General features: G+C 43.2%; 70 protein-coding genes, 1 rRNA gene and 2 other annotated features (1 of these 73 running past the window's edge). Of the genes, 5 read left to right on the forward strand and 66 right to left on the reverse strand.

Annotated elements, in window-relative coordinates; translation table 11 throughout:
- Positions 1–207, reverse strand: a 16S ribosomal RNA gene (locus C1A12_RS20115); the annotation flags it as partial.
- Between the two features lie 395 nt (positions 208–602).
- Positions 603–824: a hypothetical protein gene (locus C1A12_RS20120; protein WP_101846963.1), complete on the reverse strand. Its 222-nt coding sequence runs from the start codon at positions 822–824 to the stop codon at positions 603–605.
- A gap of 124 nt (positions 825–948) precedes the next feature.
- Here C1A12_RS20120 and pdaB point away from each other — a divergent pair, with 124 nt between their 5' ends.
- Positions 949–1,707, forward strand: coding sequence for a polysaccharide deacetylase family sporulation protein PdaB (gene pdaB, locus C1A12_RS20125; protein WP_101846964.1), 759 nt, complete (start codon positions 949–951; stop codon positions 1,705–1,707).
- Positions 1,708–1,743: 36 nt separating this feature from the next.
- Here the strand turns inward: pdaB and C1A12_RS20130 are convergent, their stop codons facing one another.
- Entirely contained in the window at positions 1,744–2,340 is a 597-nt protein-coding gene (locus C1A12_RS20130; RefSeq protein WP_101846966.1) for a KinB-signaling pathway activation protein, read from the reverse strand.
- A gap of 136 nt (positions 2,341–2,476) precedes the next feature.
- Here C1A12_RS20130 and gerD point away from each other — a divergent pair, with 136 nt between their 5' ends.
- Positions 2,477–3,100, forward strand: coding sequence for a spore germination lipoprotein GerD (gene gerD / locus C1A12_RS20135; protein WP_101846968.1), 624 nt, complete (start codon positions 2,477–2,479; stop codon positions 3,098–3,100).
- Positions 3,101–3,154: 54 nt separating this feature from the next.
- Here gerD and C1A12_RS20140 read toward each other — a convergent pair whose 3' ends face one another.
- Together C1A12_RS20140 and cwlD are read right to left on the reverse strand one after the other, a co-directional pair.
- Positions 3,155–4,213 (reverse strand): Mrp/NBP35 family ATP-binding protein, encoded by a 1,059-nt coding sequence (locus tag C1A12_RS20140; protein ID WP_101846970.1) that lies wholly within the window; start codon positions 4,211–4,213, stop codon positions 3,155–3,157.
- An 88-nt stretch (positions 4,214–4,301) separates the two neighbouring features.
- Positions 4,302–5,021 (reverse strand): N-acetylmuramoyl-L-alanine amidase CwlD, encoded by a 720-nt coding sequence (gene cwlD / locus C1A12_RS20145; protein ID WP_306417026.1) that lies wholly within the window; start codon positions 5,019–5,021, stop codon positions 4,302–4,304.
- A 243-nt stretch (positions 5,022–5,264) separates the two neighbouring features.
- Between cwlD and C1A12_RS20150 the strand changes: the two genes are divergently transcribed.
- Genes C1A12_RS20150 through C1A12_RS20160 form a run of 3 tightly spaced genes read left to right on the forward strand, consistent with a single transcriptional unit; the run spans position 5,265 to position 10,409 of the window.
- Positions 5,265–6,962 carry a serine hydrolase domain-containing protein gene (locus C1A12_RS20150; RefSeq protein WP_101846971.1) on the forward strand — a complete coding sequence of 566 codons (1,698 nt, stop codon included), beginning with the start codon at positions 5,265–5,267 and terminating at the stop codon, positions 6,960–6,962.
- Between the two features lie 24 nt (positions 6,963–6,986).
- Positions 6,987–9,086, forward strand: a complete 2,100-nt coding sequence (locus tag C1A12_RS20155) for a glycoside hydrolase family 3 protein (protein WP_101846973.1) — start codon at positions 6,987–6,989, stop codon at positions 9,084–9,086.
- 54 nt (positions 9,087–9,140) lie between these two features.
- On the forward strand, positions 9,141–10,409 hold the full coding sequence (locus C1A12_RS20160) for an exo-beta-N-acetylmuramidase NamZ domain-containing protein (RefSeq protein WP_101846974.1): 1,269 nt from the start codon (positions 9,141–9,143) through the stop codon (positions 10,407–10,409).
- A gap of 133 nt (positions 10,410–10,542) precedes the next feature.
- Here the strand turns inward: C1A12_RS20160 and rpsI are convergent, their stop codons facing one another.
- The 61 genes from rpsI to C1A12_RS20465 all read right to left on the reverse strand — a co-directional run.
- Positions 10,543–10,935: a 30S ribosomal protein S9 gene (rpsI, locus tag C1A12_RS20165; RefSeq protein ID WP_101846976.1), complete on the reverse strand. Its 393-nt coding sequence runs from the start codon at positions 10,933–10,935 to the stop codon at positions 10,543–10,545.
- 24 nt (positions 10,936–10,959) lie between these two features.
- On the reverse strand, positions 10,960–11,397 hold the full coding sequence (gene rplM / locus C1A12_RS20170) for a 50S ribosomal protein L13 (protein ID WP_101846978.1): 438 nt from the start codon (positions 11,395–11,397) through the stop codon (positions 10,960–10,962).
- A gap of 265 nt (positions 11,398–11,662) precedes the next feature.
- Positions 11,663–12,403 carry a tRNA pseudouridine(38-40) synthase TruA gene (truA, locus tag C1A12_RS20175; RefSeq protein ID WP_101846979.1) on the reverse strand — a complete coding sequence of 247 codons (741 nt, stop codon included), beginning with the start codon at positions 12,401–12,403 and terminating at the stop codon, positions 11,663–11,665.
- A 16-nt stretch (positions 12,404–12,419) separates the two neighbouring features.
- Positions 12,420–13,217 carry an energy-coupling factor transporter transmembrane protein EcfT gene (locus tag C1A12_RS20180; protein ID WP_101846981.1) on the reverse strand — a complete coding sequence of 266 codons (798 nt, stop codon included), beginning with the start codon at positions 13,215–13,217 and terminating at the stop codon, positions 12,420–12,422.
- Complete coding sequence (locus tag C1A12_RS20185; protein WP_101846983.1) at positions 13,210–14,082, reverse strand: energy-coupling factor ABC transporter ATP-binding protein; 873 nt, start codon at positions 14,080–14,082, stop codon at positions 13,210–13,212. The genes C1A12_RS20180 and C1A12_RS20185 overlap by 8 nt, the downstream gene beginning before the upstream one ends.
- Complete coding sequence (locus tag C1A12_RS20190; protein WP_101846985.1) at positions 14,058–14,897, reverse strand: energy-coupling factor ABC transporter ATP-binding protein; 840 nt, start codon at positions 14,895–14,897, stop codon at positions 14,058–14,060. The genes C1A12_RS20185 and C1A12_RS20190 overlap by 25 nt, the downstream gene beginning before the upstream one ends.
- A gap of 167 nt (positions 14,898–15,064) precedes the next feature.
- A complete protein-coding gene (gene rplQ / locus C1A12_RS20195; protein ID WP_101846987.1) occupies positions 15,065–15,424 on the reverse strand; it encodes a 50S ribosomal protein L17 in 360 nt (119 codons plus the stop codon).
- A gap of 45 nt (positions 15,425–15,469) precedes the next feature.
- Positions 15,470–16,414, reverse strand: coding sequence for a DNA-directed RNA polymerase subunit alpha (locus C1A12_RS20200; protein ID WP_101846989.1), 945 nt, complete (start codon positions 16,412–16,414; stop codon positions 15,470–15,472).
- Between the two features lie 174 nt (positions 16,415–16,588).
- Positions 16,589–16,984, reverse strand: a complete 396-nt coding sequence (rpsK, locus tag C1A12_RS20205) for a 30S ribosomal protein S11 (protein WP_101846991.1) — start codon at positions 16,982–16,984, stop codon at positions 16,589–16,591.
- A gap of 26 nt (positions 16,985–17,010) precedes the next feature.
- Positions 17,011–17,376 (reverse strand): 30S ribosomal protein S13, encoded by a 366-nt coding sequence (rpsM, locus tag C1A12_RS20210; protein ID WP_101846993.1) that lies wholly within the window; start codon positions 17,374–17,376, stop codon positions 17,011–17,013.
- Between the two features lie 25 nt (positions 17,377–17,401).
- Positions 17,402–17,515, reverse strand: coding sequence for a 50S ribosomal protein L36 (gene rpmJ, locus C1A12_RS20215; RefSeq protein ID WP_003156543.1), 114 nt, complete (start codon positions 17,513–17,515; stop codon positions 17,402–17,404).
- 35 nt (positions 17,516–17,550) lie between these two features.
- Entirely contained in the window at positions 17,551–17,769 is a 219-nt protein-coding gene (gene infA, locus C1A12_RS20220; protein ID WP_101846995.1) for a translation initiation factor IF-1, read from the reverse strand.
- The gene (locus tag C1A12_RS20225; protein WP_101846996.1) at positions 17,747–18,082 is read right to left on the reverse strand and encodes a KOW domain-containing RNA-binding protein; all 336 of its coding nucleotides are present in this window, start codon (positions 18,080–18,082) and stop codon (positions 17,747–17,749) included. Before C1A12_RS20225 ends, infA begins: the two co-directional genes overlap by 23 nt.
- 16 nt (positions 18,083–18,098) lie before the next feature.
- Complete coding sequence (map, locus tag C1A12_RS20230) at positions 18,099–18,845, reverse strand: type I methionyl aminopeptidase (protein WP_101846998.1); 747 nt, start codon at positions 18,843–18,845, stop codon at positions 18,099–18,101.
- Positions 18,842–19,495, reverse strand: a complete 654-nt coding sequence (locus C1A12_RS20235; protein WP_101846999.1) for an adenylate kinase — start codon at positions 19,493–19,495, stop codon at positions 18,842–18,844. Before C1A12_RS20235 ends, map begins: the two co-directional genes overlap by 4 nt.
- Before the next feature lie 41 nt (positions 19,496–19,536).
- Positions 19,537–20,829 carry a preprotein translocase subunit SecY gene (gene secY / locus C1A12_RS20240; RefSeq protein ID WP_101847002.1) on the reverse strand — a complete coding sequence of 431 codons (1,293 nt, stop codon included), beginning with the start codon at positions 20,827–20,829 and terminating at the stop codon, positions 19,537–19,539.
- Positions 20,829–21,269: a 50S ribosomal protein L15 gene (rplO, locus tag C1A12_RS20245; protein WP_101847004.1), complete on the reverse strand. Its 441-nt coding sequence runs from the start codon at positions 21,267–21,269 to the stop codon at positions 20,829–20,831. Before rplO ends, secY begins: the two co-directional genes overlap by 1 nt.
- A 30-nt stretch (positions 21,270–21,299) precedes the next feature.
- A complete protein-coding gene (gene rpmD, locus C1A12_RS20250; RefSeq protein ID WP_101847005.1) occupies positions 21,300–21,482 on the reverse strand; it encodes a 50S ribosomal protein L30 in 183 nt (60 codons plus the stop codon).
- A gap of 18 nt (positions 21,483–21,500) precedes the next feature.
- The gene (gene rpsE, locus C1A12_RS20255) at positions 21,501–21,998 is read right to left on the reverse strand and encodes a 30S ribosomal protein S5 (RefSeq protein WP_101847007.1); all 498 of its coding nucleotides are present in this window, start codon (positions 21,996–21,998) and stop codon (positions 21,501–21,503) included.
- A 20-nt stretch (positions 21,999–22,018) separates the two neighbouring features.
- Positions 22,019–22,381, reverse strand: coding sequence for a 50S ribosomal protein L18 (rplR, locus tag C1A12_RS20260; RefSeq protein ID WP_101847008.1), 363 nt, complete (start codon positions 22,379–22,381; stop codon positions 22,019–22,021).
- Between the two features lie 35 nt (positions 22,382–22,416).
- Positions 22,417–22,953, reverse strand: a complete 537-nt coding sequence (gene rplF, locus C1A12_RS20265; RefSeq protein WP_101847010.1) for a 50S ribosomal protein L6 — start codon at positions 22,951–22,953, stop codon at positions 22,417–22,419.
- A 31-nt stretch (positions 22,954–22,984) separates the two neighbouring features.
- On the reverse strand, positions 22,985–23,383 hold the full coding sequence (gene rpsH / locus C1A12_RS20270; protein ID WP_101847011.1) for a 30S ribosomal protein S8: 399 nt from the start codon (positions 23,381–23,383) through the stop codon (positions 22,985–22,987).
- A gap of 30 nt (positions 23,384–23,413) precedes the next feature.
- Entirely contained in the window at positions 23,414–23,599 is a 186-nt protein-coding gene (locus C1A12_RS20275) for a type Z 30S ribosomal protein S14 (RefSeq protein ID WP_035511674.1), read from the reverse strand.
- A gap of 26 nt (positions 23,600–23,625) precedes the next feature.
- The gene (gene rplE / locus C1A12_RS20280) at positions 23,626–24,165 is read right to left on the reverse strand and encodes a 50S ribosomal protein L5 (RefSeq protein ID WP_101847013.1); all 540 of its coding nucleotides are present in this window, start codon (positions 24,163–24,165) and stop codon (positions 23,626–23,628) included.
- A 26-nt stretch (positions 24,166–24,191) separates the two neighbouring features.
- A complete protein-coding gene (gene rplX, locus C1A12_RS20285; RefSeq protein ID WP_101847015.1) occupies positions 24,192–24,503 on the reverse strand; it encodes a 50S ribosomal protein L24 in 312 nt (103 codons plus the stop codon).
- Positions 24,504–24,544: 41 nt separating this feature from the next.
- Complete coding sequence (rplN, locus tag C1A12_RS20290; RefSeq protein ID WP_101847017.1) at positions 24,545–24,913, reverse strand: 50S ribosomal protein L14; 369 nt, start codon at positions 24,911–24,913, stop codon at positions 24,545–24,547.
- A 41-nt stretch (positions 24,914–24,954) separates the two neighbouring features.
- Positions 24,955–25,218 (reverse strand): 30S ribosomal protein S17, encoded by a 264-nt coding sequence (gene rpsQ / locus C1A12_RS20295; protein WP_101847018.1) that lies wholly within the window; start codon positions 25,216–25,218, stop codon positions 24,955–24,957.
- A 24-nt stretch (positions 25,219–25,242) separates the two neighbouring features.
- Positions 25,243–25,443 carry a 50S ribosomal protein L29 gene (gene rpmC, locus C1A12_RS20300; RefSeq protein WP_101847020.1) on the reverse strand — a complete coding sequence of 67 codons (201 nt, stop codon included), beginning with the start codon at positions 25,441–25,443 and terminating at the stop codon, positions 25,243–25,245.
- Complete coding sequence (gene rplP / locus C1A12_RS20305) at positions 25,433–25,867, reverse strand: 50S ribosomal protein L16 (RefSeq protein WP_101847022.1); 435 nt, start codon at positions 25,865–25,867, stop codon at positions 25,433–25,435. The genes rpmC and rplP overlap by 11 nt, the downstream gene beginning before the upstream one ends.
- Before the next feature lie 18 nt (positions 25,868–25,885).
- The gene (gene rpsC / locus C1A12_RS20310; RefSeq protein WP_101847024.1) at positions 25,886–26,527 is read right to left on the reverse strand and encodes a 30S ribosomal protein S3; all 642 of its coding nucleotides are present in this window, start codon (positions 26,525–26,527) and stop codon (positions 25,886–25,888) included.
- Between the two features lie 3 nt (positions 26,528–26,530).
- Positions 26,531–26,872: a 50S ribosomal protein L22 gene (gene rplV / locus C1A12_RS20315; protein WP_101847026.1), complete on the reverse strand. Its 342-nt coding sequence runs from the start codon at positions 26,870–26,872 to the stop codon at positions 26,531–26,533.
- Positions 26,873–26,892: 20 nt separating this feature from the next.
- On the reverse strand, positions 26,893–27,171 hold the full coding sequence (gene rpsS, locus C1A12_RS20320; RefSeq protein ID WP_101847028.1) for a 30S ribosomal protein S19: 279 nt from the start codon (positions 27,169–27,171) through the stop codon (positions 26,893–26,895).
- Between the two features lie 58 nt (positions 27,172–27,229).
- Positions 27,230–28,063, reverse strand: coding sequence for a 50S ribosomal protein L2 (gene rplB, locus C1A12_RS20325; RefSeq protein WP_101847030.1), 834 nt, complete (start codon positions 28,061–28,063; stop codon positions 27,230–27,232).
- Between the two features lie 33 nt (positions 28,064–28,096).
- Positions 28,097–28,384 (reverse strand): 50S ribosomal protein L23, encoded by a 288-nt coding sequence (gene rplW, locus C1A12_RS20330; RefSeq protein WP_101847032.1) that lies wholly within the window; start codon positions 28,382–28,384, stop codon positions 28,097–28,099.
- Complete coding sequence (gene rplD, locus C1A12_RS20335; protein WP_101847034.1) at positions 28,384–29,007, reverse strand: 50S ribosomal protein L4; 624 nt, start codon at positions 29,005–29,007, stop codon at positions 28,384–28,386. Before rplD ends, rplW begins: the two co-directional genes overlap by 1 nt.
- 22 nt (positions 29,008–29,029) lie before the next feature.
- A complete protein-coding gene (rplC, locus tag C1A12_RS20340; RefSeq protein WP_101847036.1) occupies positions 29,030–29,665 on the reverse strand; it encodes a 50S ribosomal protein L3 in 636 nt (211 codons plus the stop codon).
- A 31-nt stretch (positions 29,666–29,696) separates the two neighbouring features.
- Positions 29,697–30,005 carry a 30S ribosomal protein S10 gene (gene rpsJ, locus C1A12_RS20345; RefSeq protein WP_145997074.1) on the reverse strand — a complete coding sequence of 103 codons (309 nt, stop codon included), beginning with the start codon at positions 30,003–30,005 and terminating at the stop codon, positions 29,697–29,699.
- Between the two features lie 568 nt (positions 30,006–30,573).
- Positions 30,574–31,764 (reverse strand): elongation factor Tu, encoded by a 1,191-nt coding sequence (gene tuf / locus C1A12_RS20350; protein ID WP_101847040.1) that lies wholly within the window; start codon positions 31,762–31,764, stop codon positions 30,574–30,576.
- Between the two features lie 126 nt (positions 31,765–31,890).
- A complete protein-coding gene (gene fusA, locus C1A12_RS20355; RefSeq protein ID WP_101847042.1) occupies positions 31,891–33,969 on the reverse strand; it encodes an elongation factor G in 2,079 nt (692 codons plus the stop codon).
- A 42-nt stretch (positions 33,970–34,011) separates the two neighbouring features.
- Positions 34,012–34,482 carry a 30S ribosomal protein S7 gene (gene rpsG / locus C1A12_RS20360; RefSeq protein WP_101847044.1) on the reverse strand — a complete coding sequence of 157 codons (471 nt, stop codon included), beginning with the start codon at positions 34,480–34,482 and terminating at the stop codon, positions 34,012–34,014.
- A 49-nt stretch (positions 34,483–34,531) separates the two neighbouring features.
- Entirely contained in the window at positions 34,532–34,945 is a 414-nt protein-coding gene (gene rpsL / locus C1A12_RS20365; protein WP_101847046.1) for a 30S ribosomal protein S12, read from the reverse strand.
- A gap of 92 nt (positions 34,946–35,037) precedes the next feature.
- Positions 35,038–35,289 (reverse strand): 50S ribosomal protein L7ae-like protein, encoded by a 252-nt coding sequence (locus tag C1A12_RS20370; protein WP_101847048.1) that lies wholly within the window; start codon positions 35,287–35,289, stop codon positions 35,038–35,040.
- 146 nt (positions 35,290–35,435) lie between these two features.
- Positions 35,436–39,044 (reverse strand): DNA-directed RNA polymerase subunit beta', encoded by a 3,609-nt coding sequence (gene rpoC / locus C1A12_RS20375; RefSeq protein ID WP_101847050.1) that lies wholly within the window; start codon positions 39,042–39,044, stop codon positions 35,436–35,438.
- A 55-nt stretch (positions 39,045–39,099) separates the two neighbouring features.
- Positions 39,100–42,630: a DNA-directed RNA polymerase subunit beta gene (gene rpoB, locus C1A12_RS20380; RefSeq protein WP_101847051.1), complete on the reverse strand. Its 3,531-nt coding sequence runs from the start codon at positions 42,628–42,630 to the stop codon at positions 39,100–39,102.
- A 315-nt stretch (positions 42,631–42,945) separates the two neighbouring features.
- On the reverse strand, positions 42,946–43,548 hold the full coding sequence (locus C1A12_RS20385) for a class I SAM-dependent methyltransferase (protein ID WP_101847053.1): 603 nt from the start codon (positions 43,546–43,548) through the stop codon (positions 42,946–42,948).
- A 78-nt stretch (positions 43,549–43,626) separates the two neighbouring features.
- Entirely contained in the window at positions 43,627–43,992 is a 366-nt protein-coding gene (rplL, locus tag C1A12_RS20390) for a 50S ribosomal protein L7/L12 (RefSeq protein ID WP_101847055.1), read from the reverse strand.
- A 57-nt stretch (positions 43,993–44,049) separates the two neighbouring features.
- On the reverse strand, positions 44,050–44,550 hold the full coding sequence (gene rplJ / locus C1A12_RS20395) for a 50S ribosomal protein L10 (RefSeq protein WP_101847057.1): 501 nt from the start codon (positions 44,548–44,550) through the stop codon (positions 44,050–44,052).
- 48 nt (positions 44,551–44,598) lie between these two features.
- Positions 44,599–44,744 (reverse strand) — a sequence feature (ribosomal protein L10 leader region).
- Between the two features lie 49 nt (positions 44,745–44,793).
- The gene (gene rplA / locus C1A12_RS20400; protein WP_101847059.1) at positions 44,794–45,489 is read right to left on the reverse strand and encodes a 50S ribosomal protein L1; all 696 of its coding nucleotides are present in this window, start codon (positions 45,487–45,489) and stop codon (positions 44,794–44,796) included.
- A 115-nt stretch (positions 45,490–45,604) separates the two neighbouring features.
- On the reverse strand, positions 45,605–46,030 hold the full coding sequence (gene rplK / locus C1A12_RS20405) for a 50S ribosomal protein L11 (protein WP_101847060.1): 426 nt from the start codon (positions 46,028–46,030) through the stop codon (positions 45,605–45,607).
- Between the two features lie 149 nt (positions 46,031–46,179).
- A complete protein-coding gene (gene nusG / locus C1A12_RS20410; RefSeq protein ID WP_101847062.1) occupies positions 46,180–46,716 on the reverse strand; it encodes a transcription termination/antitermination protein NusG in 537 nt (178 codons plus the stop codon).
- Between the two features lie 133 nt (positions 46,717–46,849).
- Positions 46,850–47,023 (reverse strand): preprotein translocase subunit SecE, encoded by a 174-nt coding sequence (gene secE / locus C1A12_RS20415; RefSeq protein WP_101847064.1) that lies wholly within the window; start codon positions 47,021–47,023, stop codon positions 46,850–46,852.
- A gap of 41 nt (positions 47,024–47,064) precedes the next feature.
- Complete coding sequence (rpmG, locus tag C1A12_RS20420) at positions 47,065–47,214, reverse strand: 50S ribosomal protein L33 (protein ID WP_101847066.1); 150 nt, start codon at positions 47,212–47,214, stop codon at positions 47,065–47,067.
- Between the two features lie 78 nt (positions 47,215–47,292).
- Positions 47,293–47,931, reverse strand: a complete 639-nt coding sequence (gene sigH / locus C1A12_RS20425; RefSeq protein ID WP_101847095.1) for an RNA polymerase sporulation sigma factor SigH — start codon at positions 47,929–47,931, stop codon at positions 47,293–47,295.
- 94 nt (positions 47,932–48,025) lie between these two features.
- Positions 48,026–48,535: an NYN domain-containing protein gene (locus tag C1A12_RS20430; RefSeq protein WP_101847068.1), complete on the reverse strand. Its 510-nt coding sequence runs from the start codon at positions 48,533–48,535 to the stop codon at positions 48,026–48,028.
- A gap of 3 nt (positions 48,536–48,538) precedes the next feature.
- Positions 48,539–49,282, reverse strand: a complete 744-nt coding sequence (gene rlmB, locus C1A12_RS20435; protein WP_101847069.1) for a 23S rRNA (guanosine(2251)-2'-O)-methyltransferase RlmB — start codon at positions 49,280–49,282, stop codon at positions 48,539–48,541.
- The gene (locus tag C1A12_RS20440) at positions 49,279–49,686 is read right to left on the reverse strand and encodes a Mini-ribonuclease 3 (RefSeq protein ID WP_101847071.1); all 408 of its coding nucleotides are present in this window, start codon (positions 49,684–49,686) and stop codon (positions 49,279–49,281) included. The genes rlmB and C1A12_RS20440 overlap by 4 nt, the downstream gene beginning before the upstream one ends.
- Before the next feature lie 4 nt (positions 49,687–49,690).
- Positions 49,691–51,091, reverse strand: coding sequence for a cysteine--tRNA ligase (gene cysS / locus C1A12_RS20445; protein ID WP_101847072.1), 1,401 nt, complete (start codon positions 51,089–51,091; stop codon positions 49,691–49,693).
- Positions 51,054–51,746 (reverse strand): serine O-acetyltransferase, encoded by a 693-nt coding sequence (cysE, locus tag C1A12_RS20450; protein ID WP_101847074.1) that lies wholly within the window; start codon positions 51,744–51,746, stop codon positions 51,054–51,056. The genes cysS and cysE overlap by 38 nt, the downstream gene beginning before the upstream one ends.
- A 58-nt stretch (positions 51,747–51,804) precedes the next feature.
- Positions 51,805–52,021 (reverse strand) — a binding site (T-box leader).
- Between the two features lie 44 nt (positions 52,022–52,065).
- A complete protein-coding gene (gene gltX, locus C1A12_RS20455; RefSeq protein WP_101847076.1) occupies positions 52,066–53,535 on the reverse strand; it encodes a glutamate--tRNA ligase in 1,470 nt (489 codons plus the stop codon).
- Positions 53,536–53,601: 66 nt separating this feature from the next.
- Complete coding sequence (locus tag C1A12_RS20460) at positions 53,602–54,774, reverse strand: bifunctional 2-C-methyl-D-erythritol 4-phosphate cytidylyltransferase/2-C-methyl-D-erythritol 2,4-cyclodiphosphate synthase (protein ID WP_101847077.1); 1,173 nt, start codon at positions 54,772–54,774, stop codon at positions 53,602–53,604.
- An 85-nt stretch (positions 54,775–54,859) separates the two neighbouring features.
- On the reverse strand, positions 54,860–55,895 hold the 3' portion of the coding sequence (locus C1A12_RS20465; RefSeq protein WP_101847079.1) for a PIN/TRAM domain-containing protein. It continues 62 nt past the right edge of the window; the window shows 1,036 of its 1,098 coding nt (coding positions 63–1,098); the start codon falls outside the window, past its right edge; its stop codon occupies positions 54,860–54,862.

Below are 55,895 nucleotides of genomic sequence, written 5' to 3' on the forward strand. Positions count from 1 at the left end.
CGAGAGAAGGTGTTACCCGGCATTAGCCCCGGTTTCCCGGGGTTATTCCGGTCTTACAGGCAGGTTGCCCACGTGTTACTCACCCGTCCGCCGCTCATTCCACCAGCGTCACCCCCGAAGGGGATCAGCTGGTTTCCTGCGCTCGACTTGCATGTATTAGGCACGCCGCCAGCGTTCGTCCTGAGCCAGGATCAAACTCTCCATAAAAGTTGAGAATGACTTGCTCATTTGCACACCGAATGTGCTTGTTTTACTTCCTTCTATATTATAGAAAGAAAAAAATGACGTACTGGTTGGTTCGTTCAGTTTTCAAAGATCAAATTTTTCGTTTGCTGTCGTTTTAGCGACAAGAACTAATTTATCATGGTTACCATTCTAAGTCAATAACTTTTTTAAAATTAATTTTTTCGCTTTCGGGCTGGCGGATTGAATGCGGCCGCCTTTCCTGACAACGATTAATAATATAGCATACAATTTGAACAGAACGCAATAACTTTTCGTGATTTTTTATTAATTTATTTTCCCCTTCATCTATCGAGATAAACTAATTCCACAAAAATAGACAAAAGCCAGGGCTGTTGTCTATTTAGGAATAGAGTAAATTAGTTCTGTTTTTTCCTTTTAGGCATATACTGCAGACATTCATCTCCACTGGCAAACCTTCTAAATAATCGAAAGAGAACGTCGTATCTCTCCTCCATTGCTCCTTTAATGTTTGAATCGATTCTTTGATCTCCTAAGTCAAGCGTTATTTCTTCCATTTCTCTCTTCAATAAATATTCTAATTCTTGATGTTCCTGCTTATTCAGCATAAGTCCATACATCTGTGACCCTCCCAATCAAGCAACTTCTTTTTATTTTTACCCTTTTTTCAGGATTTATAGCATAGGTTGTCCTTTTTTTCATAGGTATTTATTATAGAGGTTTTATAATAAGGGGTGCGGAGAGATGAGTTTTTTGACAAACAAAATAGATATCATTAAACGCTATGGGATTATTGTCTTTATTGCATTATTCTGTGCAGTTTTAATGTGGGTGGGGCAGAGAACTCAAATTGCTGTTTTTTCCAGTGATGGCGAACCTCGAGCTTTGTCACAGGGAAGTGAGGAACATCCATTTGTTTCTTTAACATTTAATATAAGCTGGGGAAATAACAAGGTCCATGATATCCTAAAGAAGCTGGAAGCTCATGATGCAAAAGCAACTTTCTTCCTCAGCGGAGAATGGGCGGAACGTCACCCTGATATTGTAAAGAGTATCCATGAGGGGGAACATGAAATTGCGATGATGGGTTATGCCTATACTAGTTACTCCAAATTGGAACCTCAGGAAATTACACAGGATATAGAAAAAGCACAAGAGGCGTTTGAAAAACTAGGATTCGAGGATATTCAGTGGATTCGTCCTCCCCATGGGCAATATAACAAAGAAATATTAGAAATCATTGACGCCCAAGAGCTTGAAGCCATCCAGTGGAGTGTTAATCCCAGGGATTGGGAGAACCCCGGAACCAATCAGATTATAGATCAGGTTCTGGATGAAACGAGCAAGGGCGATATTATTTTATTCCATGCTTCGGACTCCGTTAAACAAACAGATAAAGCTTTGGAGGTTGTTTTGCCGGGCTTAAAACAGAAGGATTTAGAATTTGCTACAATTACTGAGTTAGTTAATGGCAGTAAAGCGAAAATTACACAAGTTGAATAAAAAGAGAGCTGCAGATTTTAAGCAGCTCTCTTCACTTTATTTTGCCGGTTTTTCCGAGGTGAGCCGGTGCAGCAATAATAGTTGATACGCATTACATACGACAAGCGGGATTATCATAAGCCAGACATAATCTGCAGAGGCCGCACGTAATGCCGGCACCCATTCCACTGTCGTAACTACAACCATAAAAAATAACGCAGGTATAAAAGCCTGACGATTCGTTTCTTTCGCTTTAATATAAGACACAATTAAAGAAACTATAAGTAAACCAAAAGCTGTGAAAACATAAGGCCATACAGAGCCATTCTCTGCAGCTTGATAGCGAAAATAAATTAAATCAAAAATCGTAAAAGCTACTAAAAACAATTGAATCCACGTCCAGCTTCCACGAAAGACACCTTTACCAAACTGATGAATCGTTAAGTAAGCGAAAAACCCCATTTGACTAACAATACTAAAAATAAACCCTAATCCTGAAAAAAATAACAATAAGCCGAGCAGTTCAAACATCTGGAATGGTTGAAACACTTCAGCATAAGAAGTACTTTTAATAATAAAGCTGGATAACAAGGTTAATACTCCGCCAATTAACAGCGTCGTTAAAAATAACCGTACCCATTTACGACTGTTCACGTTTTTTCCCCCTAATGCTTTTTATTCCCTCTCGTATTTTACCATGAAGGCTTTTGATTTTCCTTAAGCTCGCATATTTTTTTCACATGCGTACATATTAAAGGTAAGGGAAAACAAAAGAAAGGGGACATTTAAAATGTCCATTTTACGAATCATTTGTCCCATAATACTCGTTGTTTTCCTGGCCGCTTGTAATGGCAGTTCAGGTGCCACCGAGCAAACGGATTATGATACCACAAAGAAAATGATGGTCGACATATTAAAAACAGATGACGGACAAAAGGCTTTAATGGAAGTGCTTTCTGATGAGAAGATGAAGCAGGAACTAGCATTGGAGTCAGAAGATGTATCAAGTGCTGTAAAGGAAACCCTTCTTTCTGAAGAAGGAAAGAAGTTCTGGAGCAATTTATTTTCAGATCCATCGTTCGTCCAAGAGTTCAGTAAAGTTGTTCAAGAGGAACAGGAAGATCTAATGAAAGGCCTTATGAAGGATTCTGAATATCAGGCCTCATTAATCGAGTTATATCAAAATCCGGAGATGATGGAAAAAATGCTTGAAGTAATGCAGGGACAGAAGTTTAGAGGTCACTTAGAAAAGACGATCGAAGAAACTTTAAATAACCCTGTATTCCAGGCAAAAATGAGCGAAACCCTTCTAAAAGCCGCTGAAGAAATGCAAAGTGGAGGCGGCGGTGAAGGTGAAGGTGGAAATGGCGGAGGCGAAGAAGGATCTTCTGGACAAGGCGGTCAGGAAGAATAAAAAGCCTTCCTCACCATTAAAACACGCAGCCAAAACTGACTGCGTGTTTTAAATTTATTTAGAGAGTTTATCAACAATTTTAGCTGCCATGTTTCGGTATACCATACCTGTTGGATGATCTTCCTGGTATACGGATGGAGCAAAAACCTCCTCATCCTCATATGGCTGCTGTAGAGGGATGTGCCCTAATACATCTGTCTTCAGTTCATCAGCAAGCTTCACACCACCGCCGCGGCCAAAAACAAATTCTTTATTTCCAGTTTCTTTACTTTCGAAATATGCCATATTTTCAACAACACCTAAGATATCATGTTCCATCTTAATAGCCATCTGCCCCGCACGAGCTGCTACAAAAGCCGCCGTAGGGTGCGGTGTCGTTACTATAATCTCTTTTGAAGATGGCAGCAAGGAATGGACGTCCATCGCCACGTCGCCTGTACCTGGTGGTAAATCAAGCAGAAGATAGTCCAGTTCTCCCCATTCTACCTCTTTAAAAAAGCTCGTCAGCATTTTCCCGAGCATTGGACCACGCCAGACAATCGGAGAGTTATCCTCTACAAAAAAACCCATCGAGACAAGCTTAACCCCAAAGCGTTCAACCGGGATAATTTTTTCTCCACGGACAACCGGGCGTTCTTCCACCCCCATCATGTCCGGAACGCTGAATCCGTAAATGTCAGCATCAATGATACCAACCTTTTTCCCTAAGCGAGTCAATGCTACAGCTAAATTCACCGTAACGGTAGATTTTCCAACACCGCCTTTTCCGCTGGCAATAGAGATAAATTTCGTCCCTGTATTACCGCCCAGCAGAGAGGCTTCCTGCTCCTGTTCCGCAGCCGGCTGATACTTTTCAATTACATCGTCCGGAAGCTTATCAAATCTTAGACCAACAGTAGCTGCTCCGCCACTCTTTAACGCATCAACAATTTTTTTCTGCAGCTCCATTTGCTCAGCTGTATTGGTCTTAGCGATTAGAACCTTCACACTAACGTGGTTCTTCTCTTCTTTTATCTTAATTTCCTCTACTCCGCCGGTTTCTTCTAACGTTTTATGTAAAAACGGATCCTCGACCGAGTGAAGGATCTCTAATACTTTTTCCTGAGTAAGCACATGGGTCACCTTCCTTAGAAAATGTTTCAACAGTGCAAGTATAACATACATGAAACGCTTTCTAAGTAATTTGCACAATTCAAGAAAATTATTCGTCTGTCGTATATTTTAAAATTCCTCTATAGATCGAGGCTGCTACCTTTCTTTGATAATCTTCACTTTCCAGCAGCTCCCTTTCCTGTGGGTTGGAAAGAAACCCTCCTTCTACTAATACACCAGGTGGGTCAGCATGTTTTAAAATGTATATATTTCTTAATCCTGCTGGTTTTCTATTTGTATTCTCCAGATTATCACGAATTTCATCCTGTACGGTTTTAGCCAAACGCTTACTGTCTTCTTTATTTGGATTAAAAAAAGTCTGTGCTCCTCTCCATCCAGAGGACGTACTGGCATTTAAATGGATACTGACATAAAGATCAGCATCCGAATCATTGATAATATCAATCCGGTTACGAATATCTTCAGCTTTGCGGGCTGATAAGCTTCCGTATTTCGTTGATATTGGATCGTCCGATAAGTCACGATCATCCTCACGGGTTAAATAAACAATCGCCCCCGCTTCCTGTAGATAATCCCTTAAATAATGGGACATATTAAGTGTAATCACTTTTTCTTCAGTTCCATTTGATCCACTTGCCCCTGCATCAGGACCGCCATGTCCAGGGTCAATGACAACTACCTTGCCAAACAGTGGAGACGACCAGGATTGCATCGTATCTTTTACTTCCTGTACAGGAATGGCAATCAAACCTACACAGATTAAGATGGCAATAAACCATGTGATTGTTTTTAACCGTCGAGTCAGCATATCCCATACACTCCCTTACCCTTGTAGCTCACTATATGGGACAAGAATTAAATTTATGAATAAAAGCTTGAATGCCTGAAATAAAAACACACCAAAGGACCTAGGTAAACTTGTCGATATTTGTAATATTCTAAAAACTTTGCGACTTATGTGGTATAGACATCTATATTAATATTCATTAACATAGGATTCATAAGGGAAAAAGTCCTTGGTCCTATTGTCGATATCTGAAAGGAGGAGTTTATGAATAAAAAAGCTGCATCGATTATCCTGCCCACCGTCATACTTACGTCCCTGTTATACCCTATTCAAGAAGAGAGGAGTGTCCAAGCGAACGAGCTGAACAAACCTACTATGGAAGAACGAAACCATAAGAAGTCTCAAGAGAAACCACATCCAAACTTTAGATGGAGCGACCCCGGTCCTTCTTCTCCCGTTCTGCACCCTGGTTCCGTAAAAGGAGCTGGATTAATGGCAGAACCCTTGCAGGAGATTGATTCTGTGCTGGAAACGAAAATATCTGAAGGGGCTATGCCTGGAGCTGTTACCCTGGTTGCTCGTAAAGGACACATCGCTCAACATGAAGCCTACGGTAATTCCTACCTCTATAAGGATGATGATGGCACAGAAGCAGAACAGGCTTTAAATATGGAGAAAGACACTATATTTGATGTCGCTTCCATCAGCAAAATTTTCACAGCTACTGCGGCGATGAAGTTATATGAGGAGGGCCACTTTAAATTAGATGATCCCGTAGCCAAACATATTCCCGAATTTGCGCAGAATGGCAAAGAAAATGTAACGATCGAACAATTAATGACACATACTTCAGGATTTGTCGCCTGGGTGCCTTTATACTCTCAAGGCGAATCCAGGGAAGACCGCCTCCAATATGTTTATGAACATCCGCTCGATAACCCACCAGGATCTACATACACCTATAGTGACTTAAATATGATTACACTCGCCTCCATCATTGAACGCATTTCTGGACAACGTTTAGACGAATTTGTAAAAGAAAACATTACAGATCCTCTTGCTATGAGAGATACAATGTACAATCCACCTCAGGAACTTAAAGACCGCATCGCAGCAACAGAATACCAGCCGGTAGTAGACCGCGGAATGGTATGGGGAGAAGTACATGATGAAAATGCATGGTCTTTAGGCGGAGTAGCTGGACATGCCGGTATCTTCTCAACAGCTGAAGACCTGGCAAAGCTTGGCCATATGTACTTAAACGACGGTCGATACGGCGGTAAACAGATCCTTGAAGCTGAAACAATCGAACGTTTAACCGAAAACCGTATCCCTGAGTTCCCCGGAAATGAACACGGACTTGGCTGGGAGCTGTCACAAGGATGGTACATGGATGCTTTAACGGATGCTACTACTCTAGGTCATACTGGTTTTACAGGGACGTCCATGGTATTGAATCCAGAAAACCAAACAATGGCAATCCTTCTAACGAACCGTGTGCATCCAACGAGAGACACTGTTTCCACGAACCCCACCCGCCAGCTTTTTGCAAGGCAAGTAGCGGATGCGATTCCGATAGACATGCCGACGGAAGAAGGGGCATGGTTCTCAGGCTACGGAGATAATTTAGAACGAACCATGACAGCGAAAGTGGACACTACCGAATCCACAACACTCAGCTTCGATACATGGTATAGGATTGAATCCGATTATGATTACGGTTACATTGAAGCGTCTGAAGACGGGGAAACCTGGACAGAAATCACTTCCCCATTCACAGGAAACAGCCAATCATGGGAGCAGCATGAAGCTGAATTGCCGGCAGATACAGAATACGTTCGCTTCCGTTATGAAACTGACGACAATACGAATGGCAGAGGATGGTATGTCACAAACTTGAATATCAACTCGTCGGCTTCTCTCAATTGGACTTCAAATGATTGGGAAAAGAGAGCTTATTAATAAATAAGGGAGCGAAAATGAATAATGAAGCGATTACGACATCGACATTCAATATTATTGATCATTGCAGCGCTTGTTATTAGTCCCCTTGCCCCTCAAAAAGCCTCAGCTGACACTCACGAGGGAAAAGACGATTTAATTTTATTAGAAAATGTTCCGGAGACGGATCCTGAGTTTACAGGGAATGAATTAAAACTTACACCTTTAAATGTTTATGAGGACGGTCACTTTACAGAAGCTGACAACTCGAATGTGAATTGGTCTTCTTCCAATAAAAATGTTGCCACTGTGGACGAAGAAGGAACCGTCACTCTTTCAGGTCAAAATGGCCGCACCTTCATTTCTGTCTCTGACGGCACGAATAAAGATCGTATCGCCATTGACCATAAGCCAGCTAAAGGACAAAAAGGCAAGCCTGACTTTGAAGGACAGATCGTTAAAGAAGATGGGAAACGTTACGATTTGATTGACCAGGCCATAGAAGAAATGACGATCAACGAAAAAATCGGTCAGATGTTAATGCCTGACTTTAGAAATTGGGATGGCGAAAATGTCACAGAAATGCTCCCGGAGATTGAGCAGACCGTGAAGGATTACCATCTCGGTGGTGTGATTTTATTTAGAGAAAACGTCGTCACGACCGAGCAAACTGCTGAATTAGTTGCAGATTACCAGGAAGCTTCCGAGAAATACGGTCTGCTTATGACCATTGACCAGGAAGGCGGAATAGTCACTCGTCTGCAATCAGGAACCGATATGCCTGGAAATATGGCGCTCGGTGCCACGCGTTCTACCGAGATTGGGGAAAGAGTCGGAGCTGCTATCGGGGCTGAACTGGAATCCCTCGGCATTAACATGAATCTTGCTCCAGTGATGGACGTCAACAACAACCCGGATAATCCGGTCATCGGTACTCGTTCGTTTGGTGAAGACCCTGAACTTGTAGCTGATTTAGGGATTGCTTATACGAGAGGACTGCAAAGCACAGGGGTGGCTGCCACAGCGAAGCACTTCCCAGGACACGGAGATACAGACGTGGACTCCCACCTGGGACTGCCTGAAGTTCCTCATGAAATTGATCGATTAATGGATGTAGAACTCTATCCATTTCAGCAGGCTATGGAAGCTGACATTGATGCTGTTATGACAGCACACGTTACCTTCCCTAAAATTGATAACACTACTGTTACTTCCAAACAAGACGGTACAGAAGTCACTCTGCCTGCAACACTATCTCCTAAAGTTCTCACAGACTTAATGCGGGAAGAAATGGGTTACGACGGCTTAATCATTACAGATGCTCTTAATATGAAGGCCATTACTGACCACTTCGGTTCCGTGGAGGCTGTCATACGTGCTGTTAATGCAGGCACCGACATTGTGCTAATGCCGGTCGGGCTTGAAGAAGTAGCTGATGGATTATTAGAAGCTGTAGCCACAGGTGAAATCAGCGAAGAACGAATTGAAAAATCAGTTGAAAGAATTCTATCTTTAAAATTGAAGCGTGGCATTATTAAAGCAGAGTCTGCTCCCGACTTAGAGGAGATTATTGCAAATGCTGAAGAAACTGTTGGTTCCGACGCCCATAAAGATGTTGAAAAAGAAGCCTCAGACCAATCGATTACGCTTCTCAAAAATGAGGACCTTTTACCTTTAGAGGCAGGCAGCAACGAGAAAATTGCTGTCGTAGGCAACACTTATATCAGCAGTTTATATGATTCCGTCCAGAACCACCATAAAAATACGGAATTAATTGAAGCCTCGGGACCACTGAGCGACGAACAGCTGGAGCAAATGAAAGAATTCGATCACATTATCGCAGGTTCATATACTTTCAACGTAGCAGGCCGAGACGAAGACAGCGCTCAAATGCAGCTCGTTAACCAGCTGATCGAAGAATTGGACGTTCCGGTTACCGGGGTAGGAATCCGTAATCCTTATGATGTTATGGCTTATCCGCAAGTGGACGCCTACCTTGCACAGTATGGTTTTAATCAATCAAGCTTTGATTCCACCGCTGCTGTAATCTTTGGAGAAAATAATCCGTCAGGAACTCTCCCTGTTACAATTCCGGGGGAAAATGAAGAACCGTTATACGACTTTGGCCATGGATTGAATTATTAATCGAAGGGAGATCCTTTCCTCCCTTCCCTAATTTTTAAAAGGAGTGTAGATCACGTGAAGAAACCCTTAATCGGTATGCTCATGTTAGTGCTCATCCTCTCTACATTTACGGTCGTTTTTGCAGAAAAAGGACAAAACAACGGAAAGCAAAAAGGTAAACATAAGAACTTCCAGCTTGGTGTTGAAGTTTTACTCGATGATGAAAAAGATTTGATTGACGGAAAAAACGTTGGGTTAATCACCAACCCTACAGGTGTCGATAAAGACTTAAACAGTATCGTTGATATCCTGCATGAGGATCCTGATGTAGACCTGACTGCCCTTTATGGCCCTGAACACGGTGTCCGCGGAAGTGCGCAGGCCGGTGAATATGTAGAATACTACACCGATGAACAAACTGGACTGCCTGTTTACAGTTTATATGGAGAAACACGTAAGCCCACTCCGGAAATGCTGGAAGATATCGACGTATTGCTCTTTGACATCCAGGATGTAGGAACCCGCTTCTATACTTACATCTATACTATGGCTTACGCGATGGAAGCCGCCCAGGAAAACGATATTCCTTTTGTCGTACTGGACCGTCCTAACCCATTAAGCGGCGATAAAGTGGAAGGACCGGTATTAGAAGAAGATTACAAGTCTTTTGTTGGAAACTATGAAATCCCGCTTCGTCATGGTATGACTGTTGGGGAGCTTGCCCAGCTTTTTAATGAAGAATTTGAAATCGGCGCGGACTTAACAGTGGTAGAGATGAATAAATGGAAGCGTGATATGTACTATGATGATACACCGCTTGAATTCGTAGCCCCTTCACCTAATATGCCGACGACAGACACCGCCCTCGTTTATCCAGGAGCAGCTCTTATTGAAGGTACAAATGTATCCGAAGGCCGAGGAACCACTCAGCCGTTTGAGCTGATAGGGGCTCCATTCATTAACAGTACAGAGCTGGCCGCAGAGCTGAACGAATTGGAGTTACCAGGCGTCACTTTTCGTGCTGCTTCATTTACTCCGAGCTTTTCCAAGCATCAGGGAGAATTAAGTAACGGAGTTGAGATTCATGTGACACACGAAGAGTCTTATCAGCCTGTGGAAACAGGACTCCACATTGTGAAGACGATTCACGACATGTACCCGGATAACTTCGAATTCAGAGCTGAAAATTCGAACGGCGTTTCCTTCTTCGATAACCTGATTGGAAACGGCTGGGTACGGGAAGCGATTGAAGATGGAGATTCTGTTGAAGAAATTCAAGCCGAGTGGGAAGAGGAGTTAGACGAATTTAAGAAAATCCGTAAACAGTACCTGCTATATAAATAATTAAGCTGCCCCGGGCGCACAACCAGCCCGGGGCCTTATTATGGGGATGATAGGACTGGTTGGCAAATTCCCGTGACTATAAAAAAACTCTTTTCCTGATGAAAGGAAAAGAGCTTTTTTTCGATAAAAGATATTAACGCTTAGAGAACTGTGGAGCACGACGAGCACCTTTAAGACCGTATTTCTTACGCTCTTTCATACGTGCGTCACGCGTTAGAAGTCCTGCGCGCTTAAGTGGTGTACGGTATTCTGGATCTGCTTGAAGCAGAGCACGAGCGATTCCGTGACGGATTGCACCAGCTTGACCGGTGAAACCTCCACCATCTACGTTTACATATACATCATAGTTTCCTTCAGTTTCTGTAACAGCTAGAGGCTGCTTCAGAATCGTACGAAGTGTTTCATATGGGAAAAAGTCTTCAGCATCACGCTTATTTACTACTACACGACCAGTTCCTGGAACAAGACGTACACGAGCTGTTGACTTTTTACGACGTCCAGTACCGGAGTATTGTACTTGTGCCACTCTCGATTACCTCCCTTTTTTTATTTATCCGCGAAGTTCGTAAACTTCTGGTTGTTGTGCTTCATGCTTATGCTCAGATCCAGCGTATACATGAAGTTTCTTGCCCATTTTGCGTCCAAGACTACCTTTAGGCAGCATACCTTTAACAGCAAGCTCAAGCATTTGCTCAGGGTATTTTGTACGCATTTCGTAAGCTGTACGCTGCTTCAAACCACCTGGGTGATTTGAGTGACGGTAATAAATCTTATCATTGATTTTGTTACCAGTAAGTTCGATTTCTCCTGCATTGATAATGATAACGTGATCGCCAGTATCAACATGTGGAGTATACGTAGGTTTATTTTTACCGCGAAGGATCGCAGCAACTTCGCTTGCCAGACGGCCAAGTGTTTGCCCTGCAGCATCCACTACGTACCATTTGCGGTCCACGTTGTTTTCATTTGCCATGAAAGTTGTGCGCATATCGGTTTCCCTCCTGAATGGTTAATTTCACAAAAACAGTTTCATTGTTTATTTATCTCAAGATACGATTAGTTTCCGGGGCTAACCGTGGTATAGAAATAAAATGCCATAGAATATAATATAACACTCTTGTCCCGGATGTCAAGGGTCTAAACGCAAGGAAACGTTGTTTTTTTCTCTCTTTTCCGTTACCAGGTACCGAAAGGCAATATAAAAATCATAGAACCATATTTTTTTCGGTACCTGGTTCCGATTATAGTACCAATTAATAATCGACTTTCCATAAAAACAAACCATGAGGTGGAGCAGTTTTACCCGCAGCCTCCCGGTTTCCAGCTTCTATTATTGCTTTTAAATCCTCCGGTTTCCGCTCACCTCTTCCGACTTCCAATAACGTGCCTACCAGAATCCTCACCATGTTATAAAGAAAGCCGCTCCCTTTAAAAACAAACGTCAGTTCATCCCCATTCTTCTCAATGGAGGCCTGGTGGATTGTTCTCACTTTACTGCCTTTTACATCGGTCCGTGACGAGCAGAATGAAGTAAAATCATGTTCTCCTTCAATAAGCCGGCATGCCGTTTTCATAGCTTCAAGTTGGAGAGGCATCTTTATGTGATAAGTGAAGTTTCGACGGAAAATATCAGGTTCCTGGCTATTCCATACAAAGTATCGATATTCTTTGCCTGTCGTATCGTATCGGGCATGAAAATCATTATCTACCTGCTCTGCATGAGCAACGTGAATGTCTGGCGGCAGCATGGAAGCAAGCGCCCTCTTCCAGTTCGATGCAGGTATATGGAGGTCAGTGTCAAAATGAATAACCTGGCCTCTGGCATGCACACCCGAATCTGTCCGGCCGGAAGCCGTAACCTTCACCCTCCTGCCTTTGTGCATTTTTGTTAAGGCTTTTTCAAGTTCTTCTTGAACAGTATGTCCATTAGGCTGGACTTGATAACCTGCGTATCGGGTGCCGTCATACTGAACTGTACATTTTAAACGGTGCATCTTGTCTTCCTCCAGATCAAGTCCTAGTTATAAATAATCCGATCAATACGAAGAGAAAAATTCCACTGATTACATAATCAATGCGGCCAATCTGTAACTCTCTTAATTTTGTTCTTCCTTCGCCACCTTTATAACCACGCGCCTCCATGGCCATAGCCAGCTCCTCAGCCCTTTTAAACGCGCTGACGAACAATGGTACTAAAAGTGGGATAATCGCCTTTATACGGTCTTTAAACGAGCCTGTACGGAAATCTACTCCCCGAGAAGCCTGAGCTTTGGAGATTTTCTCTGTTTCCTGCATAAGCGTCGGGATAAAACGCAGTGAAATAGACATCATTAAAGCTAATTCGTGGACAGGAAAACGTACTTTCTTTAAAGGTCCCAATAAGTGCTCAATCGCATCAGTAATTTCAATCGGAGTGGTTGTTAACGTGAGCAAGGAGGTCACCATTATCAGCAGAAAAAACCTAAGGGAAATGGTTGCTCCCTGAAGGACGGCTTCACGATAAAGGTCCCACCCCGCTATCGTTGCGATCACTTCCCCTTCCCTCGTGACAAACAGATGGAGCAGGAACGTAAAAGCAATCAAAAACCAGACAGGCTTTAACCCCTTTAAAATATAGCGGACTTTTATTCTTGTAGCGAAAGCACTTCCTACAGAAAATAAAGTCAACAATCCATAACTCATAACAGAATTAGCAAAAAATACGATCACAACAAACAAAAAGATAATAGCAATTTTCGTCCGGGGATCCAGCCGGTGGACAACAGACCTGCCCGGGATGTATTGGCCGATCATCATCGTACTACTCATGATCGCGCCCTCCTTTAACCAGTCGTGCGAGTTGTTTTGCTAATTCAGTTATTGACTGACCATCATAGGAATATTGAACATTAAATTGATCCCTGACCTTAGCTATAAACTCTATAATCTCTGGAACATCAAGTTGAACATCCTGAAGGGCTTCCTTTTGTTTAAATAATTCAATCGGATCCCCTTCTTTATATATTTCCCCATGGTTAAGAATGATAACATGATCCGCATAGGCAAGGGCATCTTCCATGCTGTGAGTAACCAGCACAGTAGTTAACTGCTTCTCCTGATGAAGACGTGAGAACATGTTCATAATTTCCTTTTGCCCTCTGGGGTCCAAACCAGCCGTAGGCTCATCTAATACAAGCACTTCAGGATTCATCGCCAGCACTCCAGCTATGGCAACACGCCGCATTTGACCTCCACTTAAATCAAACGGCGACCGGGCTAACAGAGACTCATCCAAATGAACCGACTCTATAGCTTCTCTTGTACGTTTTTCAATCTCTGCTTCATCCACTCCAAAGTTTGCTGGTCCAAAAGCGATATCTTTTTTGACTGTTTCTTCAAAGAGTTGATGTTCAGGATATTGAAACACCACTCCTACTTTCTCACGGAGCTCACGAAGCCGTTTGTTTTTTTCGTCAGCTGAAAGCTGGTAAGGACCTATAGCAACTGAACCTTCTGTCGGCTGCAGTAAACCGTTTAAGTGCTGGATCAACGTTGATTTACCAGATCCAGTATGTCCGATGACAGCCACAAAAGACCCGGAGTCGATATGGAAAGAGAGGTCATGTAATGCTTTATATTCAAAAGGGCTGTTTGGCTGATACGTATAGCTTACATTCTTGAACGTAATGTCCATAATTCCTCCAATAACTCCTGGTGATTAAGTGGCTCACGTGTAAGGTTAAGACCAACAGACTGAAGCTCCTCTGCCAGTTTTGTTACTAATGGAGTATCTAAGCCAATCTCTTGCAACTGCTCTTGCTTTGAAAACACTTCTCTCGGTTCGGCTTCAAACCAAACTTCACCCTCGTTCATGACCATTACACGATCGGCTTGGGTGACTTCTGCCAAGTCATGGGTAATTGTTACTAATGCAAGGTTTCTCTGTTCTTGAACATCAAGGACAGTATTTAATATTTCTTTTCTCCCTTTTGGATCAAGCATGGCCGTGGCTTCATCTAAAATAATGTACTTCGGAGACACAGCAAGCACGCTGGCAATAGCCACACGCTGCTTTTGCCCGCCAGAGAGCCGATGAGGTTCATGGTATTCATATTCACTCATACCTACGGCGGATAAACTTTCCGTAATCCGGTCAATCATCAGTTTCCTCGGCATCCCGTGATTCTCCATACCAAAGGCAACATCATCTCTTACCGTTGTACCAACAAATTGGTTGTCTGGGTTTTGAAAAACCATTCCCACGTTTTTACGAACATCCCAAATGGTTTCTTGACTCACCAGCTGACCATCAACATAGATTTCTCCTTCTTGAGGGAAGAGTAATCCATTCATTAGTTTCGCAATCGTTGATTTACCGGAGCCATTGTGGCCGATGATAGCAACCCACTCATTGGCATGAATGGTAAAGCTCACATCTTTTAATGCCCAGGGCATATCGTCTTGATAACGGAAAGAGACATTTTTAAACTCAATCTGACTCTGTTTCATTTAGTATCCTCCGCTCTACTAATTTCCCGGGAAATATATTTCAACATGTATCTATTATTTCCGACACATTTCCTATTTTACTAAATGAAGGCAATAAAAAAAGGGCTGAAGTAAACCTCTTGTAGAGATTCTCTTCCTGCCCTTTACACCCATTAAAAATGGAGATATTAAACGAGTTCAATGATCGCCATTTTTGCTCCGTCACCCTGGCGCTCGCCTAGCTTAAGCACGCGAGTGTAACCACCTTGGCGTTCCTCATAGCGTGGTGCAATGTCAGAGAACAGCTTTTGAAGGGCTGTTTGGTCTCCTTCTTCATTAGCATCAGCTTTATAAAGGAATGATTCAGCTTGACGGCGCGCGTGTAAATCACCACGCTTGCCTAGTGTAATCATCTTCTCTACAACAGAACGAAGCTCTTTCGCTTTAGCTTCTGTGGTCTCAATACGTTCATGAATGATCAAGTCTGTAGCTAAGTTGCGAAGCAGCGCCATACGTTTATCAGTAGTACGTCCTAATTTTCTAGCCATGGAATATCCCTCCCTTTTAGGAATCTCTTAGATGTAACTGATCCATTAGTCTTCTTTTCTTAAACCTAGTCCGAGCTCATCTAGTTTGTGCTTCACTTCTTCAAGAGATTTACGACCGAGGTTACGAACTTTCATCATGTCGTCCTCTGATTTATTCGCAAGCTCTTGAACGGTATTAATTCCTGCACGTTTCAAGCAGTTATAAGAACGAACAGACAAATCAAGCTCTTCGATTGTCATCTCAAGAACTTTTTCTTTTTGGTCCTCTTCTTTTTCAACCATGATTTCAGCTTTTTGAGCTTCGTCAGTCAGGCCGACAAAGATATTGAGGTGTTCCATATAGATTTTTGCTCCAAGTGAGATGGCTTCTTCAGGACGGATGCTTCCATCAGTCCATACATCCAAAGTCAACTTATCAAAGTTTGAAGTTTGACCGATCCGTGTGTTCTCTACTTGATACGTTACACGAGAAACTGGTGTGAAAATAGAATCAACTGGAATTACTCCAATTGGTAAATCATCATGGTTGTTTCCTTCAGCTGGACGATATCCTCGGCCACGCTCAGCCGTAATACGCATACGCAGCGGTGTGTTACTGTCCAGTGTAGCAATATGAAGGTCTGGGTTTAGAACTTCTACATCACTATCGTGCGTAATATCTGCTGCAGTTACCTTACCTTCTGTCTGTACATCAATCTCTAAAGTCTTCTCTTCATCGGAATAAATCTTCAAAGCTAGTTTCTTTAGATTCAGTACCACGGTTGTCACATCTTCAACGACACCTTCAATCGTAGAGAATTCATGAAGAACTCCATCGATTTGGACAGATGTAACGGCGGCACCTGGTAGTGAGGATAACAAAATACGACGTAAGGAGTTACCTAGTGTTGTACCATATCCACGCTCAAGCGGTTCAACGACGAATTTACCGAATGTGGAATCACTGCTGATCTCAACCGGTTCAATTTTTGGCTTTTCAATTTCGATCATTTAAACAAAACCCTCCTTCAAAACGTCGAAACCTCGGTTAGACAATCTGGTCTAACCGAAATTCCTCAGGTAGGCAGTCCCAATTTCAAGACTCATTATGACTGTCTGTGGCGATGCTATTTACAAGCTATAATACCCCATTATAGACAGGGTTACAAATTCTATTCAGAATTTTTATACGCGACGACGTTTTGGCGGACGGCAACCGTTGTGTGGTACTGGAGTCACGTCACGGATTGCAGTGATCTCAAGTCCAACGGCTTGTAGAGAACGAATTGCTGCTTCACGGCCAGCGCCAGGACCTTTAACTGTAACTTCAATAGTCTTCATTCCGTTGTCCATAGCGTCTTTCGCAGCGGCTTCAGAAGCCATTTGTGCAGCAAATGGAGTAGACTTACGAGAACCTTTGAAACCAAGGGATCCAGCACTGCTCCAAGTGATTACGTTACCTTGAACGTCGGTGATCGATACGATCGTATTGTTAAAAGTAGAGCGAATGTGAGCCACTCCGCTCTCAATATTCTTTTTCACGCGACGTTTACGACTACGAGTGTTTCCTTTACGTGCCATATTCTATATACCTCCTTTATAACTAATTACTTACGTTTGTTAGCCACTGTACGACGTGGGCCTTTACGGGTACGAGAGTTGTTCTTCGTCTTCTGACCACGAGCTGGAAGTCCGCGGCGGTGACGAATTCCACGATAAGAACCGATTTCGATTAATCGTTTAATGTTTAGGGAATTCTCACGACGAAGGTCACCTTCCACGTTGTGGTTGTCTAAAGCTTTACGAATCTTAGCTAATTCATCTTCTGTAAGATCACGAACGCGAGTATTTTCAGAAACGCCAGCATCTGCTAATACTTCACTAGCTAATGACTTACCTACACCATAGATATAAGTTAAAGATACAACAACTCGTTTTTCACGAGGGATATCAATACCTGCTATACGTGCCATTTAGTACGTGCACCTCCTTGGTTAATTAACCTTGTTTTTGTTTGTGTTTAGGGTTTTCACAGATAACCATTACTTTACCTTTACGTCGGATAACTTTGCATTTCTCGCAAATTGGTTTTACAGAAGGCCTTACCTTCATCATCCATACCTCCTTTTATAACGGAGCTCTGTTTATTATTTATAACGGTACGTTATACGTCCTCTTGTTAGATCATACGGGGAAAGTTCTACCGTCACTTTATCACCTGGTAGGATTCGAATAAAGTGCATACGAATTTTACCAGAAACGTGAGCTAAAACAGTGTGGCCGTTTTCAAGTTCTACTTTAAACTGTGCATTTGGTAGAGTTTCAACGACTGTACCTTCCACCTCAATTACATCGTCTTTCGCCATCGAGTTGATCTCCCTTCTCTAAATCAGTCACTTCTTCATTGACATATTTTGATACGGCAAATCGAAGCTTGCCATTCGTGACGCGACCAGTTTCCAGAAGGCTGTCTTGGACTTCCGGAGAGACGAAATCCATTAGCTGCACATGCTGCAGGTTCTTTTTCTTTGGTCGATCGTACTTTCGTTTCTCTCCGTCGGCAAGCAGTAAAAAGCGGTCTTCAAGAATATCTATAATGACAGCATACTGTCCTGCCTCACGTCCTTGAACAATACGAACAACTTGACCTATTCGTGGACTCGACTCAGATTCATTCAAACACGATCACCTTCACTTAGGTTGTAGTTAATACTTCGTAACCTTCTTCCGTAATCGCAATGGTGTGTTCAAAATGCGCACACATTCTACCATCTTGTGTCACTACCGTCCAACGATCTGCCAGCGTTTTTACATACCGACTTCCGGCATTAACCATTGGTTCTACTGCTAATACCATTCCAGGCTTTAATCGCGGGCCTTTGTTTGGAGGACCGTAATGAGGAATTTGTGGTGCCTCATGTAAATCCTGCCCAACTCCATGCCCTACATATTCACGAACGATTGAAAAACCTTCAGCTTCTGCATAGCTTTGAATGGCATGGGATATATTTGAAAGGCGCACTCCAGGTTTCGCTTCATCGAGCCCTTTCCACAATGAAGTTTCTGTTACTCTCAGCAAATCCTCAGTGTTCTCATCAACAGTGCCGACTGGATATGTCCAGGCGGAATCACCATGATAGCCTTGGTATTTCGCACCAATATCGATACTAATGATATCTCCCTCATTGAGGACCCGATCTCCCGGTATCCCGTGAACGAGCTCTTCATTGACCGAAGCGCAAATACTACCACGGAATCCATTATAACCTTTAAAAGAAGGGATTGCATCCATACTGCGTATGAATTGATCAGCAATACGATCTAATTCTCCGGTTGTTATCCCGGGCTGGATGTTCTTCTTCATTTCCCGGTGCGTTAAGGCGACGATACGGCCGGCTTCACGCATGATTTCTAATTCCCGTGGCGTTTTGCAAATAATCATTTATTCAGGCCTCCGAGTTTTTCGTCGATATCTTCGAAAACAAGATCGATGTCTCGATCCCCATCGAAAGTAACTAAATAACCTTTATCCTCGTAGAAATCAAGTAGTGGCTGAGATTGCTCCACGTTTACATCCAAACGCTTCTTAACAGTTTCAGGCTGATCGTCTTCACGCTGAATAAGTTCTGCTCCATCATGATCACACTTGCCTTCTTCTTTAGGAGGGTTAAATATGACATGATAGGTTGCTCCACAAGTCGGGCAAACTCTTCGTCCGGTAAGGCGTTCGATGAGTTGGTCTTTAGGGACATCAATATGAAGAACATAATCGACGGACTCATTCATGTCCTCTAAAAGATTTTCAAGGGCATCCGCCTGAGCAATCGTACGAGGAAAACCATCAAGCAAGAAGCCGTCCTGGCAATCAGGTTTACTTAGACGCTCACGAACAATCCCAATCGTTACTTCATCTGGAACCAGTTCACCTTTATCCATAAAAGATTTAGCTTCTTGACCAAGTGCTGTTCCTTCTTTGATAGCTAAACGGAACATATCTCCAGTAGAGATATGAGGGATGTTATATTTCTCGACTATCTTTTCTGCCTGAGTGCCTTTACCGGCACCAGGAAGACCCATCAGAATTAAGTTCAACGTGTTCCCTCCGCTCTCTTTTTCATTAGCTTCTTTCACATCTATTTAATAAAGCCTTTATAATGGCGTTTCACAAGCTGACTTTCCAGCTGCTTCATCATCTCCAGAGCTACCCCTACGACGATGAGCAGTCCGGTTCCTCCCACTTGGACACTTGGCGGCAGATCTGCTACAGCTCCAAGTATAATTGGAAGAATCGAGACAGCTGCAAGGAAGATTGATCCTACGAAAGTTAATCTGTACATAACCCTTGTAAGGTATGTCTCTGTATTAGCACCAGGACGAATTCCTGGAATATACCCGCCTTGCTTCTTCAAATTCTCCGCCATTTGCTCAGGGTTCACTTGAACAAATGTGTAGAAATAAGTGAAGGCGATAATTAACGCAACATAGATAATCATTCCCGGCCAATTCTGGTAATCAAAAATATATTGAATAACAGAAGCTACTTCATTACCTTCAAAGAAACCAGCAACCGTGCTCGGTGCGATAATAAAGGAAATCGCAAAGATTACAGGAATAACCCCAGCTGCATTTACCTTGATCGGAAGGTGAGTCGAGTGACCACCTACAGGAGAACGATTCACAAGCTTCTTAGCGTACTGAATAGGAATCTTACGAAGCGCTTGCTGGATAAAGATTACTCCTACTACAACCGCTACGATGACTAATGCAAGAATTGCAACAATCACTAGATTTATAAATAGCTCCTCACCAGCTCCAGAAATATACTGGTCATACAGTTGATTTGCTCCAGTCGGAATCGCAGCAACGATACCGGCAAAGATTAAGATGGAAATACCATTTCCAACACCGTGGGACGTGATCTGCTCACCAAGCCACATTAAGAACGCTGTTCCCCCTGTTAAGACAAGTGCGATGACAGCGAATTTCATAGGGCCAGGTTCAGCTATAAGCTGGCCTCCAGCCAATGCGTTGAAACCAATTGACATCCCAATTGCTTGAATAAAAGCTAGAACAATCGTTCCATAGCGGGTAAACTGAGCTAATTTTCGACGGCCGACTTCACCTTGCTTTTTCCATTCCGCAAACTTAGGAACAACATCCATCTGCAGCAATTGCATAATAATGGAGGCTGTAATGTAAGGCATAATCCCCATAGCGAAGATGGAGAAGTTCTGCAATGCACCGCCTCCAAATGTATTTAGGAAACCAAACGCATTCTGTTCATCCATGAAGTTAATGGCTTCCCGGTTTGAAAAAGGTACAGGGATGAAAGTTCCCACGCGAAAAACAACGAGCATCAATAATGTGAAGATAATTTTCCGTCGAATATCACCCACGCGCATAAAATTGGAGATTGTCCGGAACATTAAATCACCTCAGTTTGACCGCCCGCTGCTTCAATAGCTTCTTTAGCTGAAGCAGAGAACTTATGAGCTTTCACAGTAAGTTTTTTCTCAACTGAACCTTTAGCAAGTACTTTAATACCGGCTTTCTCTTTGCTGACTACGCCAGTTTCAAGAAGAAGTTCAGGAGTAACCTCTGTGCCCTCTTCAAAACGGTTAAGAGCATCAAGGTTTACGATTGCGAATTCCTTACGGTGAATGTTCGTGAATCCACGCTTCGGTAAACGTTGGAACAACGGCATTTGACCACCCTCGAAACCTGGACGAGTCTTGCTTCCGGAACGTTGACCCTGCCCTTTGTGGCCGCGGCCTGAAGTCTTACCATTACCAGAAGCCATTCCACGTCCTACACGGTTACGCTTCTTATTCGTACCTGATACTGGTTTAAGTTCATGCAGTTTCATGCGAGCACCTCCTTATAGTTGTTTCTGTTCTTATACTTCTTTAATAGATACAAGGTGTGACACCTTGTTAGTCATACCTCGGATAGCTGGGTTATCTTCAACTACGACAGTTTGACGAATTTTGTTAAGGCCAAGCGCTTTAACAGTAGAGCGCTGATCTTGTGGTCTGCCAATCACACTGCGCGTGAGGGTAACTTCTAACTTTTTAGCCATTTCATTTCCCTCCTTATCCTACAGTTCTTCTACGGACTTCCCACGAAGGCGGGCAACTTCTTCTGCTCGCTTAAGCTCTCCAAGTCCAGTAAGTGTCGCACGTACCATGTTAATTGGTGTGTTCGAACCAAGTGACTTAGAAAGGATATCTTGAACTCCTGCAAGCTCAAGCACAGCACGAACAGGTCCACCTGCGATAACTCCGGTACCTTCTGCAGCTGGTTTCATTAGAATGCTGCCTGCACCAAATTGTCCTGTAACTTCGTGAGGAATCGTTGTCTCTTTAATTGGTACTGAAATAAGATTCTTCTTCGCATCATCAATAGCCTTCTTGATAGCATCTGGCACCTCTTGAGCTTTACCAGTCCCAAATCCAACGTGGCCATTTTTATCACCTACGACAACCAATGCAGCAAAACGGAAACGGCGTCCACCTTTAACAACCTTTGCAACACGGTTAATCGTAACTACGCGTTCTTCAAGATCAAGTTTACTAGGGTCAATGTTTGTTAGCATGTATGTCCCTCCTTTAACGATTAAAATACTAGACCGGCTTCACGAGCCGCATCTGCTAATGCTTTTACACGTCCATGATACAAGTAACCGCCACGGTCAAACACAACTACTTCATAGCCGTTTTCTTTCGCACGATTAGCGACTAGTTCACCGACTTTTTTAGCAGCTTCCACGTTACCAGTGTTCTCAAGACCAAAGTCTTTTTCAGCAGTAGAAGCACTTGCTACTGTGTGTTGCGTTTCGTCATTAATTAATTGCGCATAGATGTGTTTATTTGAACGATAAACGTTTAAACGCGGGCGTTCAGCTGTTCCTACAACGCTGGAGCGGACGCGCGCATGGCGTTTCTTACGAACAACATTCTTATCAGCCTTCGTGATCATCTAAAGTCACTCCTTTCTATTCCTACCTAAGAACCTTATTTAGCTGTCTTTCCTTCTTTTCTACGAACATATTCGTTTTCGTAACGGATTCCTTTGCCTTTGTACGGCTCTGGAGGACGGATAGCACGGATCTTAGCGGCAACAGCACCAACTAGTTCTTTGTCGATTCCTTTAACAGTAACCTTGGTGTTTGAAGGAACTTCGATATCAATTCCGTCGCGCTTTTTAACTTCTACAGGGTGAGAATACCCAGCGTTAATAACAACTGTTTCTCCCTGCTTCTGAGCACGGTATCCAACCCCGATGATTTCAAGGCTTTTCTCGAATCCTTTGGAAACACCCTCAACCATGTTACCGATCAGGCTGCGGGTAGTACCGTGAAGAGCACGATGTTCTTTGTGATCACTCGGACGAGCTACTGTAAGAACGTTATCTTCAACCTTCACTGTAATATCCTCATGGAACGTACGAGTTAATTCGCCTTTAGGGCCTTTAACTGTGATTGTATTATTATCCTGAATGATTTCTACACCTTCAGGAATTTCTAATGATTTCAATCCTACACGAGACATTCATCTGCACCTCCTGTCTATTCTGTTTAGATTACCAAACGTAAGCTAGAACTTCGCCGCCAATGGCTTGTTCACGAGCTTCTTTATCTGTTAGTACACCTTTTGAAGTAGAAACAACAGCAACACCAAGTCCGTTAAGAACCTTCGGAAGCTCTTCTGCTTTAGCGTAAACACGTAGACCTGGCTTACTAATACGCTTCACTCCGCTAATTACACGCTCATCATTTTGACCGTATTTTAGGAAGATACGTAGTACACCCTGCTTGTTATCTTCAACGAATTCATAATCACGTACAAAACCTTCACGTTTAAGGATATCTGCAATCTCTTTTTTCACTTTGGAAGCTGGTAGTTCAAGCTTCTCGTGACGCACCATATTCGCGTTACGAATACGTGTAAGCATATCTGCAATTGGATCTGTCATAGTCATAACTTATATACCTCCTTCCCTGTATCGGGTTTACCAGCTGGCTTTTTTGACGCCAGGGATTTGTCCTTTATATGCAAGTTCACGGAAACAAATACGGCAAAGTTTGAATTTGCGCAGTACGGAATGAGGACGTCCGCAACGTTCACAGCGTGTATATTCGCGCACCTGGTACTTTTGTTTGCGTTGTTGCTTCGCGACCATTGATTTTTTAGCCACTATTTTCCCTCCTTATGGTTAGCTCATTATTTCTGAAACGGCATACCGAATTGAGCTAATAGTTCACGTGATTCTTCGTCTGTGTCAGCAGTTGTGACGATAACGATATCCATGCCACGCACTTTATCTACTTTGTCATAATTAATTTCTGGGAAAATCAACTGTTCTTTTACACCTAGTGTGTAGTTTCCACGACCGTCAAAAGCTTTCTTTGAGATCCCACGGAAGTCACGAACACGTGGTAAAGATACAGCAATAAGTTTTTCGAAGAATTCGTACATACGCTCTCCACGTAATGTTACCTTCGCACCGATTGGCATACCTTCACGCAGACGGAATCCCGCGATAGATTTCTTAGCTTTTGTAACCACTGGCTTTTGACCAGAGATTTGAGATAGTTCCTCTACAGCTGTGTCAAGTGCTTTCGCGTTTTGAACAGCGTCACCAACACCCATGTTAATTACGATTTTCTCGATTTTAGGCGCCTGCATCACAGAGTCATAGTTAAACTTGCTCATCATAGATGGCACAACTTCTTCTTGATATTTTCTCTTAAGTTCGTTCATCAAGTGGCCCTCCTTTCGTCACTGGATTATTTATCTAATGCTTCACCAGATTTTTTCGCGATACGAACTTTCTTACCGTCTTCAACTTTATAACCAACACGAGTTGGTTCGCCGGATTTTGGATCAATCGGCATAACGTTTGAGACGTGAATCGGCGCTTCTTGTGTAAGAATCCCACCTTGTGGGTTATCTTGAGAAGGCTTCGCGTGTTTCTTCACTTCGTTAATTCCTTCAACAAGAACACGATCTTTTTTCGGATAAGCTTCAAGGATTGTTCCTTGCTTTCCTTTGTCCTTGCCGGAAATAACCATTACTTTGTCACCTTTTTTCACGTGCATGCTTCGCGCACCTCCTTAACAAGGCTTTTCATTTCAACGATTTATAATACTTCTGGAGCTAGTGATACGATCTTCATGAATCGAGCATCACGAAGTTCACGAGCAACTGGTCCAAAGATACGAGTACCTCGAGGACCTTTATCATCACGTACAATCACGGCTGCATTCTCATCAAAACGGATGTAAGAACCATCCTTACGACGCATACCGCTCTTAGAACGTACAATTACGGCTTTTACAATTTCACCTTTTTTAACAACGCCCCCTGGTGTTGCCTGTTTCACTGTAGCAGTGATAATATCACCGATGTTAGCAGTCTTACGGCCGGATCCACCCAATACTTTGATGGTTTGGATTTCACGTGCACCAGAGTTGTCGGCTACTTTCAAACGAGTCTCCTGTTGAATCATACACTGTAACCTCCCTTCGGAATCTATCCGAGCGAACTATATTAAATAATAACAGACTCTTCTACAACTTCTACTAAACGAAAACGCTTCGTTGCGGATAATGGACGAGTTTCCATAATGCGCACGATGTCTCCATTTTTAGCCTGGTTGTTTTCGTCATGAGTCTTGAATTTCTTTGAATACTTTACGCGCTTGCCATAAAGCTTGTGGAATTTATAAGTTTCAACTAGAACAGTGATTGTTTTATCCATTTTGTCAGACACTACACGGCCAGTATAAACTTTACGATCGTTACGTTCACTCATGTGAGGGTGACCTCCTCTCATCTATTAGTTATTTACGCCTAGCTCACGTTCGCGAGCAACAGATTTCATACGAGCGATAGACTTGCGAACTTCGCGAATGCGCGCAGTGTTCTCAAGTTGACCTGTTGCCAGCTGGAAACGTAGGTTAAAAAGTTCTTCTTTCAAAGACTTTACTTTTTGTTCAATTTCGGCAGTGGTTAATTCACGGATTTCATTAGCCTTCATTGATTTCACCACCAATTTCTTCACGTTTTACAAATTTAGTTCTGATCGGCAGTTTGTGAGAAGCAAGACGCAGTGCTTCGCGCGCAACCTCTTCAGATACACCTGCGATCTCGAACAAAATTTTTCCTGGTTTAACAACAGCGACAAAACCTTCAGGAGCACCTTTACCGGAACCCATACGTACTTCCAGGGGTTTAGCAGTATAAGGTTTGTCTGGGAAGATTTTGATCCATACTTTACCGCCACGCTTCATGTAACGAGTCATAGCGATACGCGCTGCTTCGATTTGACGAGCAGTGATCCAGGCAGGATCAATTGCTTGTAGTCCATATTCTCCAAATGATACGGATGTGCCGCCTTTCGCACGACCTTTTAGGCTGGCACGGTGTTGACGACGATATTTAACACGTTTAGGCATTAACATAATGCTGTTCCCCCTTCCTTATTTTTCGTTTTTAGTTGGAAGGACTTCTCCACGATAAATCCACACTTTAACACCAAGCTTACCGTAAGTTGTGTCAGCTTCTGCAGTTCCGTAATCGATATCTGCGCGAAGTGTGTGAAGTGGTACTGTTCCTTCACTGTAATATTCAGCACGAGCAATATCAGCGCCGCCAAGACGTCCTGATACCTGCGTACGGATACCTTTAGCTCCTGCACGCATTGCGCGTTGGATGGTTTGTTTTTGAGCACGACGGAAAGACACACGGTTCTCCAATTGACGTGCAATATTGTCAGCTACAAGAGTAGCGTTCAAATCAGGCTTCTTCACCTCAACGATGTTGATGTGAACTCTTTTGCCAGTCAGATCGTTCAGCGATTTACGAAGTGCTTCAACTTCTGAACCGCCTTTACCGATAACCATACCTGGTTTCCCAGTGTGAATAGAAATGTTCACACGGTTTGCTGCACGTTCGATTTCAATTGTAGAAACGGCAGCGTCTTTAAGACGTTCTTCTGTATATTCACGAATCTTAATGTCTTCATGCAATAAGTCAGCGTAGTCTTTGCCAGCGTACCATTTTGACTCCCAGTCACGGATAACGCCGATACGAAGACCTACCGGATTAACTTTTTGACCCACTGATTATCCCTCCTTCTTTTCTGATACGACCACTGTAATGTGGCTGGTACGTTTGTTGATTTGGCTTGCACGTCCCATAGCACGTGGACGGAAACGTTTAAGTGTTACACCTTCATTTACAAACGCTTCGGAAACATATAAATTGTCCGGATCCATTTCATAATTGTGTTCAGCATTTGCAATCGCAGATTTAAGCACCTTCTCGATTACTGGAGAAGCGCCGCGCTGAGTTAAGCGCAATGTTGCGATCGCGTCACCTACGTTTTTTCCTCGGATTAAATCAATTACTAGACGAGCTTTACGAGGAGCAATACGAACGGTTTTAGCAACTGCTTTAGCTTGCATTAGAGTGCCTCCTCTCTACTTTAGCGTTTTGTTTTCTTATCGTCACCAGAGTGCCCTTTAAACGTACGGGTTGGCGCGAATTCACCAAGTTTGTGACCTACCATGTCTTCAGTCACGTATACAGGTACATGTTTGCGTCCGTCATAGACGGCAATTGTGTGTCCAACAAAGTTTGGGAAGATGGTAGAACGTCGTGACCAAGTCTTGATCACCTGGTTCTTGCTGTCTTCGTTCAACTTTTCAACTTTTTTCATCAAATGGTCATCTACAAAAGGTCCCTTTTTTAGGCTGCGGCCCATGAATAAACCTCCCTTCGCGATTGAGAGACGGGGATTGTTACCCGTCGTTCAATCCCGTTTATTTTTTACCTCTTCTACGAACGATATATTTATCAGACGGCTTGTTGCGCTGACGAGTCTTGTAACCAAGAGTTGGTTTACCCCATGGAGATACTGGAGAAGGTCGGCCGATTGGCGCACGTCCTTCACCACCACCGTGTGGGTGATCGCTAGGGTTCATAACAGAACCACGAACAGTCGGGCGCTTGCCTTGCCAACGAGAACGTCCTGCTTTACCTACACTGATAAGCTCATGCTCAAGGTTACCAACTTGGCCGATTGTTGCACGGCAAGTGCTTAGTACCAGGCGAACTTCACCAGAAGTAAGACGTACCAGTGTGTATTTTTCTTCACGTCCAAGGATTTGTGCTGAAGCACCAGCTGAACGTACAAGCTGACCTCCGCGTCCTGGCTTAAGCTCAACGTTGTGTACGATTGTACCAACAGGAATATCCTTCAGTTGAAGAGCATTACCAGTTTTAATGTCAGATCCTTGACCAGAGATGATTTCGTTACCCACTTTAAGACCCTTAGGAGCCAGGATGTAACGCTTCTCACCGTCAACGTAGTTAATTAGTGCAATGTTAGCGGAGCGGTTTGGATCGTATTCGATCGTAGCAACGCGTCCAGGTATTCCATCTTTATCACGCTTAAAGTCGATGATACGGTATTGACGCTTGTGACCTCCGCCCTGATGACGAACTGTCAGCCTGCCCTGGTTGTTACGTCCTCCACGTTTGTGAAGCGGAGTAACTAGGGAGCGTTCAGGTTTGTCAGTAGTGATTTCAGCGAAATCAGATACTGTCATGTGTCGACGACCGTTAGTAATTGGTCGGAACTTTTTAATCGCCATCTTTTTTCCCTCCTTCACTTACAAAATTTGTTTTTATACTTCAAAGAATTCTAGTTCTTCACTGTCTTCAGTCAACGTAATAACTGCTTTCTTACGGTCAGAACGATATCCGCCGTAACGGCCCATGCGCTTGAATTTACCTTTTAGGTTCATTGTGTTCACGCCAGCTACCTTAACACCAAAAATTTCTTCTACAGCATTTTTGATTTCTGTTTTGTTAGCATGTGTGCTCACTTCAAACGTATATTTCTTTTCTTCCATAAGGTCAGCAGAATGTTCAGTAATGACAGGGCGTTTAATAATATCGCGTGGTTCTTTCATTATGAGAGCACCTCCCCTGCTTTTTCAGCTGCTTCCTTCGTTAGGATAAGCTTGTCATGCGTTAGTAAATCTAACACACTTACTTGATCTACAGTAGTTACACTGACTGTAGGAATATTATTGGAAGAAAGAACAACATTTTCGTTCTTGTCTGCTGTAACAATCAGAGCCTTCTCGTTCACTTCTAGCCCTTTAAGAATGTTTACTACTTCTTTCGTCTTCGGTGCATCAAGAGAAAGATCTTCAAGTACGATCACATTGTCCTCTTGAACTTTAGAAGAGTAAGCAGATTGAAGAGCTAAACGACGAATCTTCCTAGGAAGCTTGTAGCTGTAGCTACGTGGTGTAGGACCAAATACAGTTCCTCCACCTACCCATTGTGGTGCACGAATAGTACCTTGACGCGCACGTCCAGTACCTTTTTGGCGCCATGGTTTACGACCGCCGCCACTTACTTCAGAACGGTTTTTAACTTTGTGTGTCCCTTGACGCAAAGATGCTTGCTGGGCCACAGCTGCTTCATGTAAAACATGAGTGTTTGGTTCAACACCAAAAACAGCATCATTAAGTTCGATATCTCCAACTTTAGAGCCGCTTTGGTTTAATAGTGCTACTTTAGGCATGACATATCCTCCCTTCCTTTAATTATTTGCTAGCCTTAACTGCACTTGTAACTTTAACGTAAGATTTTTTCGGTCCAGGTACATTACCTTTAACTAAAAGTAGGTTACGCTCTGCGTCTACTTTTACTACTTCAAGGTTTTGTAGAGTCACTTGTTCTCCACCCATTTGTCCTGCAAGGCCTTTACCTTTAAAGACTCTTGATGGGTCAGCACCCTGCCCCATGGAACCAGATCGACGGTGGAAACGGGAACCGTGGCTCATTGGGCCGCGGGATTGGTTATGGCGTTTGATAGCACCTTGAAAACCTTTCCCTTTAGAAGTTCCTGTTACATCAATTACATCTCCAGCTTCGAAAATATCCACCTTGACCTCTTGACCTAATTCATAGTCATCAAGGTTTGTATTACGGAATTCACGAATGTAGCGCTTAGGTGATGTGCTTGCTTTCTCAGCGTGGCCTTGATCGGCTTTCTTCAATCGGTTCGATTTCTGATCAGCAAAACCTAGTTGAAGAGCGTCATAGCCGTCGTTTTCAGTAGTTTTCTTTTGCAAAACAACGTTTGGCTCCGCTTCAACTACTGTTACTGGAATAAGCTCTCCATCTTCAGAGAAGATTTGAGTCATCCCGACTTTACGTCCTAAGATTCCTTTCGTCATCCGTTACACCTCCTATTATAAGTTCAAATTTTTATAGTTTAATTTCAATATCCACACCAGAAGGCAGATCAAGACGCATTAGCGAATCAACCGTCTGCGGCGTTGGATTAACAATGTCGATTAGACGTTTGTGTGTGCGCATTTCGAACTGTTCACGAGCATCTTTATACTTGTGAGTCGCACGAAGCACTGTGTAGACAGACTTCTCAGTTGGAAGCGGGATTGGACCAGATACGTTTGCTCCAGAGCGCTTCGCCGTGTCTACGATTTTTTCTGCGGACTGATCAAGAACCCTGTGATCATACGCCTTTAAACGAATACGAATTTTTTCTTTTGCCATTATTTTCCCTCCTTCTTCGCCCATTTTTTTAAATAGACATTCTCCGCGAAAATTTTCTCGACTCACCAGCCATGGCAAAGGGGCCGGGTGTGTCAACAACCTTTCGCATCATCGCCTTTTATGACCAACATTACTCATTATATAGAAGAAATGTAGTCAATGCAAGAGATTTTCATAAATATTTATCTATGAACACCTCAAAATATTATACTAAGAATTATAGGCAATTTCAACAAGGTTAAACAATTTTCTTTTCAACTTCTAAATAAAGAATATTACTGCATCATATGGAAGGCTTTCTTGTAAATTGGTAAGTAAAAGAACGGAAATTATGAGATAAAAAAACTTTAATTCGGTTGATTAATATATCAAGAGGCTGAAACAAAGAACATACACACGATTCAAACCATCTATCTTTTACCAGGTGAAAAGCATCTTCTTCTAAGCTTAAATAGAATGGCAGTGTGCAAAGGTTTCCCTTAGCCTCTCGACATCTGTCCAAAATGCATGGCAGCACAAAAAAACAAGCAGTCACTCAAAGAGTGCTGCTTGTTCTATCTAACAATTATTATTCAGTGATTTTAGCAACAACGCCAGCGCCTACAGTACGGCCGCCTTCACGGATAGAGAACTTAGTTCCATCTTCAATCGCGATTGGAGAAATAAGTTCAACTGTCATTTCAACGTTATCACCAGGCATTACCATCTCTACGCCTTCTGGAAGTTGAATAACTCCAGTTACGTCAGTTGTACGGAAGTAGAACTGAGGGCGGTAGTTAGAGAAGAATGGAGTGTGACGTCCACCTTCGTCTTTAGATAGTACATAAACCTCTGCTTGGAACTTAGTGTGTGGAGTGATAGAACCAGGCTTAGCTAGTACTTGACCACGGTTGATCTGTTCGCGGTCAACACCACGTAGAAGTGCACCAATGTTGTCGCCAGCTTCAGCATAGTCAAGAAGCTTACGGAACATTTCAACACCAGTGATTGTAGTTTTCTTAGCTTCTGGAGCAAGACCGATGATTTCAACTTCGTCACCGACTTTAACTTGTCCACGCTCAACACGTCCAGTTGCAACAGTACCACGACCAGTGATTGAGAATACGTCCTCAACTGGCATCATGAATGGCTGGTCAACGTCACGCTCAGGGTTAGGAATGTGCTCGTCTACTGCGTCCATAAGGTCGTAAATAGCTTGCTCATACTTTTCGTCACCTTCAAGAGCTTTAAGAGCAGAACCGCTGATTACTGGTACATCGTCACCTTCGAAGTCATATTCAGAAAGAAGGTCGCGAACTTCCATTTCAACTAGCTCAAGAAGCTCTTCGTCGTCTACCATGTCCACTTTGTTTAAGAATACAACGATGGCAGGTACACCAACTTGACGAGATAGTAGGATGTGCTCACGAGTTTGTGGCATTGGGCCGTCAGCAGCAGATACTACAAGGATCGCTCCGTCCATCTGTGCAGCACCAGTGATCATGTTTTTAACATAGTCAGCGTGACCTGGGCAGTCAACGTGTGCATAGTGGCGGTTTTCAGTTTCATACTCAACGTGGGCAGTGGAGATTGTAATTCCACGCTCGCGCTCTTCTGGAGCTCCGTCGATCATGTCGTAAGCCATTGCTGAACCTTCACCTGATCTTTTGTGAAGTACAGTAGTAATAGCTGCAGTTAATGTAGTTTTACCGTGGTCAACGTGTCCAATAGTACCAATGTTAACGTGGGACTTGGAACGGTCAAATTTTTCTTTACCCATTCTATATTTCCTCCTTTAAATAAATACAAAGTGTATTTTTAAACTTAATTTTTATGTGAAGCAGTAGGGGCATTCAACCCCTATGCTTACAATACAAGTTATACTTTAACTTTGCAAAAAAATCAATTATTCACCAGCATTTTTCTTGATGATTTCTTCAGAGATGCTCTTCGGTACTTCTTCGTAGTGGTCGAAGTGCATAGTGTACGTTCCGCGACCTTGAGTGTTGGAACGAAGGGACGTTGCATAACCGAACATTTCTGAAAGTGGAACAAAGGCTTTAACCACTTGTGCAGAACCACGAGTTTCCATACCTTCAACACGTCCGCGACGTGAAGTAACGTCACCCATGATATCTCCCATATATTCTTCAGGAATTACAACTTCAACTTTCATCATTGGTTCCAGAAGAACTGGTTTACATTTGTTCTTAGCTTCTTTAAGTGCCATTGACGCGGCTACTTTAAAGGCCATTTCGTTAGAGTCAACATCGTGGTAAGAACCATCATAAAGAGTGGCTTTGATGTCAACCATTGGGTATCCGGCAAGTACACCATTCTCCATCGATTGTTTAATTCCTTGTTCAACTGAAGGGATGTATTCACGCGGTACTACACCACCAACGATTTTGTTTACGAATTCGAAGCCAGCGCCTTCTTCGTTAGGTTCGAACTCAACCCATACGTGACCAAATTGTCCACGACCACCGGATTGACGTACGAACTTACCTTCAACCTGTGCACTTCCACGGAAAGTTTCACGGTAAGCAACCTGTGGAGCACCGATGTTTGCTTCGACTTTAAACTCACGCTTCAGACGGTCAACAATGATGTCAAGGTGAAGTTCACCCATACCAGCGATGATTGTTTGACCTGTTTCGACGTTAGTTTCAGTCTGGAAGGTTGGATCCTCTTCAGCTAACTTTCCAAGGGCCACAGCCATTTTGTCCTGGTCAGCCTTGGATTTAGGCTCGATCGCAACAGAGATAACCGGTTCAGGGAATTCCATAGATTCAAGAATAACAAGACTCTTTTCATCACATAGAGTATCGCCTGTACCCGTGTCTTTAAGACCTACAGCACCAGCAATATCACCAGCATATACAGTGGAGATCTCTTCACGAGAGTTGGCATGCATTTGCAGGATACGTCCTACTCGCTCACGCTTATCTTTCGTAGAGTTCTTCACGTAAGAACCAGATGATAGTGTACCGGAATAAACACGGAAGAATGTAAGTTTACCAACATAAGGGTCAGTTGCAACTTTAAATGCCAATGCAGAGAAAGGCTCTTTGTCGTCTGCTTTACGCACAACTTCTTCTTCTGTTTGTGGAATATGACCTTCAATAGGAGGTACATCTAATGGAGATGGAAGGTAATCAATTACTCCATCAATTAGAAGCTGAACCCCTTTGTTTTTGAATGCAGAACCACAGAATACCGGGTAGAAATCAACACTTAGAGTAGCTGTACGGATAGCCGTTTTTAACTCTTCGTTAGAAATTTCTTCCCCTTCAAGATATTTCATCATAAGGTCTTCATCAAGTTCCGCAACAGCTTCTACAAGAATGCCGCGGTACTCTTCCGCCTGCTCTTTGTACTCATCCGGGATCTCACGAGCCTCAGCACGTGTGCCAAGATCATCCATATAGTAGTAAGCTTCCATTGTTACAAGGTCAATGATTCCTTCGAAGTCATCCTCTGCACCAATTGGAAGCTGGACTGCAGCAGCGTTAGCTCCCAGACGATCTTTCAGTGTACCTAAGGAGTAGATGAAATCTGCTCCTACTTTATCCATTTTGTTAATGAATACAATACGTGGAACACCGTACGTTGTAGCCTGACGCCATACTGTTTCAGTTTGTGGTTCAACACCAGACTGAGCATCAAGTACAGCCACAGATCCATCAAGTACACGAAGGGAACGCTCTACTTCTACTGTGAAGTCTACGTGTCCCGGAGTATCGATGATGTTAATACGGTGGTCTTTCCACTGAGCAGTTGTCGCAGCGGAAGTAATTGTAATTCCGCGCTCCTGTTCCTGCTCCATCCAGTCCATTTGGGAAGCCCCTTCGTGAGTTTCACCAATTTTGTGGATACGTCCTGTGTAGAAAAGAATACGCTCGGTAGCTGTCGTTTTACCAGCATCGATGTGAGCCATGATGCCGATATTACGAGTCTTTTCCAAGGAGAACTCTCTAGCCATGATTTTTTCTCCTTCCTGATTGAAAGTGTTATTCGTTGATGATTACCAACGATAGTGAGCGAATGCTTTGTTTGCTTCCGCCATTTTATGCATGTCTTCACGGCGCTTAACTGAAGCACCCGTGTTGTTTGCAGCATCTAAAATTTCATTAGCAAGACGCTCTTCCATTGTTTTTTCTCCGCGAAGACGCGCATAGTTAACAATGAAACGAAGGCCTAGTGCCTGGCGGCGCTCAGGGCGAACCTCCACTGGTACTTGGTAGTTGGATCCACCTACACGACGAGCGCGTACCTCTAGTACTGGCATTACATTTTTCATTGCTTGATCAAAAGTTTCCATAGCGTCATTTCCGCTACGCTCTTGTACAAGTTCAAATGATTTATAAAGAATCTTCTGAGCTTTACCTCGCTGTCCGTTAACCATGATCTGGTTAATCAGGCGAGTAACAAGCTTAGAGTTATACATTGGATCTGGTAACACATCACGTTTAGCTACTGGTCCTTTACGTGGCATATGTTCCCCTCCTTTCCTGAAATTTATTTATTATGCTAAAAGCATTGTTTTATTTCTTAGGTTTTTTCGTACCGTATTTAGAACGACCTTGCATACGGCCATCTACGCTTGCAGTATCTAATGCACCGCGAACGATGTGATAGCGGACACCAGGTAAGTCCTTAACACGTCCGCCACGGATAAGAACAACGCTGTGTTCTTGAAGGTTGTGGCCGATTCCAGGAATGTAGGCGTTAACTTCAATCTGGTTAGTTAGACGAACACGTGCATACTTACGCAGTGCAGAGTTCGGTTTCTTTGGAGTCATCGTACCTACACGTGTGCAAACTCCACGTTTTTGAGGAGAAGACTGATCTGTCATGCGTTTCTTATAGCTGTTGTAGCCTTTGTTCAACGCTGGGGAGTCAGACTTTTTACTTTTGCTTACGCGTCCTTTACGAACTAGTTGGTTAATTGTTGGCATTTTGTTATCCTCCCTTCGGTTTTTAATACCACACATCCAGGTGGTTCATAAAAAGGCAAAAAACAAAGCTTTCGCGATTCACCGCCAAAACTTTATTGCTTTATCGCCACTGTCGCAGCTCCAACATCAATGCCGCACGCATTACCTAACTCTCTCATTGACTCTACCTTTGTATGAGGAATGTTTAATTGTGCAGCTAGTTTTGCCACTTTAAATGTCATTGACTGTTCAGCATCGTCAGCCGTAATGACTTCAATCACTTCGCCATTTTTCATAGCTTTAAGTGTTTGTTTGGTTCCAATGACTATATCTGATTTAGCCTGTGCTACTTTTTCATAAGACATCAGCATATCCTCCAAAGTAACATGGATAAACGGAAGCACCTTGATTATATTATCACTAGCTCAAACCCATTGTCAACTGGATTTTAAAAATAGTATAACAAGATGCTTCCTCATTTTTATCCCCTGTTAAACTTCACTTAAGTTTTTTAGAATTGAGTAACCTCTTCAACAGGTTCGCTTTGCTCTTCCTGCTGTTCGGACTCGGCTTTGATCTTACGGTATTTCGTCATGCCTGTTCCGGCTGGTACGAGTTTACCGATAATCACGTTCTCTTTAAGGCCTAGCAATTCATCACGTTTACCTTTAATTGCTGCATCTGTCAGGACACGAGTCGTTTCCTGGAAGGATGCGGCAGATAGGAAGCTGTCTGTTTCTAGGGACGCTTTGGTAATACCGAGAATAACTGGTCGGCCGACTGCCGGCTGACCGCCTTCCATAAGAACTCGTTGGTTCGCTTCTTTAAACTGGTGGATTTCAAGTAATGAACCAGGCAGTACATCTGTATCTCCGGAATCAAGAACACGTATCTTACGAAGCATTTGGCGAACCATTACTTCTACGTGCTTATCAGAAATCTCAACACCCTGCATACGATATACTTTTTGAACTTCTTTTAATAGATACTCCTGGACTCCATCAAGACCTTGAACGGTTAAGAGTTCTTTAGGGTCAATAGAACCTTCAGTAAGTGCATCGCCTGCTCCTACTTGATCACCCACGGAAACTTTAAGTCTAGAACCATATGGGGCGGTGTAAGAACGAGATTCTACTGCGCCCTGGACAACGATTTCTTGTTTCTCTTTCACTTCGTTAATCTCATGGACCGTACCTTTGATCTCAGTGATAACCGCTTGCCCTTTAGGATTTCTAGCTTCAACAATTTCCTGAATACGAGGAAGACCTTGTGTGATGTCATCTCCTGCAACCCCGCCTGTGTGGAAAGTACGCATTGTAAGCTGTGTACCAGGTTCACCGATAGACTGGGCAGCAATGATACCTACTGCTTCACCTACTTCAACTTCATCGCCAGTAGCAAGGTTACGTCCGTAACACTTCTTACATACTCCATGCTTGGTGTTACAAGTAAACGCAGAACGTATTGTGATCTCCTCGATGCCTGCATCAACAATCTGCTTAGCAGCATCTTCAAAAATCACTTCATTACGTGTAGCAAGAACTTGGCCAGACTCAGGATCTGTAACAGTCTGGAATGCAGTACGTCCCACAAGTCTGTCAACAAGCGGTTCGATAGTCTCTGTGCCTTCTTTAATGGCACTAACCGGAAGACCGCGGTCAGTTCCACAATCTTCTTCCCGTACAATAACATCCTGTGCCACATCTACAAGACGACGAGTCAAGTAACCAGAGTCAGCCGTCTTCAGTGCTGTATCGGCAAGTCCTTTACGTGCACCGTGAGTAGAGATGAAGTATTCAAGTACTGTCAGGCCTTCACGGAAGCTTGATTTAATCGGCAATTCAATGATCCGTCCAGCCGGGTTGGCCATAAGACCACGCATACCTGCAAGCTGGGTGAAGTTAGATGCGTTACCACGAGCTCCTGAATCACTCATCATAAAGATTGGGTTTCTAGGGTTCAGCGTATTCATCAGACGGTCCTGAATGTCATCTTTACAAGCTGACCAAATTTCGATAACCCGGTCATAACGCTCTTCTTCTGTGATTAAACCACGACGGAACTGTTTTAGCACCTTATCTACTTTACCTTGAGCTTCTTCGAGAATTTCTTGTTTCTCCGGTAATACTACAACATCGGATACACCGACTGTAATACCAGCTTTAGTCGAGTATGCAAAACCTAGATCCTTCATTCGGTCCAGCATTTTGGATGTTTCACTGATTGAGAAACGCTTAAATACTTCGGCAATGATGTCTCCTAAAATACCCTTCTTGAATGGAAGAACGAGTTCACGGTTTGCGATATCTTCCTTGATATTCGTTCCTTTTTCAACAAAGTAATGTTCAGGAGTTTTAATTTCAAGGTTCTGTTGCGTTGGTTCGTTCATATAAGGGAACGAGTTAGGAAGCATTTCGTTAAAGATCAGTTTACCAATAGTTGTAACTAACAGTTGGTTGTTCTGAGCTTCCGTAAATGTTTCATTATTTAAAGAATTAGCTTGAACAGCAACACGTGTATGAAGATGGACATAGCCGTTTTGATAAGCCATTAGAGCTTCATTTAGATCTTTGACGACCATACCTTCTCCAACAGCGTTCTCACGCTCTAGAGTAAGATAATAGTTACCGAGTACCATATCCTGAGATGGAGTAACAACAGGTTTTCCATCCTTAGGATTCAGGATGTTTTGCGCAGCAAGCATAAGGATGCGCGCTTCTGCCTGTGCTTCTGAGGATAGCGGTACGTGTACAGCCATTTGGTCCCCATCAAAGTCAGCGTTATAAGCCGTACAAACGAGCGGGTGAAGACGAATAGCGCGCCCTTCTACCAATGTTGGTTCAAATGCCTGAATTCCAAGGCGGTGCAGCGTCGGGGCACGGTTTAACAATACCGGGTGCTCCTTAATTACATCTTCAAGTACATCCCATACTTCCGGGTGCACTCGTTCGATCTTACGCTTAGCTGATTTAATGTTGTGTGCCAATCCACGGGAAACGAGCTCTTTCATTACAAACGGTTTGAACAATTCAAGAGCCATCTCTTTTGGCAGGCCGCACTGATACATTTTCAGGTTCGGTCCAACAACGATAACGGAACGGCCTGAGTAGTCAACACGCTTACCAAGTAAGTTTTGACGGAAACGACCCTGCTTCCCTTTTAACATATGAGAAAGAGACTTGAGCGGGCGGTTTCCTGGACCGGTTACGGGACGTCCGCGGCGTCCATTATCAATCAAAGCATCGACTGCTTCTTGAAGCATTCGTTTTTCGTTTTGCACAATAATCGTTGGCGCGCCAAGATCTAGAAGGCGCTTCAAACGATTGTTACGGTTGATTACCCGTCGATAGAGATCGTTTAAATCTGAGGTAGCAAATCGTCCGCCGTCCAGCTGTACCATTGGACGCAGTTCCGGCGGAATAACCGGAAGAACATCCAGGATCATCCATGATGGATCGTTACCTGAATTACGGAACGATTCCAGCACCTCTAGACGTTTGATTGCACGAGTACGACGTTGTCCCTGTGCAGATTTCAATTCTTCTTTAAGCGTGTCTACTTCTGCATCCAAGTCGATATCGGAAAGAAGCTTGCGAATCGCTTCTGCTCCCATAGCTGCCTGGAACCCTTTACCGAACTTCTCACGATAAGAGCGGTATTCTTTTTCAGATAAAAGCTGCTTCTTATCTAGAGCTGTTTCTCCAGGTTCAGTCACGATGTATGCGGCGAAGTATATAACTTCTTCTAAAGCACGAGGTGACATATCAAGGACAAGACCCATACGGCTCGGAATTCCTTTGAAGTACCAAATATGAGAGACAGGGGCAGCTAATTCTAAATGCCCCATGCGCTCACGTCGAACCTTAGCTTTGGTCACTTCTACGCCACAACGGTCACAAACGACCCCTTTGTAACGTACACGCTTATATTTACCACAATGACATTCCCAATCTTTCTGCGGACCAAAAATACGTTCACAGAACAGGCCGTCTTTTTCTGGCTTTAACGTGCGGTAATTAATCGTTTCCGGCTTCTTCACCTCTCCGTAAGACCAGGAGCGGATTTTGTCAGGTGAAGCCAGACCAATTTTCATATACTCAAATTTATTTACATCTAGCAAGGGGCCTACCTCCCTTTTAGTATCCAGGTTCTACCCTAAGCTTTATCAACTAGTCTTAATGTTCCTCAAGATTAATATTTTCAGATTCTTGTGTTTGGTCTTCCTCGATATCGCGCATTTCAATTTCTTCGTCTTCACCGTTTAAGATCTTAACGTCCATGCCTAAACTTTGAAGCTCTTTAATAAGAACTTTAAAGGATTCAGGCACTCCAGGTTCTGGTACGTTATCTCCTTTGACAATAGCTTCATAAGTTTTTACACGACCTACTACGTCATCAGATTTAACCGTTAAGATCTCCTGGAGAGTATAAGCGGCTCCATAAGCTTCGAGAGCCCATACTTCCATCTCACCGAAACGCTGACCACCAAACTGTGCTTTACCTCCAAGAGGCTGCTGTGTAACCAGAGAATAAGGTCCTGTGGAACGTGCGTGCAGTTTGTCATCAACCATGTGAGACAGCTTAATCATATACATGACTCCGACTGAAATGCGGTTATCAAACGGCTCACCGGTTCTTCCATCGTAAAGAATTGTTTTCGCGTCCCGAGCCATACCGGCCTCATCAAGAGTTTCCCAAACATCCTCCTCACGTGCTCCATCAAATACTGGGGTCGCAACGCGGATACCCAGCTGACGAGCAGCCATACCGAGGTGAAGTTCAAGTACCTGCCCGATGTTCATACGGGATGGTACACCAAGCGGGTTCAACATGACATCCACAGGAGTTCCATCTGGTAAGAACGGCATGTCCTCTTCTGGAAGGATTTTCGAGATAACACCTTTGTTTCCGTGACGTCCAGCCATTTTATCCCCTTCAGAGATTTTACGTTTCTGGACAATATAAACACGGATCAACTGGTTTACACCCGGAGGAAGCTCATCACCGTCTTCACGGTTAAAGATTTTCACATCGAGAACAATTCCTCCCGCTCCGTGAGGTACACGAAGAGAAGTATCACGGACTTCACGTGCTTTTTCACCGAAGATAGCATGAAGCAGCCGCTCTTCTGCTGATAATTCTGTAACCCCTTTAGGTGTCACCTTACCTACCAGCAGGTCGCCATCACTTACTTCAGCACCGATACGGATAATCCCGCGTTCGTCTAAGTCTCGTAAGGCATCTTCCCCTACGTTAGGAATGTCACGTGTGATTTCTTCTGGCCCGAGCTTCGTATCACGCGCTTCTGATTCATACTCTTCGATATGAATAGAGGTGTATACGTCATCTTTCACCAGGCGTTCACTCATAATGACAGCATCCTCGTAGTTATAACCATCCCAGGTCATGAATGCGACAAGCGGGTTCTGACCAAGCGCCAGCTCACCCATGTCCATCGAAGGTCCATCTGCAAGGATTTCACCTTTTACAACCCGGTCTCCTTTAGAAACAATTGGGCGCTGATTATAGCAGCTTCCCTGGTTAGAGCGGATGAATTTCTGTAGACGGTAACGATCTAAGTCACCTTCTACTTCTTTTCCATCTACTTCAGAAATACGGCGGACAAGAACTTCTTTTGCTTCTACTCTTTCTACGACACCTTCATGACGGCAGATTACCGCAGCTCCGGAGTCTTTACCTGAGACATATTCCATACCTGTTCCTACAAGCGGCGCATCTGGTTTTAAAAGAGGCACTGCTTGACGCTGCATGTTCGCACCCATCAAGGAACGGTTGGAGTCATCATTCTCAAGGAAAGGAATACACGCAGTTGCCGCAGATACAACCTGCTTAGGTGAGACGTCCATGTAATCGAGACGTTCACGGCTTACTACTGTGTTTTCCCCACGGAAACGAGCAATAACTTCTTCATCTGTAAAGGAACCGTCTTCGTTTAACTTAGCGTTGGCCTGTGCGACAACATAGTGGTCTTCTTCATCAGCTGTTAAATAATCAAAATGAGAAGTAACCTGGTTTGTCTCAGGGTCTACACGGCGGTAAGGCGTTTCAATAAATCCGAACTCGTTTACCTTCGCATAAGAAGATAAGGAGTTAATCAAACCAATGTTTGGCCCTTCCGGTGTTTCGATCGGACACATACGCCCATAGTGGGAATAGTGTACGTCACGAACTTCAAACCCTGCACGCTCACGCGTCAAACCACCCGGTCCAAGCGCTGAAAGACGACGCTTATGCGTTAACTCTGCAAGCGGGTTTGTCTGATCCATAAACTGTGAAAGCTGAGAGCTTCCGAAGAATTCTTTAATCGACGCGATCACAGGACGAATGTTAATCAGCTGCTGTGGTGTGATGGATGACGTATCTTGAATAGACATGCGCTCCCGAACAACACGCTCCATACGGGAAAGCCCAATACGGAACTGGTTCTGCAGCAATTCACCCACTGAACGAAGACGACGGTTTCCTAAGTGGTCAATGTCATCTGTTCCTCCAACTGTGTGAAGCAGGTTGAAGAAATAACTGATCGAAGAAAGAATGTCTGCAGGCGTAATGTGTTTTACGTCACGATCAATATTGGCATTGCCGATAACGTTGATCGAACGTTCCCCTTCAGGATCAGTCGGGTCTACTATTTTCACAGATTGAACGCGAATTGGGTCTTCCAGAACTCCGTCAACAGGCTCAAGCGTCTGCTCGCCCATCGTTTCTTCCTGATTGTTAAAGTGCGGAATTAAACGGTCCAGCAAGCGGCGGTCAATTTTAGACCCTTTTTCTGCTAAAACTTCACCTGTTTCTTCATCCACTAGTGTTTCTGCCAGTGTTTGATTGAAGAGGCGTTCTTTAATGTGAAGCTTTTTATTCATCTTATAACGTCCTACGCGGGCCAGGTCATAACGCTTTGGATCGAAGAAGCGGGAAACCAGCAGGCTTTTCGCATTTTCTACCGTCGGCGGCTCACCAGGGCGGAGGCGTTCATAAATTTCTAGTAATGCTTTCTCACTAGTTTCAGTGTTGTCTTTCTCTAACGTATTCTTCAAATATTCATTGTCACCGATCAAATCAATAATTTCTTGATCCGTTCCAAATCCTAACGCTCGAAGTAATACAGTAATCGGAAGCTTACGTGTACGATCAATTCGAACATGAACTACATCTTTAGCATCCGTTTCAAATTCTAACCAAGCTCCACGGTTCGGAATAACCGTAGCTGTATATCCACGCTTTCCATTCTTATCTATTTTGTCATTAAAATAGACACTAGGAGAGCGAACAAGTTGAGATACAATGACTCGCTCAGCACCATTAATAATAAATGTACCGGTATCGGTCATTAATGGGAAATCCCCCATAAATACTTCTTGTTCTTTCACTTCACCTGTTTCATTATTAAGAAGACGTACTTTCACGCGGAGCGGAGCATTGTACGTAACGTCACGGTCTTTCGATTCATCGACCGGATATTTGGGCTCCCCTAAGCTGTAATCTACGAATTCAAGTGACAGATTGCCAGTGAAATCTTCGATTGGCGAGATGTCTTTAAACATCTCTTTCAAACCTTCTTCTAAGAACCATTCATAAGAAGCAGTTTGAATTTCAATGAGGTTCGGTAAGTCTAATACCTCACTGATACGTGCGTAACTTCTGCGTTGGCGGTGTCGTCCATATTGAACTAGTTGACCTGTCAACTGATTCACCCCTTCAATCAAGCATTTTTAAAACGAAAAAAGGGTTCGGCAAAGACATGCCGAACAGGCTTGCGGTTGATCTTGCCACAAGCACTATTTAAACATTCGCAATTCGGCGAATGGTGTTTCTTCATTTCTCTCTAACGTTAGACAAAAAAGAAAAAGGGTTTTCAAGTAAAAACCTCATTTCACTTTATAGGTATGATTTACCATTCTATCCAGTTTTCACCCTTTTATACACGGGATGAAAAAAAGACTTGACAACAAAAAGGTCATATTGGCATTTTTCAATAATACCATATACAAAAAACCGAGTCAAACCTTTTTAGCTTTGAGAATATAGTAACCTTTTTTCTTCACTACTAATTCCACGCTTCCAAACATCTCTTCCAATTTCTCTTTTGCAGATGGGGCTCCTTGTTTTTTCTGAATGACAACCCACAATTCACCCTGCGGCTTTAAAGAAGCAAACGATTCTGTAAACATAGCGTGTACCACTTGTTTGCCAGCACGGATGGGAGGATTGGTTACGATTGCTGCAAAGGAATGATTCTCTAAATTAGAGAATCGATCACTTTCCTTAATCGTTACGTTCTCCACTTCATTCTGTTCGGCGTTCTTGCGTGCCAGCTCTAATGCCCGCTCATTCACATCCACCATATATACTCTTCGATCTGGAGCACCTTTAGCAATTGCCAGACCAATCGGTCCATAACCACAGCCCAGATCTAAAATGTCCCCATCGATATCAGGAGATGTATAAGCATCAAGAAGGACCCTTGAGCCAAAATCAACCTCAGATTTAGAAAATACTGCATGGTCCGTTGTAAAAGTGAAGGTTTCTTCTCTCAGCCTGAACGTCCATGACCTTTCCTCGCTCTTAGTACTCGTTGATTTAGAATAGTAATGTTCCGACATTCTATACACCTTCTTATAAGGAGGATAAGGAAAAAGAAAGCCCGCCGATAATCAGCGAGCTTTACTTCAATCTATCAATTACTTAAGTTCTACAGAAGCGCCAGCCTCTTCAAGCTTAGACTTGATTTCTTCAGCTTCTTCTTTAGAAGCGCCTTCTTTAACTGGCTTAGGAGCGTTATCAACTAGCTCTTTAGCGTCTTTAAGACCAAGACCAGTGATTTCGCGAACTGCTTTAACTACTTTAATCTTAGAGCTTCCAGCAGATTCTAGTACTACATCAAAATCAGTTTTCTCTTCTTCAACTTCGCCACCTGCAGCAGCGCCGCCAACCGCAACTGGAGCTGCAGCAGACACACCAAATTCTTCTTCAATTGCTTTAACTAGATCGTTAAGCTCAAGAACAGACATTTCTTTAATCGCTTCGATAATTTGTTCGTTAGACATGAGAAATTTCCTCCTTAGATTTTAAAATATTTTTATTAGCCGTAAACGAGTGCAAGCTTATGCACTTTCTTCTTCTTTTTGGTCCGCAATTGCTTTTGTCGCATATGCGAAGTTTCGTACTGGTGCTTGAAGCACGCTTAGGAACATAGAAACAAGTCCCTCGTAGTTTGGAAGAGTAGCAAGCTCTTTGATTTGCTCAAGAGTAGCAACTTTTCCTTCGATCACGCCGCCTTTAAGTTCAAGGCTGTTATGATCTTTCGCAAAGTTGTTCAAGATTTTAGCTGGAGATACAGCGTCATCCTCACTAGTTGCCAGAGCAGTCGGTCCAGTCAGGACTTCATCAAGCTCAGTTAGTTCAGTTTCCGCAGTAGCACGGCGAGTCATCGTGTTTTTGTACACTTTGAAGTCTACACCAGCTTCACGCAGTTGACTACGAAGCTCAGTAACTTCAGAAACATCAAGACCGCGGTAGTCTACTAGTACAGCAGATTTACTGTTGCGAAGCTTCTCAGCGATTTCTGTAACAACCTGCTGCTTTTGCTCAATAATGTTGCTCATCATTCCACCTCCTATTGACTTAGCATCATACCGATTGGAGCTCGTGTTTTACATAAAATAAAAGTACCTCCATGAAGACATGGAGGTACGTATGCCAAAGCAGCACTATGCTGCAATGTTTATTCACACACACCTCGGCAGGAAATTAAGCGGCAGTCCGCGCCTGCTGTCTTCGGTATAACGTATTTAATTTATACAACGTTTCTAATTATAGTTAATCAAAAACGGAAAGTCAACTATTAATTACTTAGTGTAGCTGGAAACATCAACCTTGATGCCAGGGCCCATTGTGGAAGATACTGCAGCGTTACGCATATAAGTACCTTTCGCAGCTTGAGGCTTAGCCTTAACCAGTGCATCAGTAATTGCTTCGAAGTTTTCTTTAAGCTTTTCCTGATCAAATGAAGCTTTTCCAATTGGCACATGGATATTCGCAGCTTTATCAACACGGTATTCTACTTTACCTGCTTTGATTTCATTCACCGCTTTTTCAACTTCAAAAGTTACTGTGCCCGTTTTAGGGTTAGGCATAAGACCTTTTGGTCCAAGTACACGACCAAGCTTACCAACTTCAGCCATCATATCAGGCGTTGCTACAACTACGTCGAATTCGAACCACCCTTGATTAATTTGGCTAATCAAGTCCTGCTCTCCTACGTAATCTGCTCCTGCAGCTTCTGCTTCTTTCGCTTTATCACCTTTAGCGAAAACAAGCACACGCTGGGATTTACCTGTACCATGCGGAAGAACCATCGCGCCGCGGATTTGCTGATCCGCTTTCTTAGGGTCTACACCAAGACGGAACGCCGCTTCAACTGTTTCATCAAAGCCAGCTTTAGATGTTTCTTTCACAAGGCTGATTGCTTCATTTACTTCATAAGCTTTTGTACGATCAACAAGTTTTTGCAGTTCTTGCTGCTTTTTGCTTTTCTTAGCCATTATTAATTTCCTCCTCATTGTGGTTTTAACGGATTAACCTCCCACGAATAAAGGTTGCGAACGAGGATCACTCCTGTGTCGCAACCTTCAACTCCATTAGAGTGACGCTGTGGGATTAGTCTTCAACTGTGATTCCCATGCTGCGCGCTGTACCTTCAACCATACGCATTGCAGCTTCAACGTCAGCAGCGTTCAAGTCAGGCATTTTTGTTTCAGCGATTTCTTTTACTTGATCGCGTTTAACAGAAGCTACCTTGTTACGGTTAGGCTCACCTGAACCTGATTCGATTCCCGCTGCTTTCTTAAGTAGAACAGCAGCTGGTGGAGTTTTTGTAACAAATGTAAAAGAACGATCTTCAAAAACAGAGATCTCAACTGGAATAATCATTCCTGCTTGATCTTGTGTTTTAGCGTTAAATTCTTTACAGAAGCCCATGATATTAATACCCGCTTGTCCTAGTGCCGGTCCTACCGGTGGAGCTGGGTTTGCTTTACCTGCTGGAATCTGTAGCTTTACAACTTTAATAACTTTTTTAGCCACGAGACACACCTCCTTAAAGTCCGTGATGTGGTAATAGGGTTTTCCCCTCCCACTCAACGCAATATGCATTAACGCCTCGTTTCTGAGGCACATAAAGAACATAAGAATTCTAGCATTTATTTAATGATAATGCAAGGGGGGGGAGAAAATTATAATTTCTCAATTTGTGAAAAATCAAGTTCAACCGGCGTTTCCCGTCCGAACATGTTTACGTGAACCTTCACCTTTTGTTTGTCGATATCAATATATTCAATCGTACCTGTGAAGTTCGCGAAAGGTCCGTCTGTAACTTTGACACTTTCCTTCACTTCGAAATCAACGTCAGCTTTAGTCGGCTCGGTCATGCCCATACGTTTCAGTACGGTCTCGGCTTCTTCAGGTAAGAGAGGGATCGGCTTAGAACCTGATCCTGTTGAACCAACGAATCCAGTTACTCCAGGCGTGTTTCTCACTACATACCAGGAATCATCTGTCATGACCATTTCGGCAATAACATACCCAGGGAAAACTTTTTTCTTATTCACTTTACGCTTGCCATTCTTAATTTCCGTTTCTTCATCTTCAGGAACAAGGACACGGAAAATCTTATCTTCCATTCCCATCGACTCGACTCGCTTCTCTAAATTAGTCTTCACCTTGTTTTCATAACCTGAATACGTGTGAACCACATACCATCTTTTTTCCATTTATACAGGACAAGTGGCTTGCCCTTCCCTCCCTTATCGTTCATTTTTAAAATTATTTCCAACATGAAAAAACCCGTTAGACGGGTTTTTGTTCAAGACTATTAACTAGTATATCACAAAATTGACTGTACTATTAGCTCGGAATAAGTTCAAGTATTTGTGTAATGCCCATGTCAACTACTGCAAAAAACACAGATACGAAAGCTACGGTAAAAAGTACGGTAATGGTATACTTCGTTAATTCCTGCCCTTTAGGCCAGCTAACCTTACGCATTTCACGAGATACATTTTTCAAGAATTTAAACATGATCGTACTACCCCCAAACTTACGCCAACCGGCTTCATCCTCTACTTTGTTTCGCGATGAAGAGTGTGTTCACCACAAGTCTTGCAAAATTTGCGAACTTCTAAACGTTCAGATTGATTGGAGCGATTTATATTTGTAGTGTAATTGCGGCTATGGCATTGTATACAGGCTAATATAGCTTTTTTTCTCAACGACAGTCACCTCATCTGGAGGTTTATTCACTTTCACTAATGTAGCACGCTTACAACATAGTGTCAATTGCGGGTTCATTATGTCGTTTCTGAGAATTCTATATATCTCTCTAACTTGCGTTTGACACGCTGCAGCGCATTATCAATAGATTTAACATGCCTCTTCAGTTCTACGGAGATTTCCTGATAAGTTTTCCCGTCTAAGTACAGTGAGAGGACTTGCTGCTCCAGTTCACTCAGCAGCTCGGAAATTTTCTCTTCGATGTCTCCAAATCGTTCTTTATTTACCATCAGTTCCTGTGGATCAATAGCCTTTGATCCTGCAATCACATCTAATAAAGTCCGATCCGCTTCTTCATCGAAGATCGGCTTGTCTAAAGAAACGTATGAGTTAAGTGGAATATGTTTCTGGCGGGTGGCGGTTTTAATTGCGGTAATAATTTGACGAGTGACGCATAATTCGGCAAAGGCTTTGAAAGAAGAAAGCTTGTCCCCTTGATAATCACGAATTGCTTTGTAAAGGCCAATCATTCCTTCTTGTACAATGTCTTCCCGATCTGCACCAATGAGGAAATACGTCCGTGCTTTGGCACGAACGAAATTCTTGTACTTATCAATCAAAAAATCTAGAGCCTGGACTTGCCCGTGGTTAATCCGCTCAATGATTTCTTCGTCATCAAGTTGACTGAAATCCAACTTCTCGATGCCTGTCTTCATTTGTCCGATGCTCACTCAGGATCCCTCCGACTGTGGTACCTAAATATAGAAATATTATACAGTAAGCGTTTCAAAAGCGTCAATATGGCTTTTGCTATTTATCGCCTCTTCTCCACTTCTCAAATATATCCCTTATCTCTTTATTTATCGGAATTTTTGACTGATATTGGACCTCTCTATGATGCTCTAAATCTTTTTTTATTTCCTGTTCAATATTTTTTACTTCGATGTACAATTCTCTCGCTGACATGCGATAAGCACCCTGAGCAAAGATCGTCCGCTGCTCGGCATAATCTGAAGTAGCTACATATACTTGCGTGCGTACATCATTCAACTGACCGGACAATTTCTCAATTCGCTCATCAGCAGTTTCGTTTTCTTTTGTATAAATGGTTTCCACCTTGAAGTTCTTTTGTTTTGCAGCTAAGCCTCGTACATGATAAGCGTCAAAAACAATGATTACCCGGTCCCCTGTATACGACTGGTATTCTGCCATCATTTCGATCAGTAAATCTCTCGCCTCTCCTAAATCTTGATCTCTTAGAACTTTTAACTCCGGCCAGGCTCCGATGATGTTATAGCCGTCTACGATCAGTACATTCATAGCTTATCCCTCAACAGGGTGACGTTTTCGATACACTTCATACATAAGCAGCGATGCAGCTACAGAAGCATTCAAAGAAGTCACCTTCCCGGCCATTGGCAGACTAACGGTCCAATCACATTTATCCTTTGTTAACCGACTCATCCCCTTGCCTTCACTTCCAATTACTAAGGCTACAGGCATCTTCCCGTCCAACTGACGATAATCTTCCGTTCCTTCAGCATCTGTACCTATTACCCATACGTACTTTTCCTTTAACTCATCGATCGTTCTCGATAAGTTAGTTACTCTTGCTACAGGGATGTGTTCAATAGCCCCTGTAGAGGTTTTTGCCACGGTGGACGTCAGCCCGACCGAACGCCTTTTTGGAATAATAACCCCGTGCACCCCGCTGGCATCTGCCGTGCGAAGAATGGAACCAAGGTTATGCGGATCTTCAATTTCATCTAATATAATAAAAAACGGCTCTTCCCCTTTTTCCTCTGCGCGGGAAAATAAATCGTCCAGCTGACTGTATTCATAAGCCGCAACTGCGGCTGCAACTCCCTGATGGTTGCCTTCCACGAGCTGGTCAATTTTTTTCTTAGGTGCTTTCTGAACGATAACCCCATTTTCCTTAGCCGTCTGCTCAATTTTTTTTACGGCTTGCTGTTGAAGCTGGTCAGATATAAATACTTTATTAATTGACCGCCCCGATCTCATCGCTTCCAGAACGGGGTTTTTTCCAATAATCCATTCTTCCTTCATTTCTGTTCTCTCCTCTCTTCTACCAGAGCAATTGCACTTCCAATCAATTCTTCCAAGCGTTCTTCATTGCCTGATAAATAATGAAAACCAAGAACTGCTTCAAACGCTGTGGAGTAACGGTAGGTTTGAACATCCGTGTTTTTTGGAACAGTGCCGGACTTGGCATTTCGTCCTCTTCTTAACACACCTTCTTCTTCTTCTGTAAGCAGCCCTTGTTCCTGCCAGGCCCGTACCACTTCAGCCTGTGATTTAGCAGAGACAAACCGGACGGCAGCCCTATGAAGCTGTTCCGGCCTCGTCTGTCCTTGCTCTAATAAGTGTCTTCTGACATATAATTCATATACACCGTCACCCATGTAGGCGAGGGCAAGGCTCTTCATTTGTTTTACATTGGAGAAAGTCATCCTTTTACCCCCGCTTCCAACGCGTGCCCTGGGCTGTATCTTCCAAGATAATATTCCGTGCCTTAAGGTCATCCCGAATCTCATCAGCACGTGCAAAGTTACGGTCTTTTCTCGCTTGCTTTCTTTCCTCGATCAACGCATCAATTTCCTCATCGAGCAGTTCATCATCTTGTTTCAACTGCAGACCTAAAACGCTGGTAAGTTCTTCAAGCGTTTCGATAAATTGATCAATTACATCTGTGTGTGTCTGCTCAGACTGAAGATAAAGGTTAGCTGCTTTTGTTAATTCGAATATTACAGAAATAGCATTCGCCGTATTGAAATCATCATCCATTTCCAACACAAACTGTTGTTTCTGTTTCGTGATTTCATTCAGCCATTGATCGTGATCATCTGTTAAATTCAAACTTGTTCCTCTACGGTGCTGCAGATTGTCGAAAGCATTGCGTATCCGGTCAAAACTGCTCTTCGCACCTGCCATCAGCTCATCGCTAAAGTTAATTGGATGGCGGTAATGGACACTCAACATGAAAAATCGAATTACCTGCGGATCATATTTCTGCACGAGATCATGAGCCAGTACAAAGTTTCCGAGAGATTTAGACATTTTTTCATTTTCAATGTTAATGTAACCGTTATGCATCCAGTACCGGGCAAAGGATTCGCCATTGTTTGCTTCTGACTGGGCAATCTCATTTTCGTGATGCGGAAAGGTTAAGTCCTGTCCACCTGCGTGAATATCGATCGTATCGCCAAGGTACTTTTTCGCCATTGCCGAGCACTCAATGTGCCAGCCCGGGCGTCCTTTCCCCCATGGGCTATCCCAGGTAATTTCCGCTTCTTTTGCTTCCTTCCATAACGTAAAGTCAAGCGGGTCTTCTTTTTTCTCGCCGACTTCAATACGAGCACCCGAACGCAATTCGTCGATGGATTGGTGAGACAGTTTTCCGTATTCATCAAAGGAACGGGTGCGGAAATAAACATCTCCACCCGACTCATAAGCAAAGCCTTTCTCTATTAAGCCTTCGATAAACTGGATAATTTCGTCCATATTTTCCGTTACGCGAGGGTGGTGGACCGCTTCTTTCACTCCTAAGGCCCCTACATCTTCTTTATAAGCCTGAATAAAGCGGTTGGCAATATCCGGTACTTCTTCCCCAAGTTCATTTGCGGCTTTGATCAATTTGTCATCAACATCAGTGAAATTGAGTACGTATTTCACCTCAAACCCTTTGTATTCGAAATATCTGCGTACCGTATCAAATACGATAGCAGGACGAGCGTTGCCTATATGGATATAGTTATATACAGTTGGACCGCATACGTACATCTTCACTTGATCTTTTTCCAGCGGTATAAAAGGCTCTTTAGTTCTTGTCAGCGTGTTGAATACTTTTATGCTCATCCTGTGTCGCTCCTTTGTCCTCTTGTTCTAATTGTAAGCAAAGCTGTTTAATTTCTTCTTCCATTTCATTCAAGCGATCATAGACAGGGTCCGGCAGCATATGGTGGTCCAGATCTTTCTGGCGTATCTTCTTGCCATCCTGTACAACGACATGGCCCGGTATGCCTACAACAGTAGAATTGTCCGGTACGTCCTTCAATACAACTGATCCGGCCCCTACCTTTGAATTCTCGCCAATTGTGATCGATCCTAATACCTTGGCTCCTGTCGCCACGAGTGAATTATCTTTTAACGTTGGATGACGCTTTCCTTTCTCTTTCCCTGTTCCCCCAAGAGTCACTCCCTGGAAAAGGGTAACGTTATCTCCAATTTCACAGGTTTCTCCAATAACTACTCCCATCCCGTGGTCAATGAAGAAGCGGCGGCCGATTTTGGCACCAGGGTGAATTTCTATTCCAGTAAAGAAACGGCTGATTTGCGAGATAATTCTTGCCAGGAAAAAGAATTTCCTTTTATAAAAAGCATGGGCGATTCGGTGAGCCCATGTCGCATGAAGTCCTGAATACGTTAAGATTACTTCGATGTAGGAGCGGGCCGCCGGATCTTGATCAAACACAACATCTACATCTTCTTTAAACATTTTAAAGAGTCCCATCCTTATCCTCCTTTTCTTTACTTCCTAAATAAAAAACGCGCCCCTGTGCTTTGATCAGCACAGAGACGCGTAATGCGCGGTTCCACTCTGTTTAGGGATTTACTTCTTATCCCTCACTTTCTCCATGATAACGGCAGGCAGCCGCTCCAGCCTACTATTTTCAACTAGAGACTCAGAGGTGCATTTCAAAACCTTTTCTTAAAATCACTTTCAGCCAGGGGTGATTATCTCTGAGTAAGTAAAAGGCTTCTACTTCTCCTCATCTACGTTCTATATGGGTATCTTTACTATATGTGAAAATGGACAATTTGTGAACAGATTAGGCTTGAATTTGGTTTAAAGCATCGTTCAAACGAATCGTTACAGTATCAATTCCAAGAAGGCGGATCGCATTTGGAAGTTCAGGACCGTGTGTTTGACCTGTTGTCGCGACTCGAATCGGCATAAACAGTTTCTTCCCTTTATGGCCCGTTTCCTTCTGGGTCGCCTTTATTTGAGACTTGATATTCTCAGGTGTCCATTCATCAAGGTCTGCAAGTTTGGACTTAAATGCCTCTAGAACTTCAGGAACTTGCTCTCCATTAAGCACTTCTAATGCATCTGAATCGTACTGGATTTCTTTTTTGAAGAACAGATCAGTCAACTCAACAATCTCTGCTCCGTAGCTCATTTGTTCATGGTAAAGAGAAATAAGTTCATGAGTCCATTCCCGATCCTCTTCACTCATATCCTCCCTTACACGTCCAGCTTCAATCAAGTGTGGAAGCGCAAGATCGACGACACGCTCTAAGCTTGATGCTTTAATGTACTGATTGTTCATCCACTTTAATTTAGCCGGATCAAAAATAGCCGGTGAAGTAGATAAACGCTCCGCATCAAAAATATCGATCAATTGATCTTTTGTAAAAATCTCTTCTTCCCCAACCGGAGACCATCCAAGTAACGTAATAAAATTAAACAACGCTTCCGGAAGATATCCGAGATTTTTATACTGCTCGATAAATTGAAGGATATGCTCGTCACGTTTACTGAGCTTCTTACGGTCTTCGTTGAGGATTAACGTCATATGCCCAAATTTAGGGGCTTCCCAACCAAATGCCTCATACACCATCATTTGTTTAGGGGTGTTAGAAATGTGCTCCTCGCCTCGCAGCACATGGGAGATTCCCATGAGGTGGTCATCAATAGCTACCGCAAAATTATACGTAGGCGTACCATTTTTCTTAACAATCACCCAATCACCAAAATCGCTTGACTCGAAAGAAATCTTGCCTCTAACAATATCTTCAAATTCGTATGTGTAGTTCTCCGGTACGCGAATTCGTATACTTGGCTCTCTTCCCTCGGCTTCAAATCCTTTGATTTGCTCCTCACTCAAGTCTCTATGAGCGCCCGAATATTTCGGTGCTTCTCCGCGATTAATTTGAGCTTCGCGTTCGGCCTCCAGCTCGTCTTCTGTCATATAACATTTATACGCAAGCCCTCGTTCAAGCAGGTCATCTACATATTTCTTATAAATATCCAACCGTTCCATTTGACGGTAAGGACCGTATTCTCCTCCAACATCAGCACCTTCATCCCACTCGATGCCAAGCCACTTCAGGTAATTCAGCTGACTTTCTTCGCCACCTGCTACATTTCGCTTAGCATCTGTATCTTCAACGCGGATAATGAACTTGCCTCCTGCGTTTCTTGCATAAAGATAATTGAATAAAGCCGTACGAGCATTCCCGATATGAAGATTGCCTGTAGGACTTGGCGCATAGCGCACACGCACTTCGTTACTCATAAATAATCTCCTTTCAAATCCGTATCCATTTCATTTATTTTATCATCATTTGTAAACTCTTGTAGACTATTTTTGCAGAAGAACCACAGCTTGTGCAGCCATGCCTTCCTTTCGTCCTGTAAAACCCAGCTTCTCCGTAGTAGTAGCTTTGACATTGATACGGCTCGATTGAGTGTTCAACAGTCCGGCAATATTGCTTTGTATTTGTTCTACGTACGGCGACATCTTTGGTGCTTGAGCAATTACCGTGCAATCCAGATTACCAAGTTTATAACCTTCATCTGTCACAAACTTCCATACCCGTTGTAAAAGCTCTCCGGAATCAGCATCCTTAAAAGCACTATCCGTATCTGGAAAATGGCGTCCGATATCACCTTCGCCAATGGCTCCAAGGCAGGCATCAGCAATGGTATGCAGCAGAACATCTGCATCGGAGTGACCTAACAATCCTTTTTCGTAAGGAATCTCAACACCACCGACTATACATTTTCGACCTTCCGCGAACTGATGAACATCAAATCCTTGTCCTATGCGAATCATAGAATCGTTCACGACCTTTCTATCTTGAGCAGCATATGATTGAGCTTTAGCCAAGTCTTCAGGAGTCGTCAGCTTCATGTTATCATAGCTTCCCTCAACTACGACGACCTCTTCTCCGAGTCGTTCAACTAAGGAAGCATCATCCGTTCCGTAATAGTGCTGTGATTTTGCTTTCTCATGAGCCTTCAGAATTAAAGAATAATCAAAAGCCTGAGGTGTCTGTGCCGCCCAAAGGGTATGGCGGTCAAGCGTCGTTAACAGATCCTGCTGCTTTTGTTTTATTGTATCCGTTACAGGCACTGCTAATAATCCAGCTTGCTTCTCCCGGACCACCTCTGCCAGCCTGTGAAGGTGCTCCCGCTTCACGAAAGGTCTTGCTCCATCATGGATAAATACTGGCTGATCAGTAAGCTTTACAACCTGCAGACCTTCATATACACTATCCTGACGTTCTGCCCCGCCGTCTGCCAGTGTAATCCGGTCTTTAAGTCCATGCTGCTGAAGAATTTCTTTCATCTGACTGTGTTCTTGTTTATTTGTTACTAAAACGATCTCGCTGCACCATGAATCCTGTACAAAAACAGTAAGTGTATGTATGATCAGCGGCAGATCGTTGATCATTAAAAATTGTTTATTTTGACCGGCATGCATCCGTTTTCCCTGTCCGGCTGCGAGCACGATCGCTGTATAATTTATCATTGGAAACCACCTTAAATAAAGTGAAACAACAAAAGCGATAACACGCGGTTATCACTTTTGTTAATCTCTATTTGTTATACCGTTTTTACAACGCTTTTTCAAGTGATTTCGGCCTGGCGAAAATCATACGCCCGGCAGAAGTTTGCAGTACACTTGTTACAACAACTTCAATTGTCTTGCCGATGAAGTCTTTTCCTTCTTCTACTACTATCATAGTTCCATCATCCAGGTATCCAATCCCCTGTTTTTGTTCCTTCCCGTCTTTGATAACTTGTATGGTCATCTCTTCACCCGGAAGGACTACAGGTTTAACCGCATTTGCCAGATCATTAATGTTCAGCACCTGAACATTTTGAAACTCACACACTTTATTTAAGTTGAAATCATTTGTCACGACAATACCATCCATTACTTTTGCAAGTTTAACAAGCTTGCTGTCAACTTCATGGACATCTTCAAAGTCTCCATCATAGATTTCAACCTTCACTGGTAAATCCTTTTGCAGACGGTTTAAAATGTCCAGTCCGCGACGTCCGCGATTCCGCTTCAATCCATCAGATGAATCAGCGATATGCTGCAGTTCTTCTAATACAAAGTGCGGTATGACAATCGTGCCCTCTAAAAAGTGAGTCTCACAAATATCAGCTATCCGGCCATCAATAATAACACTTGTGTCCAAAATCTTTTCTTTTGGGATAAGTGAAGGGTCTACAGCGGCACCCGAAAGCTCATCTTCTTCTAACATTTTTTTGTCTTTTCTTGCAAATAAATTTAAAAATTCATCTTTCCTTTTAAAGCCGACTTGAAAGCCGAAGTATCCAAGAAGAAACGTAATAAAAATAGGCAGAATCTGACTTACAACTTTAATATCAATATCCTGGAGCAGATTATTAACTAAATATGCGATAATAAGGCCCACGATTAATCCCAGGCTTCCAAACAACAATTCCGCAACGGGGGCTCGAACGAGGGTGTCCTCCACCCACCTTAGAAAATCAACAATATAATCTACTACCCAAAAAGTTAATAAAAATAGTATAAGTGCTCCGACAACTGCCCCTGTTACCGACTGGATCCAACTCTGCCAGGAAACATCCATTATAGAAAAAAGCTCCGGCATG

This window comes from Halobacillus sp. Marseille-P3879 (genome assembly GCF_900240285.1).
In the GTDB taxonomy this organism is placed as follows: domain Bacteria; phylum Bacillota; class Bacilli; order Bacillales; family Halobacillaceae; genus Halobacillus_A.

Bases quoted from the DNA above. Each gene is read 5' to 3' on its own strand.
- C1A12_RS20120 (WP_101846963.1), bottom strand. From the start codon at position 824: ATGTATGGACTTATGCTGAATAAGCAGGAACATCAAGAATTAGAATAT.
- pdaB (WP_101846964.1), top strand. From the start codon at position 949: ATGAGTTTTTTGACAAACAAAATAGATATCATTAAACGCTATGGGATT.
- gerD (WP_101846968.1), top strand. From the start codon at position 2,477: ATGTCCATTTTACGAATCATTTGTCCCATAATACTCGTTGTTTTCCTG.
- cwlD (WP_306417026.1), bottom strand. From the start codon at position 5,021: ATGCTGACTCGACGGTTAAAAACAATCACATGGTTTATTGCCATCTTA.
- C1A12_RS20150 (WP_101846971.1), top strand. From the start codon at position 5,265: ATGAATAAAAAAGCTGCATCGATTATCCTGCCCACCGTCATACTTACG.
- C1A12_RS20155 (WP_101846973.1), top strand. From the start codon at position 6,987: ATGAAGCGATTACGACATCGACATTCAATATTATTGATCATTGCAGCG.
- rplM (WP_101846978.1), bottom strand. From the start codon at position 11,397: ATGCGCACAACTTTCATGGCAAATGAAAACAACGTGGACCGCAAATGG.
- truA (WP_101846979.1), bottom strand. From the start codon at position 12,403: ATGCACCGTTTAAAATGTACAGTTCAGTATGACGGCACCCGATACGCA.
- C1A12_RS20180 (WP_101846981.1), bottom strand. From the start codon at position 13,217: ATGAGTAGTACGATGATGATCGGCCAATACATCCCGGGCAGGTCTGTT.
- C1A12_RS20185 (WP_101846983.1), bottom strand. From the start codon at position 14,082: ATGGACATTACGTTCAAGAATGTAAGCTATACGTATCAGCCAAACAGC.
- C1A12_RS20190 (WP_101846985.1), bottom strand. From the start codon at position 14,897: ATGAAACAGAGTCAGATTGAGTTTAAAAATGTCTCTTTCCGTTATCAA.
- rplQ (WP_101846987.1), bottom strand. From the start codon at position 15,424: ATGGCTAGAAAATTAGGACGTACTACTGATAAACGTATGGCGCTGCTT.
- C1A12_RS20200 (WP_101846989.1), bottom strand. From the start codon at position 16,414: ATGATCGAAATTGAAAAGCCAAAAATTGAACCGGTTGAGATCAGCAGT.
- rpsK (WP_101846991.1), bottom strand. From the start codon at position 16,984: ATGGCACGTAAAGGAAACACTCGTAGTCGTAAACGTCGCGTGAAAAAG.
- rpsM (WP_101846993.1), bottom strand. From the start codon at position 17,376: ATGGCACGTATAGCAGGTATTGATATCCCTCGTGAAAAACGAGTTGTT.
- rpmJ (WP_003156543.1), bottom strand. From the start codon at position 17,515: ATGAAGGTAAGGCCTTCTGTAAAACCAATTTGCGAGAAATGCAAAGTT.
- infA (WP_101846995.1), bottom strand. From the start codon at position 17,769: ATGGCGAAAGACGATGTAATTGAGGTGGAAGGTACAGTCGTTGAAACT.
- map (WP_101846998.1), bottom strand. From the start codon at position 18,845: ATGATTATTTGCAAAACGCCACGGGAATTAGAAATCATGCGTGAAGCC.
- secY (WP_101847002.1), bottom strand. From the start codon at position 20,829: ATGTTCCGGACAATCTCCAATTTTATGCGCGTGGGTGATATTCGACGG.
- rplO (WP_101847004.1), bottom strand. From the start codon at position 21,269: ATGAAACTGCATGAACTTAAACCAGTATCAGGTACGAATAAGAAGCGT.
- rpmD (WP_101847005.1), bottom strand. From the start codon at position 21,482: ATGGCTAAAAAGTTAGAAGTTACCCTCACGCGCAGTGTGATTGGCAGA.
- rpsE (WP_101847007.1), bottom strand. From the start codon at position 21,998: ATGCTAACAAACATTGACCCTAGTAAACTTGATCTTGAAGAACGCGTA.
- rplR (WP_101847008.1), bottom strand. From the start codon at position 22,381: ATGATCACGAAGGCTGATAAGAATGTTGTTCGTAAGAAACGCCATGCG.
- rplF (WP_101847010.1), bottom strand. From the start codon at position 22,953: ATGTCTCGTGTAGGATTGAAATCATTAGAAATTCCTGAAGGTGTAGAA.
- rpsH (WP_101847011.1), bottom strand. From the start codon at position 23,383: ATGACTATGACAGATCCAATTGCAGATATGCTTACACGTATTCGTAAC.
- rplE (WP_101847013.1), bottom strand. From the start codon at position 24,165: ATGAACGAACTTAAGAGAAAATATCAAGAAGAAGTTGTGCCATCTATG.
- rplX (WP_101847015.1), bottom strand. From the start codon at position 24,503: ATGCACGTGAAAAAAGGTGACAAAGTAATGGTTATTTCCGGCAAGGAC.
- rplN (WP_101847017.1), bottom strand. From the start codon at position 24,913: ATGATTCAACAGGAGACTCGTTTGAAAGTAGCCGACAACTCTGGTGCA.
- rpsQ (WP_101847018.1), bottom strand. From the start codon at position 25,218: ATGAGTGAACGTAACGATCGTAAAGTTTATACTGGCCGTGTAGTGTCT.
- rpmC (WP_101847020.1), bottom strand. From the start codon at position 25,443: ATGAAGGCTAATGAAATCCGTGAATTAACCACTGCCGAAATTGAACAA.
- rplP (WP_101847022.1), bottom strand. From the start codon at position 25,867: ATGTTAATGCCTAAACGTGTTAAATATCGTCGTCAACACCGTGCCAGC.
- rplV (WP_101847026.1), bottom strand. From the start codon at position 26,872: ATGCAAGCTAAAGCAGTTGCTAAAACCGTTCGTATTGCTCCTCGTAAA.
- rpsS (WP_101847028.1), bottom strand. From the start codon at position 27,171: ATGGGCCGCAGCCTAAAAAAGGGACCTTTTGTAGATGACCATTTGATG.
- rplB (WP_101847030.1), bottom strand. From the start codon at position 28,063: ATGGCGATTAAAAAGTTCCGACCAATTACTAACGGTCGTCGACACATG.
- rplW (WP_101847032.1), bottom strand. From the start codon at position 28,384: ATGAAAGAACCACGCGATATTATTAAACGCCCTGTCATTACTGAACAT.
- rplD (WP_101847034.1), bottom strand. From the start codon at position 29,007: ATGCCTAAAGTAGCACTATTAAACCAAAGCGGCTCTAAAGTTGGAGAT.
- rplC (WP_101847036.1), bottom strand. From the start codon at position 29,665: ATGACGAAAGGAATCTTAGGACGTAAAGTCGGGATGACTCAAATCTTC.
- rpsJ (WP_145997074.1), bottom strand. From the start codon at position 30,005: ATGGCAAAAGAAAAAATTCGTATTCGTTTAAAGGCGTATGATCACAGG.
- tuf (WP_101847040.1), bottom strand. From the start codon at position 31,764: ATGGGTAAAGAAAAATTTGACCGTTCCAAGTCCCACGTTAACATTGGT.
- fusA (WP_101847042.1), bottom strand. From the start codon at position 33,969: ATGGCTAGAGAGTTCTCCTTGGAAAAGACTCGTAATATCGGCATCATG.
- rpsG (WP_101847044.1), bottom strand. From the start codon at position 34,482: ATGCCACGTAAAGGACCAGTAGCTAAACGTGATGTGTTACCAGATCCA.
- rpsL (WP_101847046.1), bottom strand. From the start codon at position 34,945: ATGCCAACAATTAACCAACTAGTTCGTAAAGGACGCGTAAGCAAAAGT.
- C1A12_RS20370 (WP_101847048.1), bottom strand. From the start codon at position 35,289: ATGTCTTATGAAAAAGTAGCACAGGCTAAATCAGATATAGTCATTGGA.
- C1A12_RS20385 (WP_101847053.1), bottom strand. From the start codon at position 43,548: ATGTCGGAACATTACTATTCTAAATCAACGAGTACTAAGAGCGAGGAA.
- rplL (WP_101847055.1), bottom strand. From the start codon at position 43,992: ATGTCTAACGAACAAATTATCGAAGCGATTAAAGAAATGTCTGTTCTT.
- rplJ (WP_101847057.1), bottom strand. From the start codon at position 44,550: ATGAGCAACATTATTGAGCAAAAGCAGCAGGTTGTTACAGAAATCGCT.
- rplA (WP_101847059.1), bottom strand. From the start codon at position 45,489: ATGGCTAAGAAAAGCAAAAAGCAGCAAGAACTGCAAAAACTTGTTGAT.
- nusG (WP_101847062.1), bottom strand. From the start codon at position 46,716: ATGGAAAAAAGATGGTATGTGGTTCACACGTATTCAGGTTATGAAAAC.
- secE (WP_101847064.1), bottom strand. From the start codon at position 47,023: ATGTTTAAATTCTTGAAAAATGTATCTCGTGAAATGCGTAAGGTTAGC.
- sigH (WP_101847095.1), bottom strand. From the start codon at position 47,931: ATGAAGACAGGCATCGAGAAGTTGGATTTCAGTCAACTTGATGACGAA.
- C1A12_RS20430 (WP_101847068.1), bottom strand. From the start codon at position 48,535: ATGAATGTACTGATCGTAGACGGCTATAACATCATCGGAGCCTGGCCG.
- rlmB (WP_101847069.1), bottom strand. From the start codon at position 49,282: ATGAAGGAAGAATGGATTATTGGAAAAAACCCCGTTCTGGAAGCGATG.
- C1A12_RS20440 (WP_101847071.1), bottom strand. From the start codon at position 49,686: ATGACTTTCTCCAATGTAAAACAAATGAAGAGCCTTGCCCTCGCCTAC.
- cysS (WP_101847072.1), bottom strand. From the start codon at position 51,091: ATGAGCATAAAAGTATTCAACACGCTGACAAGAACTAAAGAGCCTTTT.
- cysE (WP_101847074.1), bottom strand. From the start codon at position 51,746: ATGGGACTCTTTAAAATGTTTAAAGAAGATGTAGATGTTGTGTTTGAT.
- gltX (WP_101847076.1), bottom strand. From the start codon at position 53,535: ATGAGTAACGAAGTGCGTGTGCGCTATGCGCCAAGTCCTACAGGCAAT.
- C1A12_RS20460 (WP_101847077.1), bottom strand. From the start codon at position 54,774: ATGATAAATTATACAGCGATCGTGCTCGCAGCCGGACAGGGAAAACGG.